We start from the raw sequence: 53,702 nt of genomic DNA, 5'->3' as shown, positions 1-53,702 counted from the left end.
GCGCCGATCCGGATGATGCCGCGCTCGTCCAGGTCAGCGAGCATCTCCTCGCTGACGTTGGGGATGTCGCGGGTGATCTCTTCCGGGCCGAGCTTGGTGTCACGGGCGTCGACCTCGTGCTCCTCGATGTGGATCGAGGTGAGCACGTCCTGCTGGACGAGGCGCTGCGACAGGATGATCGCGTCCTCGTAGTTGTGGCCCTCCCAGCACATGAACGCCACGAGCAGGTTGCGGCCCAGCGCCATCTCGCCCTCGTCGGTGCAGGGACCGTCGGCGATGACCTGACCGGCCTCGACGCGGTCGCCCTCGAAGACGACGGGCTTCTGGTTGACGCAGGAACCGGCGTTGCTCCGGCGGAACTTGTGCAGCAGGTAGGTCCGGCGGTGGCCGTCGTCCTGATGCACCGTCACGTAGTCGGCGCACAGGTCCTCGACCACACCGGCGACCTCGGCGACGACCACGTCACCGGCGTCGACCGCGGCGCGGTACTCCATACCAGTACCGACCAGGGGCGACTCGGCCTTGACCAGCGGCACGGCCTGACGCTGCATGTTCGCGCCCATGAGGGCACGGTTGGCGTCGTCGTGCTCGAGGAACGGGATCATCGCGGTCGCGACCGAGGTCATCTGCCGCGGCGACACGTCCATGTAGTCGACCTCCGTGCCGGGCACGTAGTCGACCTCACCACCCTTCCGGCGGACCAGAACGCGGTCCTCGGCGAAGGTGTTGTCGCTGGACAGCACGGCGTTGGCCTGTGCCTTGATGAACCGGTCTTCCTCGTCGGCCGTGAGGTAGTGCACCTCGTCGGTGACGGTGCCGCTCTCGACCTTCCGGTACGGCGTCTCGATGAAGCCGAACGGGTTGACCCGCGCGAACGTCGAGAGAGCGCCGATCAGGCCGATGTTCGGGCCTTCCGGGGTCTCGATCGGGCACATCCGGCCGTAGTGGGACGGGTGCACGTCACGGACCTCGAAGCCGGCCCGCTCACGGCTCAGACCACCGGGGCCGAGCGCGCTCAGCCGCCGCCGGTGGGTCAGGCCCGCCAGCGGGTTGGTCTGGTCCATGAACTGCGACAGCTGCGACGTGCCGAAGAACTCCTTGATCGCGGCCACGACGGGCCGAATGTTGATCAGGGTCTGCGGCGTGATCGCCTCGACGTCCTGGGTCGTCATCCGCTCGCGGACGACGCGCTCCATCCGGGACAGGCCCACGCGGACCTGGTTCTGGATGAGCTCGCCGACCGTCCGCAGACGGCGGTTGCCGAAGTGGTCGATGTCGTCGGCCTCGTAGCCCTCCTCACCGGCGTGCAGCCGGCAGAGGTAGTCCACGGTCTTGACGACGTCTTCCTCGGTGAGCGTGCCGCGCACGATCGGGACGTCGATGTCCAACTTCTTGTTGAACTTGTACCGGCCGACCTTGGCGACGTCATACCGCTTCGGGTTGAAGAAGAGGTTGTCGAGCAGGGTCTGCGCGTTCTCCCGGGTGGGGGGCTCTCCCGGGCGCAGCTTGCGGTAGATGTCGAGCAGGGCCTCGTCCTGCCCGGCGATGTGGTCCTTCTCCAGCGTCGTCATGAGCAGCTCGGACCAGCCGAACCGCTCACGGATCTGGTCCGCCGACCAGCCGATCGCCTTGAGCAGGACGGTGACGGCCTGCCGGCGCTTGCGGTCGATGCGGACACCGACGGTGTCGCGCTTGTCGATGTCGAACTCCAGCCAGGCACCCCGGCTCGGGATGACCTTGACGCTGGTGAGGTCGCGGTCGGAGGTCTTGTCCGGCTCCTTGGTGAAATACACGCCCGGCGAACGGACGAGCTGGCTCACCACGACCCGCTCGGTGCCGTTGATGACGAACGTCCCCTTGGGGGTCATCATCGGGAAGTCGCCCATGAACACGGTCTGGCTCTTGATCTCGCCAGTCGTGTTGTTGGTGAACTCCGCGGTCACGAACAGCGGGGCACAGTAGGTCAGGTCCTTCTCTTTGCACTCCTCGATCGAGGCCTTGACCTCATCGAATCGGGGTGACGAGAAGGACAGCGACATGGTGCCGGAGAAGTCCTCAATGGGACTGATCTCTTCGAGGATCTCTGCGAGGCCCGAGTGGGCGTGCGGGTCGTCCGTCGTCCGGGCCTGCCAAGCCTCGTTGCCGACCAGCCAGTCGAAGGACTCCGTCTGGAGGGCGAGGAGGTTGGGGACCTCTAGCTGCTCGGTGATCCGGCCGAAAGAGACCCGGCGGGGTGCGTAAGCGCTCGACGTACGGCTGGTCTTCGCAGGGCGGGAAGCTGCCAAGATGCGTCCTTCCGAGGACCGGTGCTGCTATGCGGCTGAGTTGCTGATGCAACTGGTCTGCGTGCACTCCAATGAGCCCCCGGGAAGTTATCCACATGGATATCCCGACAGGCATCAAGACAGAAGGCAGCGCAAACTAGCAGTGTAGCCGCTCGGCTAACCGCTGTCCAGCCCACACCTTCGGGTGGCTCGCGGAACGTGTCCCCGCCGCTGTTGACCTGCGCATCCATGGTCAACGCCGGTGGCGGGGCCGCTCAGAAACGCGGCAACTCTCCCTCGGGTGCCGGTCGCGGGTAATCGGTGGAAGCCCAATACCCACGGTTCGGCTGTCGCAAGCGCGGAAACTTGCTGATGTCAGCGTGCCTGTCAGCGGACACACAGTCAAGGGCTGTGCCGCGGGTCGGACTCCCGCCGTCATCCACCCGGCACATCAAAGGGACCTTAGCGCAGAAAACACCCGCTTCGGCTGGCTTTGCGGACTCGCCGGCCGGAGCGCACATGAGCTGCGCGAACGCCGATGGCGGGGACCCGTTACGGGTCCCCGCCATCGAAAAGAGAACGCGGAAGAGCGTCAGATCACTTGAGGGTGACCTTGGCGCCTTCGCCCTCGAGCTTGGCCTTGGCGGCCTCGGCCTTCTCCTTGTTGACGCCCTCGAGGATCGCCTTCGGGGCGCTCTCGACGGTGTCCTTGGCCTCCTTGAGGCCCAGGCCGGTCAGCTCACGCACGACCTTGATGACCTGGATCTTCTTGCCACCGTCGTTCTCGAGCACGACGTCGAAGGAGTCCTTCTCAGCCTCGGCCTCGGGGGCGGCGCCGCCACCCACCGGGCCGGCCGCCATGGCAACCGGCGCGGCGGCCTTGACGTCGAAGACGTCCTCGAACTGCTTCACGAACTCGGACAGCTCGATCAGCGTCATCTCCTTGAACGCGTCGAGCAGCTCGTCGGTGCTGAGCTTCGCCATATTCGGCAACCTTTCCTAAGTAACGACTTGACGTTTGCAGGTTCCACGCGGGCCTCAGGCCTCCGCGGAACCGTCCTTCTCGCGCTCGGCCCGAAGGGCGTCCACGGTGCGCACCGCCTGCGAGAGCGGCGCCTGGAACGTGGCAGCGGCCTTGCTGAGGCCGGCCTTCAGGGCGCCGGCCAGCTTGGCCAGCAGCACCTCACGGGACTCGAGGTCAGCAAGCTTGTTGACCTCGTCCGCCGTGAGAGCCTTACCCTCGAAGACACCGCCCTTGATGACGAGAACGGGGTGGGCCTTGGCGAAGGCACGAAGGCCCTTGGCCGCCTCGACCACATCGCCCTTCACGAAGGCGAGCGCGGTAGGACCGGTGAACAGCGCGTCGAGACCCTCGATGCCCGCGTCGGTCGCCGCACGCTTCGCGAGAGTGTTCTTCGCAACCGCGTACTTCGCCTCGCTGCCCAGCGAGCGACGGAGCTCAGTGAGCTCCTTCACGGTGAGGCCGCGGTATTCGGTCAACACGGTGGCCGCCGACCCACGGAAGTGATCCGTGAGCTCAGCAACGGCCGTAGCCTTGTCGGCCCGGACCGGCTTGTCCGCCATGTCCCTCCTCTCTCAGTGCTCAGCCACTGGATGAAGGGTCCGGACAAGCAAAACGCCCCGGCGCAGGGCACGGGGCGACATCTGGCACGCGCGAAGGCGAGCCGCACAATCACTGACCGTTCTCCCTGCGCAGGTCGCCCGCTCGTAACGGGACCTTCAGCCGCGATGTCCGTCAAACTGACGCACAGTGCGGCGACCAGCGGTCTATGGGTGGAACTTCAAGAAGGAAGAGTACGCGGCGCGCGCGCTCAATCCAAATCGGCCCCCGGCTACGCCCTGTCGCGCCGCAGCCGCGCGTAGAGCGCCAGCACCACCGCGCACCACGCCACCGTCCAGGCAGCGAGGCCCACCAGCGTCGCCGGGTCCGGAGTCCTCGCCTCGGTGAGTGCCCGCGCGGTCGCCATCACCGGCGGGACCAGCCAGGGGGCGATGGAGCCGCTCAGCCCGAACACGATGACCAGGACCGATCCGGTGACCAGGGTGGCCACCCCGGGCAGGACGCGGCGGGTGACGGCGCGGGCCGCGAGGGCGCCGAGGGCCAGGGCGCCGAGCAGGGAGAGCACGTGTGCGAGCAAGCCGAGCAGGATTCCGGGAAAGTAGGGGCCCCTGATCGCGCCGAACACGAACGGGGTCACCATGGCGGCCAGGCAGACGCCGGCGCCCAGGACGGCGGCGGCCAGGATGCCGGCGGTGCCCTCGCGGACCGGGCCGACGCTGAGACGGGCCAGGCCGCGCTGGACGTCGGGTTCGGTGTCGAGGACGAGCTTGGTGAGCCAGGCGAGGACAGCGAAAAGGGCGGCGGCCGAGTAGCCGTAGGCGGGGGCGGCCGGTGAGGCACCACCGCCGTAGAGGACTCCGAGGATCGCGAGCAGGGCGACCAGAGGAGCCAGCGCCCGGCCGCTGCGGACGAAACCCGTGACGCGCATTCTGACGAGAGCGCTCATCGCTTCTCCCCAAGCTTCTCGCGTACGGAAAGAATGCGGTGACCGGACGCACGCAGCTGGTCCACCGTCGCCGCGGCCCGGTGTCGCGGCACCGAGATCTCCACGACGACCTCGGCGTCCGCAGCCGGCTCCGGTGACGCCACGGTCAGCTCGCCCTCGGTGATGGTCCAGTGCAGCGCGCCGGGCAGATTGGCGATCTCGCCGCGGTGATCGCTGACCAGGACCGCTCCCCCGGCGGAGGTCACCTCGCCGACGATCTCGGGGATCAGGGACCGGGAGGCGGCGTCGAGGCCCTCCCAGGGTTCGTCGAGGACGAGCAGACCGGGCGGTACGAGCAGGGCCTGTGCGAGTCCGACCTTCTGCGCGGTGCCCTTGGAGAGGTCACCCAGTGGGGTGTCGGCGTGCGCGGTGAGGCCGAGACGCTCGATCCAGCGGTCGGCGGCGCTGTCGGGCAACCCGCGGACGGCGGCCATCGAGCGCAGGTAGCCGGCGGTGCTGAACGGCTGCGCGGCGGGGAAGCGCTCGGGGACCCAGCCGACGACGGGTGGGCGGTCGCGGACCCGGCCTCGGGTGGGCCGGAGGATGCCGGCGGCCACCTGGAGGAGCGTGGACTTGCCGGCGCCGTTCGCACCGAGCACCACGATGGTCTGCCCCGGTTCGACGCGGGCGTCGGCGCCCTTCACGGTCCAGGGGGCGCGGCGGGCGTACCGGAACCAGATCGCATCCAAGCGCACGGCGGGAAGCCTGCCATGCGAAAGCCCCCGGGGAAACATCCCCGGGGGCTTCGAGCGTCACGAATCCGTGCGTCAGGCAGTGGCCTCGGCGCCGCGGAGGTTCTTCTGGACGTTCGGGTCGATCTGAACGCCGGGGCCCATCGTGGTGGCGACGGTGACCTTCTTCAGGTACTTGCCCTTGGCGGCGGACGGCTTGGCCCGGAGGACCTCGTCGAGCACCGCGGCGTAGTTGTCGATCAGCTGGTCCGGCGAGAACGACGCCTTGCCGATGATCAGGTGCAGGTTGGAGTGCTTGTCCACCCGGAAGGTGATCTTGCCGCCCTTGATCTCGTTGACGGCCTTGGTGACGTCCATGGTCACGGTGCCGGTCTTCGGGTTCGGCATGAGGCCACGCGGGCCGAGGATCCGGGCGATCCGGCCGATCTTGGCCATCTGGTCCGGCGTCGCGATCGCGGCGTCGAAGTCCAGCCAGCCACCCTGGATGCGGGCGACGAGCTCGTCGGTGCCGACCTCGTCGGCGCCGGCCGCGACGGCCTCCTCGGCCTTCGCGCCCTGGGCGAACACGATGACGCGGGCGGTCTTACCGGTGCCGTGCGGCAGGTTGACGGTGCCGCGGACCATCTGGTCGGCCTTACGCGGGTCGACGCCGAGACGCATCGCGACCTCGACGGTCGCGTCGAACTTGACCGGGCTCGTCTCCTTCGCCAGCTTGATGGCGTCGGCCGGCTCGTAGAGCTTGTTGCTGTCGATCTGCTCGGCCGCCTTGCGGTAGCCCTTGCTGCGCTGTGCCATTACTGATTACTCCCGTGGTTGATGGCGGGGCCGCCTTGATGCGGCCCCTCCCACTGAAATCGCCGGACAGCCGGCGATCAGATCTTGGTGACCTGGTTGAAGTTGAGCTCGACCGGAGTCTCCCGGCCGAAGATCGAAACCAGGACCTTCAACTTCTGCTGGTCGGCGTTGATCTCGCTGATCGACGCCGGCAGCGAGGCGAACGCGCCGTCGGTGACGGTGACCGAGTCGCCGACCTCGAAGTCGAGGACCTTGACCTCGGGCTTCGCCTTCTTCTCCTCGGCCTGGACGGCCGGGGCCAGCCACTTCAGCACCTCGTCGAGGGAGAGCGGCGCGGGACGGTCGACCCGGTCGGTGGCGCCCACGAAGCCGGTCACGCCGGGCGTGTTGCGGACACACGAATACGACTCGGGGGTCAGGTCCATCCGGACCAGGATGTAGCCGGGGAAGACCTTGGCCTGCACCTGGTTGCGCTTGCCGTTCTTGACCTCGACCTCTTCGCGAGTCGGCACCTCGACCTGGAAGATGTAGTCCTCCATGTCGAGGCTCGTGATCCGCGTCTCGAGGTTGGTCTTGACCTTGTTCTCGTAACCCGCGTACGAGTGGACCACGTACCAGTCGCCGGGCGCGTACCGCAGCTTCTGGCGCAGCTCCTTGACGGGGTCGTAGTCCTCGTCAGCCTCGGGCGCCTGGGCCACGGCCGGCTCGACCGCCTCCACCGACTCGTCGATCTCCGTCGCCACCTGCTCCTCGGCAGGCTGCGCGGTGTCGTCGTCGTACTCAGGCACGCTCGCTCACTTCCAAAAAAGTCTTCGGTTCAGGCCCCGGATCAACCGAGCGCCCAGAGAATCGCCTTGCCCAGACCGTAGTCCAGACCGGCCACGATGGCCGTCATGACGACCACGAAGACGATCACCACGCCGGTGTAGGTCAACAGCTCGCGCCGGGTCGGCCAGATGACCTTACGCAGCTCGCTGATGACCTCGCGGAAGAAGCCGCCGAGACGACCGAAGAGACCGGTCCGCCGGCCCTTCTTCGCCTTGGGGCTGTCCGCGTCCTTGGTCCGCTCCGCCAGCGCGGTCCCACCGCCACGGCTTACCGGCTCGTCGTCGACGTCGTCGTCCGGCACGTCACCGCCGGCGGCAGCGTCGGCGAGCAGCTCGTCGTCGCCCGGGACGTCGTCACCGGGCCGGTCCTTCTCGGCCACTGTCGCCCTACTTCCGTCGTCGGTGGTGTTGATGGTCCCGTCAGCACTCGACCGGACGCGGAAGTTGTGCGAACCGCGCACCGGGCGGGCACGTCGAGGAGGATTGCGCAGGGGTGACAGGACTTGAACCTGCAGCCTGCGGTTTTGGAGACCGCTGCTCTGCCAATTGAGCTACACCCCTTCGTGGGGCACCATTTCAGTGCCCCACGGCGCACCAGTGTACGGGTACGCCCGGCGTTCTCCCAACCCGGGCCTACCGCTTCCTGATGAGCGCCTGTGCCAAGGACAGTACCTTGTCGCCGTTGCACGTGGCAGCCAGGCTCAGCCGTGTGTGTCCCTCGGCGGTGATCTCCTTCACCGTGCCGGTGACCACGACCTCGGTGCCCTCGTCGGTGTCCGGCACCGGGACAGGGCGGCTGAACCGCACGCTGAACTCGACGACCGCGTCCGCGGCACCGGCCCACGTGGTGACCGCGCGGCCGACCAGGGCCATGGTGAACATGCCGTGCGCGATGACGCCCGGCAGCCCGACACCGGTGGCGATCCGGTCGCTCCAGTGGATCGGGTTGAAGTCGCCCGAGGCGCCCGCGTAACGGACCAGGTCCGCACGGGTCACCCGAAAGGTCTGCGGCTCCAGAACGTCAGTCATCAGGACTCCTCGCCGCGCTGGACCAGCTTGGACCAAACGGTGACGACCGGCTCGCCGGCCTCGGTGGTCACGTCGGTGCGGGTGGTGATGAACTCGTGCCCGCCACGGCTGGTGATGTCGTCCACCGTGTTCACACAGACCAGGGCGTCGCCGGCCACGACCGGCCGGGTGTACGCGAATTTCTGGTCGCCGTGCACGACCCGGCTGTAGTCGATGCCCAGCTCCGGATCGTCGATCACCTGCCGGCTGGCCGACATCGTGATCGCCACGGGGAAGGTGGGCGGTGCCACCACGTCCGCGTAACCGAGCGCCCGGGCGGCCTCGGGATCGTGGAACTCCGCCTCGGTGGCGCCGATCGCCCGGGCGAACTCCCGGATCTTCTCGCGGCCGACGAGATAGGGCTCGGTGGGCGGCCAGCTCCGGCCGACGAACGACTGATCCATGGCCACAAACTACTCTGCGGCCGCCCGGAGTAATCCGGACGGCCGCAGGAGAAGACCTTTGATGCGTACGCTCAGCGCGTCTCGCGGTGCAGGGTGTGCTTCCCGTCGCGCGGGCAGAACTTCTTCAGCTCGATGCGGTCGGGGTCGTTACGCCGGTTCTTCTTGGTGATGTAGTTCCGGTCCTTGCACTCCGTGCACGCCAGGGTGATCTTCGGACGGACGTCGGTCGCCTTGGCCACGGCGGGGTGCCTTCCTGCTAACGGTGTTCTAACTTGACGACGAACCAGCGTAGACGCTGGGAACGCCATTCTGCAAAGTGGGCCCCGGGTGGGGTCCACGAAAAGTAGCGGTGGCCGGACTTGAACCGGCGACACAGCGATTATGAGCCGCTTGCTCTGCCATCTGAGCTACACCGCCGAGCCAGGCTCTCACTCCAGCGCCGGCGGGGCGGGAACGAACCCGGTAGAGCCCCCTTACGGAATCGAACCGTAGACCTTCTCCTTACCATGGAGACGCTCTGCCGACTGAGCTAAGGGGGCTTGCGCTCGCGATCTCTCGCTCGCTGCAGGAGTAAGACTACACGGCTGGGTCGCGGCCGTGAAATCAGTACCCCCTTTCCCGTAAACGCCCAGGTCAGATCACGGCTCGGAGCCTTCTGACCTCGCCCGTGGGGGTGGATTCGGGCTCGGTTTGAGCGCTCAGCCAGGCCTCCAGCCGCTCGTACGGCAGGGGGCGGCTGAACAGGTATCCCTGGCCGATCTCGCAGCCCATCTCCTCGAGTAACCCGAGGGTGAGCTCGCTCTCCACACCCTCGGCGACCACGGTGAGCCCGAACTCACGGGAGAGGCCGATCACGGCCCGCACGATCGCCAGATCACCCGAGTCGGTCGCCATCCCCTGCACGAACGAGTCGTCGATCTTCACCTCGTGCACGGGCCACTGCCGGAGGTACGCCAACGAGGAGGCGCCCGTGCCGAAGTCGTCGACGCTGAGGCGTACGCCAAGGTCGCGCAACCGGTACAGCGTGGGCAGCACCCGCTCGATGTCGTTGAGCATCCCCGGCTCGGAGATCTCGAAGGTGAGCTGGCCCGGCCCGACTCCGTGCTCGGCGAGCAACTCCTCGACCAGGTCGGGGAAGCGGGAGTCGAGAAGCGTCCGCGCGGACAGGTTCACCGCGACGGACAGCGGCCGGTCCGCGTCCGCCCACTCCCGGCAGCGGCGCAGGCCGGCGCTGAGCACCACCTCGGTGAGGCGCGGCAGCTGACCGGTGTGCTCGGCCACCGCCACGAAGTCCTCCGGCGCCACCTCGCCGTGTGCCGGGTGCACCCAGCGGGCCAGGCACTCGACACCCACCACGTGGCGGTCGGCGAGCGTGACCTTGGGCTGGAAGTAGACCTCGAGCTGGTCGTTGTCGAGTGCCCGGCGCAGGTCGGCGGCGATGCCGAGACGGCGGACGGCACGGGACTCGAGGGCCGGGTGGAAGGGCTGTACACCGTACGGTAAAGCCTTGGCCGCATTGGCAGCCAGCTCGGCCCGCTGCAGCAGGGTCTCCGGATCGCTGCCGTGGTCGGGATAGACCGACACGCCGACGGCGGTGTCCACGTCCAGGGTGAGCGAGCCCACCGCCATGGGGCCCCGCAGGCGCTCCCGCATCCGGGTGGCGATCTCGATGGTCGCCTCGATGCTCTCGGCCCGCAGCGTGACCACGAACTCGTCGCCGCCGATCCGGCCGACCAGCGCTCCCGAGCCCGCGATACCCCGCAGCCGGGCGGCCACCTCGGCGAGCAGCTTGTCACCGGCCGCGTGCCCCATCGACTCGTTGACGTTGCGCTGCCCGTCGACGTCGAACAGCATCACCGCGACGACCTCGCCCTCGGCGCGCACGGTCGTCGACTCGGCGAGCGCGTCGATGATCCGGCGCCGGTTCGGCATCCCGGTCAGCCGATCGTGGTACGCGTCGTGACGCAGCCGGTCGACCAGCCGCGAGTTCTCCACCGCCACCGCGACGTGCGCGGCGATCGTCTCCAGCACCTGCACGTCGCTGTCCCGGAACGTCCGGGCGTCACCCACCCGGTTGATCACCTCGAGGGTGCCGATGGTCGTCTGACCGGACCGCAGCGGGACCAGGAGCACGTCCTTGACCCGGGCGGTCCGCAACGAGTCACGCAGGAGCTCGGTCTCCGGGAACTGGGCGCCGACCGCGATCGGCCGCTGCTCCCGGACCGTGTGGTCACGGATCGAGGCGGGCATCGGCGACACGTCGAGCAGGCCCTTGTTGTCGACCTGCGCGGTGAGCAGCACCTCCGGGTACCGCTCCTGGGGCGCCAGCCAGAGCGTGGCGAACTCGGAGCGCATCAGAGCGCGTACCCGATCGAGCAGGACGTCCGGCAGCGCGCTGTCCGAACTCTCGTTACGGACGGCCTGGGTCAGCTCGTAGACGTCGGCCAGCGTCCGGTGCTGCCGGAAGAACCCGGCGAACGAGCGCAGCACCAGGATCAGCGCGATCACCAGGATGCCGAGCAGGAGGACGGACCACTTGTTCTCCTCCAGGGCGATCAGGAAGAGCAGGCCGACCGCCACGTTGACGCCGGAGATGATCTGGTTCGAGTAGCTCGCCCGGAACAGGTCCAGGGCGGCGCGACCGCTCTGGACCACGCTGATCACGCCGGCGAGGCACACCTGCTGGACGAACAGGTTGACCGCGACCGCAGCGAAGAGCACACCCCAGGTGGACGGGCCCGCGTCGTCGAGCGGCGGGAACGAGGCGACCACCAGCAGCGAGACGCAGATGCTCGCGGCCGACTTGGCGACGTTGAACCACATCTTCACCGGTGGGAGCCGGGTCCACAGCTGCAACAGCAGCACGCCGCCGGTCACGACCACGACGGTCATCACGGGCGGCAGGTAATAGAGCGCGAGGATCAGCGGCACCTCGGTGACGGTGACCTCGAAGGCACCCCGCCGGATGACGATGTTGAAGGTGACGAGCTGAGCCACGACGTAGACGGCAAGGATGAGCAGCCCGGCGGGCCACGCCTTGTACCAGGTCTCGTCGTCACGCCAGAACGCCACAGCGCACGCGACAGCGAGGAGCGCCAGCGGCCCGGTGATCAACCACGCGTAATCTGCGGAACGCCGACGCGTTCGTGAACGGCCGGCCATCGCGCTCCTCTTCAGTCGGCGTGGGGGTTACCTCGCCGTCCGGGTGTCAGCCCCAGTGCCAGTCGAGGGTGGTGGCCTCCGCTGCCGACGGCTTGGCGACGTCGGCATGCCAGTCACCGCTGGTAGCGCCCACGCCACCGAACACCGCAGCGAGCACAAAAACCAAACCGGCGAGTCGGCCCAGCTTTCTTGCGGACATGATGCGCTCCGGTGGATGAGTAGCTTCGGGATCAGATTCCCTGATGTTGCCACACCAGTTGTGCGACTGGGGACGTCCAGCGGCGGGTCGGACCGCCGCTGGGGCAAACAATGGCCGAACGGTTGAGTCAACGACCATCCCATCACCCTCAACAATTGAGGGCTTTACGCCGGATTTAACCGCAGAAGTGAGTGCAATTCGCACTTGTTGTGTCATGGCGACTTGACGTCAGGTCGTCCTGACGAAAGAGTGCGCGCATGGCCATCCCGGACGAACTGGAGCGGCGGCACACCCTCGCCACCGCGACCGCTCGGTACAACGAGCTACGGATGATGGAAGCGGTCACCACCGTCAGCCCGGACGCCGAAGCGGCCGGCCTCACGGCCAAGGAGATCCTGGAGATGCTCGCGCTCGGCGAGGTCGTTATCCGCAAGGTCGGCTACGGCCGGCAGGCCATGGTCCGCTCGGCCCGGCAGGCGGGCGCGTCCTGGACCCAGATCGGCGCGGCCCTCGGCAGCAGCAAACAGGCAGCCTGGGAGGCACACCAGCGCTGGGTCGAGGACCAGGGCTGAGCGTCAGTCACCGGTGGCGGCGGGCCGGTCCGTGGCGCTGTACTGCGACCAGGACCCGGGATAGAGCCGGCCGGCGCCGAGACCGGCGTGCTCCAGCGCGATGAGGTTGTGGCAGGCGGTCACGCCGGAACCGCAGTAGGAGATGACGTCCGCGTCGCCGCCCGCGCCCACACCGGCGAACCGCTCACGCAGCTGCTCGACCGCCAGGAACCGGCCGTCCGCGCCCAGATTCTCCCGGCAGGGCAGGTTCCGGGCGCCGGGAATGTGACCGGGCCTCGGGTCGACCGGCTCGAACTCGCCGCGGAACCGGTTGGCGTCCCGGGCGTCCAGCACGACCGCGCCGCCGTCAACGGTCTCCTCGATCGTCGCCAGCCGCTCGGCGGGCCACTCCCGTGCGGTGAAGACGGCCTCCGGGCGCACCGGGACCTCGGTGGTCAGCTCACCGGACCAGGCGTTCAGACCACCGTCGAGCAGGGCGGCGTCGTGCCCGGTCGCCCGGAGCATCCAGACCAGCCTCGCCGCTACCACGCCACCCGCGTCGTCGTACGCAATCACGGTGTTCTGATCCCCGATCCCCGCCGCCGCCATCGCTTCGGCAAAGACCACCGGGTCCGGGAGCGGATGCCGGCCATCGGCCGGGGTGGCCGGGCGAGCCAGCGCAGAGTCCAGGTCGATGAAAATCGCGCCAAGCAAATGCCCTTTTTCGTACGCGGCGCGGCCCGAACGCCCGTCCAGGTACCACCGGACATCGACCACGACGGTGTCGTCGTCCCGCAACCGCAGCCGGCTCTCGTCCACCACCGGGTCGATCAACGCGCTCTCCTCTATTCGTCGTCGTGCTTACGCCCTCGGGGCCGGAACCGCAGCACGGCGACCCCGACCAGCGCGACGGCGACCAGCGAGGCGGCCGTCCCCCCGAACACGAAGAGCAGCAACGCCACGCCGAAGAGCAGGTGGTAGCACCCCGCCTCCCGAACCGTCCGGAACGACCGGCCGATCAACGCGGGCGCCCGTCGCAGAATCAGCATGCGCGCCCCGAACGCGACCAGAGCCGCCCCGAGCAGGCCCCCGAGAACCGCTACACCCACGAACCCAGTCTGCTACCGGTAGTTCGTGAACTGCAGCGCGACGCCGAAGTCGTCGGCCTTCAGCAGCGCGATCACGGCCTGCAGGTCGTCCCGCTTCTTGCCGGTGACCCGCAGTTGGTCGCCCTGGATCTGCGCCTGCACACCCTTCGGCCCCTCGTCGCGGATCTTCTTGCTGATCGCCTTCGCCTTGTCCGTCTCGATCCCCTCGACCACCTTGCAGTCGATCTTGTAGGTCTTACCGGACTGCCGCGGCTCACCCGCGTCCAGCGACTTCAGCGAGATGTTCCGCTTCACCAGCTTCTCCTTGAAGACGTCGAGAGCCGCACTGGCCCGCTCCTCCGTCTCCGAGGTGATGGTGAACGCCTCCCCCGACTTGGCCAGCGTGGTACCCGTACCCCGGAAGTCGAACCGGGTCCCGAGCTCCTTCTCCGCCTGGTGGAACGCGTTGTCGACCTCCTGCCGGTCGACCTTGCTGACGATGTCGAACGACGGGCTGGCTGCCATGATCAGACTCCTGCGACTGGGCTCGTACCGGCTTGTTACCGCGGAACCATCCTGCCCCGCGACATGCCGACCGTACCCGGTTGCGGATCCGCCGCGCGGTACGGCTATTCTGATGTCCGCTGCCGCGGGAGACCACGGCGGTTGCCCAGGCGGGTTGCCCGAGCGGCCAATGGGAGCGGACTGTAAATCCGTCGCGAAAGCTACAGAGGTTCGAATCCTCTACCCGCCACAGGCAGGAAGAACGGCCCCGGTACCAGTGGAAACGCTGACCGGGGCCGTTCTCGTTGTGATCTGGCGAGGCCGGCGAGATCCGGCCGTCTGCGACCCTCTGCGGGAACATGCCGAGCGCGTCCGGCCAGCGCCGCGCTTGCGCGGCGCCTTGATTCCTCACGTTCGCCAGGTGATCTGCAACAGCGTGCCAATCCATCCGCAACCCGTGCGTGTTGCGGATGATGAGCTCGTGGAAGTTCCCACTGCGACCAACGGGTCGAGGTTAGAGAGCCGCAGGTGACATGAGCGCTCTGGAACACATGTCGATCAGCGCCCTGATCGGCCGCCTGGACGACTCCGATCCGGGGGCCGTCTACGAGGCGATCGAGGAACTCGGCCGGCGGGAGGCCACGGAGGCAGCACCTCACCTGCTGGAGATGCTGCGCACCTCGGATGACGCGGCGGTCCGCAACTACGCGGCGCTGGCGCTGTCCGACATGCGCAACCCGGAGGTACTCGATGTGATCGCCGGCCTGCTGCAAGACCCGCGTACGGCAGGGAGCCGCGGAACGTTGCTCTATGCACTCGAGCCGTACGACTGCTCACCGATCCTGGAACTGCTCGTCGATCTGGCCATCACCGGCAACTGGGAGGTCAGCCGGTCCGCTCTCGGCCTCCTCACCGGCGTCAACGGGGACATCGGCGAGGAGCTGTGGAGCCGACTGCGCGATCGTGTGCTGGCCGCGCTGTCCACCGCCGACGAGGAGCAACGGATCGAAGTTCTTGAGCCGCTGCTCGAGATGTTCGTGTAGCCGCCGCGCGGGCCGGGAGTTCAGAGCGTCGACCATCAGCCGACGGTGGGGAGCATGGCTCCTGGCAGCTCCGAGGAGGTGGCGGGTCGAGTCACCACAGTCGGTCGAAGTCGTAGTGGTCGGGGTCTCGGGCGAAGGCGGTCTCTCCGTCCCACCTGGACCCGGCGTCGCGCTTCAGGTTCGGTACCTGCCGTCGGATCCGTACACGGCTCAGGACACCTGCGACCCGGCGCGGCACCATACGTCATGGGTGGCTTCCTGGTGGCGGTCGGGTTCACCGCACTCAGCGCGCAGGCTTGGCGGCTGTGGCTCCGGCACCGAAAGGTCGGCAGCCTGCCGTCGGAGTATCGGATCTGACGCCGGAATAGTACATCGCTCGATGTACTATTCCGCTGTGGAGACGCTGGTGCACGGTTCGGTGCTGGCTCGGTTCGGACATGCCCTGTCGGATGGGACTCGAGCGCGGCTGCTGCTCGCCCTGCGTGACGGGCCGGGTTATCCGGCACAGTTGGCGGTACTGCTCGGCACCACCCGGCAGAGCCTCTCCAACCATCTGGCCTGTCTGCGCGGTTGCGGCCTGGTCGTGGCGGTTCCGGAGGGCCGCCGGGTTCGTTACGAGCTGGCCGACCCCCGCCTGGCGCATGCCCTGAGCGACCTGCTCGGCGTGGTGCTGGCGGTGGACCCGACGGCCTGCGCTGACTCGGCGGCGAAGGGCTGCTGCTGATGGCCGGCCCGCTGATCCAGATCGCTCCGGCCGGGCCGTCGCCGCAGCGGCGCCTGTTGCTGAACCGCCGGGTACGGCTGCTGGTGGCCGCGACCATCGCCTACAACGTGGTCGAGGCGATCGTGGCGATCACGGCTGGCACGGTTGCCTCGTCGACCGCTCTGATCGGGTTCGGCCTGGACTCGGTGATCGAGGTGTCGTCGGCGGCCGCGGTGGCGTGGCAGTTCGGCGGCCACGACCCGCAGGCCCGCGAAAGAACCGCGTTGAGGATCATCGCGATCTCGTTCTTCGCGCTGGCCGCCTACGTGACGGTCGAGTCGGTGCGCGCCCTGGTCGGCGGCGTGGAGGCCGACCACTCGACGGTGGGACTGATGCTGGCCGCGCTGTCACTGGCGATCATGCCGGGCCTGTCGTACGCGCAGCGCCGCACCGGCCGGGAACTGGGTTCCCGATCGGCGGTTGCCGACTCGAAGCAGACGCTGCTGTGCACGTACCTCTCAGCGGTTTTGCTTGTCGGTCTGGCCTTGAACAGCCTGTTCGGCTGGACCTGGGCTGATCCCGTCGCGGCCCTGGTCATCGCGGTCGTCGCCGCCAAGGAAGGCCGGGAGGCGTGGCGCGGTGACGTTTGCTGCGCACCGCCTCCCACCGGCTCCCCTGGTTCAGGCGCGTTGTGCGCGGATGATTGCTGCGTGCATGTCCCGGGCGTAAGCGCCGGTGAAATCGACGCTGACGTCAGCGAACCCGGCGGCGGTCAGGCCGTCGATGTATTCCGAGCGGGACAGGGCGCCGGCGATGCAGGCGGACCAGTCGCCGACAACGCCGCGCTGCTCCGGGGTCAGGTGGTCCTCGGCGACGACGTCGGAGATGCCGATCCGGCCACCGGGGCGCAGAACCCGGTGCATCTCGGCGAAGACCGAGGGCTTGTCGGCGGACAGGTTGATCACGCAGTTGGAGATCACGACGTCGACGGAGGCGTCCGGTAGCGGGATGTCCTCGATGTGGCCCTTGTGGAACTCGACGTTGGTGGCGCCTGCCTCAGCGGCGTTGCGGCGGGCCAGGTCCAGCATCTCGTCGGTCATGTCCAGGCCGTGGGCGAAACCGGTCGGGCCGACTCTGCGAGCGGAGAGCAGCACGTCGATGCCTCCGCCGGAGCCCAGGTCGAGGACGGTCTCGCCGGGGTTGAGGTCGGCGACGCGAAGCGGATTCCCGCAGCCGAGGCTGGCCCGCAGTGCCGCTTCGGGCACTTCACTCTGCTCGTCGGTGGCGTAGAGCTCCTCGTTGCCGCACTGGCCGCCCTCAGCGGCGCGCGTGGCGGCGTCGGCGTATCGGGCACGGACCTGCTCGCGGATGTCACCGCCGGTGTCGGTCGTGCCCCCGCAACAAGGAGAACCGGCGACGACGGCATCCGGGTCACAGCATGCGCCGGCCCGCTCGGCGGCTTCGGCGGTGCCGCAGCAGGGCTGAGTGTTGACGACGGCCAAAGGCTCGGTCATGACGAAACTCCTCCATGATTTCGATGTTTGTCGAATCAGGGTCCAGCTTGCACCCGGATTCGACCGCTGTCAAACTAGACGCGTGTCGAATCAAGAGCTGCCGTTGCTGAACGAGCCGGGCTGTTGCTCGCCGATGGTCGCGGAGTCACTGACCGAGACGGACGCCGTCGGCCTGGCCAAGGGGTTCAAGGCGCTGGGTGATCCGGCCCGGCTGCGGCTGCTGTCGATGATCGCGGCCCGCGCCGGCGACGAGGTCTGCGTCTGCGAGTTGACCGACGCGTTCACCCAGTCGGCGCCGACCATCTCGCACCACCTCAAGGTGCTGCGTGACGCCGGGCTGGTCACCTCCGAGCGGCGCGGCACATGGGTCTACTACCGGGTCGTCCCGTCGGCACTCGCCGCTCTGTCGCGGTTGCTCGACACCTCAGCGATGACAACGGGGGTCAATATGGAGTGGACCACCGCACCGTGACCACTCCTAGCGGGCTGCGCATCGCGGCGATGACCGACGATCACGACGCCCAGGTCCTCGACGTCTACCGACTCGGTATCGCCACCGGTCACGCCACCTTCGAGGCCGAGCCACCCACCTGGGACCGGTTCACCGCCACCCGCCTGCCCGACCACCGATTCGTCGCCCTCGACGCCGAGCGCCGGGTGATCGGCTGGGTGGCGTGCAGCGCGGTCTCCGACCGCTGCGTGTACGCCGGAGTCGTGGAGCACTCGGTCTACGTCCACCCTGGCGCACGCGGCCGTGGAGTCGGGAAAGCCCTCCTCCACGCGCTGATCGACTCCACCGAGAGGGCCGGCGTCTGGACGATCCAGTCGGGCGTCTTCCCCGAGAACACCGCGAGCCTCGCTCTGCACGCTGCCTGCGGCTTCCGCACCGTCGGCACCCGCGAACGCGTCGGCAAGCACCACGGCACCTGGCGCGACGTCGTCCTGATCGAACGCCGGAGCAGCACCATCACCTGAGCACGAATTCGGTCAGCAGCCGCAGCCGGTGTTGCCGCAGCGGCAGGACGGCTGGGCGGAGCGGCGCCGATGCAGCCACCACATCGTCAGGGCCAGGGCGGCCAGCCCGGCGGCGACGGCGAGCAGCGTCTTCTCCAGGATGCCGGCGCCGGCGCCGGTGAGCAGGCCCGCCGCGATGAGCAGTGGCAGGGTGCAGCAGGCGGCGCAGGCGAAGACGGCGAGGGCGCCGGTGATCTGGCTGCGGCGAGGCAGGCCGCTGTCGACGGGCGGTGGGCCGGGCCGGCTCATGCGGTGTCTCCGGAGGGTCTGGTGCCGATGGTCAGGTATGGGATCGGGCAGTCGGTGCAGGTGCAGTTCGTGAGGCTGTCGCAGCGGGCGTCGACCACCTCGGTGAGGGTGGTGCGGATGGCGGTGAGATCGGCGATCTTCTGATCTATCTCGGCGATCTTGTCGATGGCCCGCCGGCGCAGGTCGGCCGAGGGGTGCCGACGGCGGCCCGTGTCCAGCAGCTCCGCGACCTCGCCGAGGGTGAAGCCGAGCCGCTGGGCCGCCTTGATGACGTTGAGCAGGGCTACGGTGTCGGGTGGGTAGAGGCGGTGGCCGCCGAAGGATCGGGTCGGCTCGGCCAGCAGGCCCCGGCGTTCGTAGTAGCGCAGGGTCTGGATGTTGACGCCGGCCTGTTCGGCGACCTCACCGGTACGCAAACCGTCCATCATGACTGGCCGGATACGGCACTCGCCCGCTGGGTGAGCGACGTGAGCACGTCGGCGTGAGCGGCCGGCACCTCGATGTCGAGGACGACGATCTCGCCGTCGGGCGCGTACTGGGGCGTGGTGGTGAAGGTGAAGAACGAACAGCACTCGGTTTCCCGGGCGGTCAGGTCCCGTACCTTTGTTGCCAGCCCTTCCGGACCGGCGAGGTTCAACCGCGCGTGCGTCGCGTCGGCCTGCTCGACGTCGCGGACCGCGGTGGCGAACAGCTCATCGAACTCTGCCAGCCGAAACGGCCGTTCTGCCGTGGGCAGCGTGCAAGCGTCGGGGACTACGAACGACATGCCAAGCCTCCTTCTAACAAGGCGCCGTCCGTTCGACCGTAAGCCTGTACCTGGGTACCGGATGCAAGCCCGTCAGGATTGAACCTCCTGGAGGCGTTCGGTCCACTTCAAGACGTCGGCCCACGCCTGCTGACGTTCGAGGTCCGAGTACGAAGGGTTGCCGGAGATCCATTCGAAGCGGGCCTTGGCCTGCGCGAGGTAGACCTTCGCCTCCCGGATGTCCAGCTTGCGGTGCTGCTTGCCGGGGGTGCCGGCTCGCAAATCAGCGAGATCCTGCTTCAGCCGGTCGATCCGGTACTGCTGTACGGCCAGGTCGGCTTCCCCGGTCCAGCCGCTGGGGTTGTTCTGCATCACGACGTACTCGTGCTCGGCCTCCTCGACAGCGACCTCGGCGGCATAGATCTCGGCCGGGGTGGCCTGGTACCGCGTAGGCGTAGGCGTGGACGTCGGTTTCGGTTTCGGCTTCGGTACGGCTCGCGGCGGCTTCGTGGACGCCGTGGGGGTGACGACCCGGGACTGCGACGGGGATGTCGCCTCCGGCTCTGCCGGGCTTTCCGAGACCTCCGGTTCACTGGAGGCGGAAGCGACTGCCACCACCGGCACCGCGACGACATCCACAACGGGCGTGGTATCGGGCGAGCCGGTGGCCACCACCAACGTCACGGCACCCGCGCAGGCACCCGCCACACCGAGGCCGAGCCACATCCACCGGGGACGGAACCGGCGGCGGCCGGGCGGATACATGGTGATCATGCCGTGGGGCGGCGGCAGTTGCGTCACTTCAGGTCCTCGGGCAGGCGGCGGAGTCGGAGGATCCATCGGCGTACTCGCGATCGAGTTGAGTGCTGAGATACAACCTTCTGAGCCAGGACTCCGTCTATCAGCAGACGATCGGACGGGAGCGGGGATGGATGACGGATCCGACGAGCAGTATCTGGCGTATGTCAGCGGGCGGCTCGGGGCTCTGCGGCGGTTCGCGTACCTGCTGTGCGGGGACGGGCATCAGGCGGACGACCTGGTGCAGGAGGCGATCACCAAGCTGTACGCGCGGTGGGCGCGGATCTCGCGCGTGGACAATGTGGACGCCTACGTGCACACGATGATCGTGCGGACGTTCCTGGACGAGAAGCGGCGCGGCTGGTGGCGAGTGGGGCTGTTCGGGACGGCGCCGGAGCAGCAGGCGCCGGAACGCGCGGGGATCGAGGACCGTACGGTCGTGCGCGCCGCCCTGTCACAGATACCACCGCGGCAGCAGGCCGTCCTGGTGCTGCGTTTCCTGTGTGACAAGCCGATCGCCGAGGTGGCCGAGATCCTCGGGTGCTCGCCGGGGACCGTGAAGAGCCAGACCTCGCACGGGCTGGAGACGCTGAGACGGCTGCTCGGATATCGGATTCCCAGCACGGCGAGGGGAGGCGACCGATGACCGAGGAGGAGCTCGGCCGGCTGCTGCTGCGGCCGTTGGACGGCGAACCCACCGAGCCGAACCGCGTCGACGTGGTGAAGGCCATGCGCGACGGGCGGCGGGGCCGCCGGTGGCGTGCCTTTTTGATGGGTACGGGAGTCACCGCGCTGGTGGCGGTGGCCGCGACCGGTGGCGTGCTGGCCGGCGGCCCGGCCGACGAGATGGCGCCGCCGGTGCGGCCGTCCGTTTCGGCCTCCGCACCCGGGGAGATCATTCCGCCACCGCAGCCGCCGAAGGTGCCGGCGGGATACCGGACGCCGTCCGAGCCGGTCATGCGGGCGGCGCCGGTCGCGCAGAGCGGTCAGGCACTGCCGCCGGAGCCGGTGATGCCGTCCTCCTGCACGGCGAAGCCGTTGCCGCTCGGAAAGGCGAAGTCGGCGGCGGTGAACGCCGGTGACCCGAGCGGTACGTACCACGTGGGCTGGACCGAGCCGGTGGCCGGCGGCGACCACGACGTGCTGGTGTGGCGCGACGGCAAGCTGGTCGACACGGTCAAGCAGTCCAGGCCGAAGGCCGTCATGGAGGACATCAACGGGTCGGGTGTCGCCGTGGGCGGGGTGTCGGGGTACGCGCCGGCTCCGTACCTGTATCGCGACGGGAAGGTGCGCCGGCTGCCCGGTGCCGGAGTCGCGTCGGCGATCAACGACAAGGGCACGATCGCCGGCTACTGGGAACGGGCCGGGCGGCGCTGGCCGCAGCGCTGGGCGTCGCCGGAGACGCACCCGGAGCTGATGCCGCTGGCCGACGGCGCGGTCGCCGGCTCCGTCCGGGACATCGACGAGAACGGTACGGTCGCCGCCATCCTGGAGATCCCCTACGAGGGGTGGCGTACCTACCTGTGGTACGCGGACGGCTCGATACAGCGGCTCGCTCCGCCCGTCGTCGACGCGGCGGGAATCCCGAGCTTCACCCCGATCGCCTTCCGGTTCGGGTGGCTGTACGGCGAGGTCGAGGCCCTGGACCCGGGCACCGGCGTGTTCACCGGCGGGGTGCTCATCTTCCGGTACGAGCCGGTCAGCGGAACCTGGCAACAGGTGAACGACCCGGACGGGAAAGGGCAGGTGCCCCCACGCGGCAGCCGTGGCCTGGACCCTAACGCGGCCCTGGTCGTCGGCAAGGAGGTGCTGAAGCTCTCCCGAGTGGCTTCCAAGGTCGAGGGGACGACTCTCACCGCGGTCAGTGAGGACGCCAAGGTCATCACCGGCACGACGATCAGCCAGGCCGCCGTCCTGACCCATCCGGCGAGCCCGACGATCTGGCGGTGCGGCTAGAGGCGCTTGAGGATCTCCTCGCGCATGCCCACCGGCAGCTCGGGCGCGTCGAGGAGTCGGGACAGGCGCGAGGTGTCGTGCATGTAGATGCCGAACGCCTCGTTGACACTCAGCCCGTGTGCGGGCCGGTCGGTCACCTCGACGCGGTCACCGGCCCGCACCTCACCCGGCGAGAGCACCCGAAGGTACGCCCCGGTGCGGTTGGCCTCGGCGAAGCGCTTGATCCAGCGCTGCTCGCCCATCCGGTGCTGGAAGGTGGCGCACGGGATGCGGCCGAACGTCGGCTGCAGGACCAGCCCGCCGTCACCGACGCGCCAGACCTCGCCGATCACGGCTCCGCCGACGTCGACACCGGTGGTGGTGAGGTTCTCGCCGAACAGGCCGGGCGCCAGGTCACGATCCAGCTGCTCGGCCCACCAGGCGTAGTCCTCGGTGGCGTACGCGTACACCGCCTGGTCGTCGCCGCCGTGGTGCTTGACGTCGCCGATGAAGTCGCCGATCAGCCCGCTGTGCTCGCCGACGGTCTTCGGGCCGGGAGCACGCACGGCCACGGCGTGGTCGACGGGCTGCTTGCCGATGCCGGTCACGCCGACCGACTTGGCCGGGTTGTGCTCGGACTTGCCGACGTTGAGGGACAGGACCACACCGCTCGTCATCAAAGACCCCACACCTTCGCGATCCGTGCCAGACTGTCGCGCCTCGTGGCCGGGTCGAAGACCGCGCCGGCCAGCATGAGCTCGTCGGCCCCGGTCCGCTCGACCAGCGCGTCCAGACCGGCGACGACCTCCTCGGCGGTGCCCGCGTACTGCGTGCCGGGCAGCGAGGCGAGCATCGCCTGGTCCAACTCGGACAGTTCGGCCTGGGCGGCCGTCTCCGGCGAGACCATCGGGCCGAGCCTGCCCGTGCGCAGGCTGAGCGCCATGATCCGGCTGGGGCCGGCCAGGTATTGCGCCTGCTCGGTGGTCTCGGCGGCGATCACCGAGGCGCTGACCATGGCCCACGGCCGGGGGTAGCGCGGTGACGGCTGGAAACCGTCCCGGTAGAGCCGCAGCGCGCCGTCCACATCGGAGCTCATCGCGAAATGGTACGCATAACAGAACGGCAGTCCCAGCGCGGCCGCCACCTGCGCGCCGTACGTCGACGAGCCGAGCATCCACACCTCGGGATAGGTCTCGGCGGCCGGGGTGGCCAGCAGGCGCGACTCCGGCACCCGCTCGTCGCCGAGCAGGCCGAGCAGCGTCTGCAGGTGCTCCGGGAACTGCTCGACCGTCAGGTACGGCGAGACGCCGCGCAGGGCGGCCGCGGTGGCCTGGTCGGTGCCCGGCGCGCGGCCGATGCCGAGATCGATCCGCTCCGGGTAGAGCGCCTCCAGCAGCGCGAACTGCTCGGCCACCACGAACGGCATGTGGTTGGGCAGCATGACGCCGCCGGAGCCGACCCGGATGTGCCGGGTGTTCGCCGCGACGGCACCGATCAGGACCGGCGGCGAGGTGGACGCGACGGCCGGCATGTTGTGGTGCTCGGCGATCCAGAACCGGGCGTAACCGAGCTCGTCGGCCGCCTTGGCGATCTCGATCGTGCCGCGCACGGCGTCGGCACTGCCGTGTCCCTCGCGAACCGTGGCCAGGTCGAGCACGGACAACGGGACGCGTTTCGGAGCGGTCATGCGAGGCTTCCGTTCTGAAGACGACACTCGGTACAAGTCAGCGCGGCTGCTGCCGATGCCGGATCGCCGGTGTGCCGATGGTCACCATCAGATTACCGGTGAGGCCGCCAGAGCCGTGTTCAACCGATCGGTGGCGTGGCGGTCGGCGCGCGCCATCGACCCGTCCGGAATCGCCGCGACCAGGGCCGCGATCAGGAGCACCCCGCCGGCGAACACGAACGACCAGGGCAGGCCGCCCGGCTGGTCGACGATCACGCCGGCCACCGCGCCGCCCGCCGCGCTGCCGGCCACCGAGACGGTGACCATCCAGGTGTACGCCTCGTTCAGCATCCCGGCCGGGGCGATCCGGCCGACCAGGCTGTTCTCCACGGTGAGCGCCGGTGCGATGGTCGCGCCGCCGATCACCAGGGCGACGCCCAGCGAGACCGGGCCGGGCATGAACGCCAGGACCGTGAAGCTCGCCGACACCGCGCCGAGCAGCCAGGCGAACTGCCGGGTGAGGGCCATCGCCGGTCGGCGGGTGCCGAACCAGATGCCGCCGATCGCGCTGCCGATGCCCCACACACCGAGGAGGACGCCGCCGAGTGCCTCGCCGCCGCCGTGCTGCGACGCATACGCCGGGACGATCACGCCGGCCGCGCCGAACGCGATGCCGAGGGCCGCCACGCAGATCAGCAGCGGCGGGAAGCCACCCACGCGCAGCGGGCCGAGGCCCTTGGCGGTGTGCTCCTCCGCGTGGGCGCCGCGGTGCCGCATCACCGGCAGCCGGGCGATCCACGCGGTGCCGGCCAGGGTCGCCACCGCGGCGCTGAGCAGGGCCGCGGCGGGCTCGCCGGTGACCACGAGGAACGCCGCGACCAGCAGCGGGCCGAGGACGAAGACGAGTTCGAACAGCGAGGTCTCGGCGGCCATCGCGGCGGCGCGCAGGCCGTGCCGGCCGCTGCCGACCGAGGTCATGTCGGTCCAGGCGCGGCGGATGGCCGCGGTCAGCGGAGGGTACGTGGCACCGGCCACCGCCGTGGCGATGAAGATCCATTCCAGAGCGTCGGTGCCGCCGCGGCTGGCCAGCACCAGAGCGCCCAGGGCGAGCGGGTGCAGGACAGCCGTGGCCAGCAGGATGGGCCCGGCTCCGATCCGGTCGGCCAACCGGCCGGCGATCGGACTGAGGGCCGCGCCCGCCAGGGCGTAGACGCCTCCGGCCAGACCGGCCGCCGCGTAGCGCCCGGTGGTCTGCTCGACGAGCAGGAGCAGGGCGAGCGGCGTCATGCCGATGCCGAGGCGGGCCAGGATCCCGACTATGAGGAGGACCGGGCCGCCCGGTAGTTGCCACACGCCAAGGTACTGACGCAACGCGGTCACGGTACAGCCTCCGGTGTTAGTCGGTAACGAGTGAAACCCGTTTCGAGGCTAACGCCGGAGGCTGGTCAACCACCCGTTGATATGGCCGGGCTCACCTGCGACCGGTCAGCGACGCCTGCTCGTGCAACCGCCGGACACGCTCGGCCATCGGCGGGTGCGTGGAGAACGGCGAGGTCAGACCGCCGCCCCGGAACGGGTTGGCGATCATCAGGTGCGCGGTGCTCGCGAGCTGGCCCTCGGCCGGCAGGGGCGCGCGCTGCGTACCGTAATGGATCTTCTCAAGAGCGCTGGCGAGCGCGAGCGGGTCGCCGGTCAGCGTGGCACCGGAGGCGTCCGCCTGGAACTCCCGGTTGCGGCTGATCGCCAGCTGGATGATCGACGCGGCGAGGGGGCCGAGGATCACCATGAGCAGCATGCCCGCCGGGTTCGGGCTGTCCTCGTCGTCCGAGCCGCCGAAGAACGGCAGGAAGATCGCCAGCTGGGCGAGCATCGTGACGATGCCGGCCAGCCCGGCGGCCACACTGGAGATCAGGATGTCCCGGTTGTAGACGTGGGACAGCTCGTGGCCGATCACACCACGCAGCTCGCGCAGGTTGAGGATGCGGGTGATGCCGACGGTCACCGCGACCGCCGCGTGCTCCGGGTCGCGGCCCGTGGCGAACGCGTTCGGCTGCATCGACGGGGAGACGTAGAGGCGCGGCATCGGCTGCCCGGCCTCGGTCGCCAGCTCGCGCACGATCTGGTAGAGCTCCGGGAACTCGGGCTCGCTGACCGGGCGGGCACCCATCGCGCGCAGGGCGATCCGGTCGGACCAGAAGTAGCTGACGGCGTTCGTCGCCAGCGAGATGAGCACGGCCAGCACCAGACCGGTGCTGCCCCCCAGCCAGTAGCCCACGGCCAGGATCAGGCTCGTGAGCAGACCCAGCAGTGCGGCCGTCTTGAGGCCGTTGTGATGACTGGTCAACGTTCACTCCTTCGACTGCGGGCTTGTGGCCCGCAGTCAACGGAACGTCGATCACCTACGTGTTCATCCGGGAACGCGCTGTGAGTTCACTGAACGTACGCGGCCAGGTGCTCACCGGTGAGGGTGGACTTCGCCGCCACCAGGTCGGCCGGGGTGCCCTCGAAGACGATGCGCCCGCCGTCGTGGCCGGCGCCCGGGCCGAGGTCGATGATCCAGTCGGCGTGCGCCATGACCGCCTGGTGGTGCTCCACCACGATCACCGACTTGCCCGAGTCGACGAGCCGGTCCATCAGGCCGAGCAGCTGCTCCACGTCGGCCAGGTGCAGGCCGGTGGTCGGCTCGTCGAGGACGTAGACGCCGCCCTTCTCCCCCATGTGGGTGGCGAGCTTGAGGCGCTGCCGTTCGCCGCCGGAGAGCGTGGTGAGCGGCTGGCCGATCCGCAGGTATCCGAGACCGACGTCGACGAGCCGCTTGAGGATCACGTGCGCGGCCGGCAGCTTCCCGTCGCCGTCCCGGAAGAACTCCTCCGCCTCGGCCACCGACAGCGCGAGCACCTCGCTGATGTCCTTGCCGCCGAAGTGGTAGTCCAGCACCGACGCCTCGAACCGCTTGCCCTCGCACACCTCGCACGGGGTGGCCACGCCGCCCATCATCGCGAGGTCGGTGTAGATGACGCCGTTGCCGTTGCAGTTCGGGCAGGCGCCCTCGGAGTTCGCACTGAACAGCGCCGGCTTCACCCCGTTGACCTTGGCGAACGCCTTGCGGATCGGTTCCAGCAGCCCGGTGTACGTGGCCGGGTTGCTGCGCCGGGAACCGCGGATCGCGGCCTGGTCGATCGACACGACACCGGAACCGGCCGGCAGCGAGCCGTGCACCAGCGAGCTCTTGCCGGAGCCCGCCACGCCGGTGACCACGACCAGGACGCCGAGCGGGATGTTCACATCGACGTCGCGCAGGTTGTTCTCGTCCGCCCCGCGGATCTCCAGCTTGCCGGTGGGCGCGCGGAACGACGTCTTGAGCGACGCCCGGTCGTCGAGGTGCCGTCCGGTCAGCGTGCCACTCGAGCGCAGGCCCTCGACGGTGCCCTCGTAGCAGATGGTGCCGCCGCCGGTGCCGGCGCCGGGGCCGAGGTCGACCACCCGGTCGGCGATCGCGATGGCCTCCGGCTTGTGCTCGACGACCAGGACCGTGTTGCCCTTGTCGCGCAGGCGCAGCAGCAACTCGTTCATCCGCTGGATGTCGTGCGGGTGCAGGCCGATCGTGGGCTCGTCGAAGACGTACGTCACGTCGGTCAGCGCCGAGCCGAGGTGCCGGATCATCTTGGTGCGCTGGGCCTCACCGCCGGACAGCGTGCCGGCGGGCCGGTCGAGCGAGAGGTAACCGAGGCCGATCTCGACGAACGAGTCGAGGGTGTGGCGCAGCTTGTCGAGCAGCGGCGCCACCGACGGCTCGTGGAGTCCGCCCACCCAGGCCGCGAGGTCGCTGATCTGCATCGCGCAGGCGTCGGCGATGCTGACCCCCTTGATCTTCGAGGAGCGGGCCGCCTCGGTGAGCCGGGTGCCCTCGCACTCCGGGCAGACCGTGAAGGTGACGACCCGTTCCACGAACGCGCGGATGTGCGGCTGCATCGCGTCGACGTCCTTGGACAGCATCGACTTCTGGATGTTGGGGATCAGGCCGGTGTAGGTGAGGTTGATCCCCTCGATCTTGACCTTGGTCGGCTCCTTGTAGAGCAGGTCGTGCAGTTCCCGCTTGGTGAACTTGGCGATCGGCTTGTCCGGGTCGAAGAAGCCGCAGCCTCGGAAGATCCGGCCGAACCAGCCCTCCATGCTGTATCCGGGGATGGTGATCGCGCCCTCGTTGAGGGATTTGTTCTCGTCGTAGAGCGCGGTCAGGTCGAAGTCGTTCACCTTGCCGCGGCCCTCGCAGCGCGGGCACATGCCGCCGGTGATGCTGAAGCTGCGCCGCTCCTTGGTGGTGGTGCCGCCCTTGTTCAGCGTGACGGCACCGGCACCGGAGATCGAGGCGACGTTGAACGAATACGCCTGCGGCGAGCCGATCTGCGGGTCGCCGAGCCGGCTGAACAGGATGCGCAGCATCGCGTTGGCGTCGGTGGCGGTGCCGACCGTGGAGCGCGGGTCGGAGCCCATCCGCTCCTGGTCCACGATGATCGCGGTGGTCAGCCCCTCCAGCACGTCCACATCGGGCCGCGCCATCGACGGCATGAAGCCCTGCACGAAGGTGCTGTAGGTCTCGTTGATCAGCCGCTGCGACTCGGCGGCGATCGTGCCGAACACCAGCGAACTCTTCCCCGAGCCGGAGACACCGGTGAAGACCGTGAGCTGATGCTTCGGGATCTCGACGCTGACGTCCTTCAGATTGTTCACCCGGGCGCCGTGCACGCGGATCACGTCGGCTTTGCTCATGTGTCCCCATCCCCCCAGAAGCCGGTCGGCGAAAAGACTAGTCCTGAATCAGCCCGAGGACGTTCCCGTCCGGATCAGTGAACGTGGCGACCAGCCGGCTTCCACCCACGTTCTTCGGCGCCGCGTGCACCTCGCCGCCCGCCGCGGTCACCTCGGCGAGCTTGGCCTCGATGTCGTCGACGTGCCAGTAGGCGACCGGAGTCTCGGCGGCCGAGGCGCCCTTGGGAACCAGGCCGATGTGCTGGCCGGCCGCGTCGAAGCCCACGTAGTACTCGGAGTCGGCCGACGGCTCCACGCCGAGCAGGGCGGCGTAGACCTTCTTGCTCCGCGCGAGGTCGGAGACGGGATGGAGAACTGTTTTCGCACCGGAATTCGTCATGACAGCCACGCTAGGCGGACAGAGCCCCGGATGACTTCTCGATTCCTGACGACCTATGAACTGACGACCTATGAAACCGCGTCGAAAAGCACCTGCGGGGCGAACCCGAGCACGACGGCAACCGCCACGGCCCCGATCAGGGCGAAAGCCACAGAAAGCGGGACACGCGGCGAGGAGACAGCACGACCGGTATAGAGAACCGCACTCACCCGGACGTAGTACGCCAGCGCGATCACCGCGTTGACCACGACCACCGCCGCCAGCCACGTCCAGTCGGCCGAGACCAGGATCTCCACCACCGAGAGCTTGGCGAACAGCCCGGCCAGGCCCGGCGGCAGACCGGCCAGACCGGCGAACGCCAGCACCAGCGCGGCACCGAGCCAGCGGGACGACCGGCCGGCACCCCGGTAGTCCTCGATGCGGCCGCCGTCGGCGCCGGGCGCCCGCAGCGCCACCACCGCGCCGAACGCGATCAGCTCGAGGACCACGAAGAAGGTCGCGTAGGCGAGAGCGGCCGGCACACCGGGCCCGCCGAGCGCCAGCGCGGCCAGGATGTAACCCGCCTGGGCGACCGAGGACCAGGCGAGCAGGCGGACCATCCGGGCCTGCCGGAGCGCCACCAGGTTGCCGACGGTCATCGTGAGCACGGCCAGCGCGGCGACCACGACGCCGGCCTCCAGCCGGGTGACCACGGCGGCCAGGGCGAGCACGCCGCCGAGCTTGGAGGCGGTGGAGAGGTACGCCGCGATCGGCACCGGCGCGCCGTCGTACGTGGCCGGGGCCCACGCGTGCAGCGGCACCGCGGCGACCTTGAAGGCCAGCCCGACGACGAGCAGCGCCACACCCACCCCGGCGAGCCGCTCGAACTGCCCCGACCCGGCGGTGAGCAGGCCCAGGTAGACCTGGCCGGTGGCGGCGTAGTTGAGCGCGATCCCGAGCAGCGCGACCGCCGTGGAGATCACGCTGATCAGGAAGAACGTGACCGAGGCTGCGGCCGGCTCGGTGGTCACCCGCTCGCCCGGCGCGTACCGGCGCAGGCCGACCAGCACGTACAGCGGCAGGGTGAGCGTCTCCAGGCCGACGATCAGGGTGATCAGGTCACCGGCGTAGGCGACCGTCACGCCGCCGGCCATCGAGGCGGCCAGCAGGAAGCAGAATTCACCCGCCGGGGCGACACCGAGCCGCAGCGCGGGCACGGACAGCGCGAGGACCCCGGCGGTCAGCCCGGCGAAGAGCACCGCGGTCACCGCGGCGGGCCAGGACGGCACCCAGGAGCAGGCGCCCTCGGGCGTGCAGAACGTGCCGGCGGCGCCGGCCGTGGTCAGGGCGGCGGCCACGGTGGCGGCCGCGCCCAGCACGGTCACCCCGATCACGGCGCCGCGCCGGCCGGCGAACAGGTCAGCGAGCAGGGCGAGGATCGCGGTGCCGGCCGCGGCGTACAGCGGGAGCAGCGCGAGGTGGTCGATGGACTGGCTGCTCACGGCGCACCTACCAGGAGTCCGGCGATCGGCAGGGCGGTGTTCGACAGGACCAGCGCCGGGATCAGGCCGACCGCGAGCGTGAGCAGGACCAGCGGCGCCCAGGCGAACCACTCGGTTCCGGTGATCGCGGGGCGCATGGCGCGCACCTCCGGAGTGGCCGGGCCGTGCGTGACCTGGCGCAGCAGGCGCAGGAAGTAGGCGGCGGTGAGCGCGCCGCCGACCGCGGCGAGAACCGCCAGGGTGAGCCAGAACGGCCCGCCGACACGGACCGCGGCGACCACCGCGAACGCCTCACCCCAGAAGCCGGCCAGGCCGGGCAGGCCGAGCGACGCGATGGCGGCGAACGCGAGCAGGCCGGCCAGCCGCGGCGCACGTTCCCGCAGGCCGCTGAGCTGGTTGAGCGAGCCCGTACCGGCCCGGTCCTTGATCGTGCCGACAAGGAAGAAGAGCAGGCCGGTGATGAGGCCGTGCGCGACGTTGCCGATCAGCGCGGCCTGGACGCCGGTCGCCGTGAACGTGGCGATGCCGAGCAGCACGAAGCCCATGTGCCCGACGCTGGAGTAGGCGATCAGGCGTTTCAGCTCGGTCTGGCGAAGGCAGATCAGGGCGCCGAAGAGGATCGCGAGCACGGCGAACACGGCCAGGACCGGGCCGGCCGCCTCCGCGGCGTCCGGTGCCACACCGAGGCCGACCCGGATCAGACCGTAGGTGCCCATCTTCAGCAGCACGCCGGCCAGGATCACCGAGCCGACCGTGGGCGCCTCGGTGTGCGCGTCGGGCAGCCAGGTGTGCAGCGGCCAGAGCGGGGCCTTCACCGCGAACGCGATCGCGAACAGCGTGAAGGCGAGGACCTGCACGCCGCGCGGGAGCAGGTTCGCGCTGGTCAGCTCGATGAGGTTGCCGGTGCCCGCCTCCGCCACGACGGTGACCACGCCGAGCAGCAGCAGGACCGAGCCGGCGAGGGTGTAGAGCACGAACTTACGGGCCGCCGCGCGCCGCTCCGGTCCGCCCCAGCCGGCGATCACCGCGTACATCGGGAGCAGGACGACCTCGAAGAACACGAAGAAGAGGATCAGGTCCAGGGCCAGGAAGGTGCCGAGGATGCCGACCTCGAGGACGAGCAGGAGGGCGGCCAGGGAACGCTCGCGCGTGTACGCGCAACACAGCACCGTGAGCAACCCGGTCAGCACCACGAGCGGGTACGAGATCCCGTCCACACCGAGGTGGAACTCCAGCCCGAGAGCCGGCACCCACGGCAGGTTCACGTCGGTCCACGGCAGCACGGCCGGCCGCTCCGGCGAGTACGAGAACCAGCCCCCGTCGCGCGCGAACACCGGCGCGATCGTCAGCAGGAACGTGACCGTGGCGAACCCGGTGGCGGCGAGACGGGCGAGGCGCTCGGGGAGCACGGCCACCAGAGCGGCGCCGACGGCCGGCACGACCAGCATCGCGACGAGCAGCACCTGGGCCGCCGACCAGCTCGTGGCGTCGAGATAATCGCGGTACATCAGGCGAGCACCCCCAGCCACGCGACCAGACCGAGCAGGAGAGCGCCGCCGAGGACCGCCACCGCGGCGGCCGGCAGCGCCACCCGGTGCCCGGCCGCGAGCACGCCGCCGAGCCAGGAGGTTGCCGTTCCGGTCCCGGTCACGGCGCCGTCCACGACCTTGCGGTCGACGAGGGTAATCGCCCTGGCGAGGGCGCCCACCGGCACCACCACGAGGCGGTGCTGCACGTCGTCGAGGCGGAACCCGGCGGCCAGGAACGGCCGGGCCCGGCCCAGCGCGGCGGCCGGGTCGACGCCGGGCACCGCGCGCCAGAGCCACCACGCCGTGCCGGCACCGGCCACCAGCAGCAGCATCGGCAGGGCGACGGCGACGCCGAGGTGCGGGTCCTCGAGCTCCAGGGCGGTGCGGAAGCCGGGCGCGAACGCGGCCAGCCCGAGCAGCGCCGACGGGATCACCAGGACCAGCAGCGGCACGAGCATCAGCGCCGGCGGGTCGTGCGGCACAGCAGGCTTGGTGTAGCGGGCGTCGTCGAAGCCGATCTCCCAGTCCGGGCCGTCCGGGCCGTGCGCGCGGGAGACACCGAAGAAGGCGCGCAGGAGCAGGCGGGTCGCGTACCACGCGGTGACGCCGACCGCGAGCAGCGCGGCCAGCCAGACCACCCACCCGGCCCAGACCGGCACCGTCTCGCCGCCCTCGGTGGCGTGCGCGGCGGCGGTCAGCACGTTCTCCTTGGACCAGAAGCCGGCGAGTGGCGGCAGGCCGGCCAGCGCGCCCAGGCCGATCACAAACGACCAGAACGTGACCGGCATGTGCCCGCGCAGGCCACCCATCCGGGACAGGTAGTTGGTGCCCACCGCGTGGATCACCGCGCCGGCGGCGAGGAACAGCAGCGCCTTGAACGCGGCGTGGGTGAGCAGGTGGAACAGTGCGGCGGCGGGTGAGCCGACGGCCAGCGCACCGGTCATGTAGCCGATCTGCGAGACCGTCGACCAGGCCAGCACCCGTTTCAGGTCGTCCTGCGCGGTCGCGCTCAGCGCACCAAGCAGGATCGTGATCGCGGCGACGACGGCGAGGACAGCGAGGGCGGCCGGGGACTGCTCGAACAGCGGGTAGGTGCGGAACACCACCCAGACACCGGCCGCGACCATCGTCGCGGCGTGGATCAGCGCGGAGATCGGCGTGGGGCCGGCCATCGCGTCCGGCAGCCAGGTGTGCAGCGGGAACTGCGCGCTCTTGCCGGCCACCCCGGCGAGGAGCAGCAGCAGCGCCGCGGTCAGGGTCGCGCTGTCGTAGTCGTGGCCGAACACCAGGTCGAACCGCGCGCTGCCGGCCTGCGTGATCAGCAGGGCGATGCCGAGCAGGAAGCCGACATCACCCACCCGGGTGACCAGGAAGGCCTTCACCGCGGCGGCGGGCGCCTCCGGCAGCCGCCGGTCGTGGCCGATCAGCAGGTAGGAGCAGGCGCCCATCACCTCCCAGCCGACCAGCAGGACGATCAGATCGTTCGCGGTCACCACGAGCAGCATGGCGCCGGTGAAGAGGCTGATCTGCGCGGCGTAGGGCGCGTAGCGGGAGTCGTCGTGCAGGTAGGTGATCGAGTAGACCTGCACGAGCAGCGCGACCAGGCTCACCGCGATCGCGACGTAGGCGACCGCCGGGTTGATCGCGACGCCGAACGTCACCGCCAGGTCGTCGAAGGAGACGATCTCGACGCCGGTCTCGAACTCGCCGCCGAAGAAGACCAGGCGCAGCGAGATCAGCAGGGCCAGTGCGGCGCCGGCGACGCCGAGCGCGGCGGAGAGCTTTCTGCGTGGCCCGGCGCCGTCGCCCGGCGGCAGCAGGAGACCGAGCAGGCCAGCCAGCAAGGGTACGAGCGGAAGCAGCGGCCCGAGAACGTCGACGCTCACCCGGCCACCCGTTCCTCGTCGGCGTCCAGCCGCACCTCATCGGTGATCACAGCCTGGCGCATCCGGTAGAACTGCAGGACGATCGCGAGCCCGACACCCACCTCGGCGGCGGCCAGCACGATCACGAACAGCGCGAACACCTGGCCGGTCGCGGAGCGCAGCGAGACGTCCGCGGTGATCAGGATCAGGTTGACCGCGTTCAGCATCAGCTCGACGGCCATCAGCACCAGGATCGCGTTGCGCCGGCGCAGCACGCCGTAGACGCCCAGGCCGAACAGCAGCGAACCCACGACGTACGGGATGACGACGTGCATCAGGCGTCCTCCCGCTCGCGCGCGCCGATGTCGGGGCGGGACAGCACGATCGCGCCGACCAGCGCGGCGAGCAGCAGTATCGAGAGCACCTCGAACGGCAGCACCCAGGCGCCGAAGATCTGCTCGCCGAGCCGCTCGGCGGTGCCCGGATCCGGATCCGGCACGCGGGCCCAGCGGAACGCGTCGGCGAACAGCGCGGCCAGGCCGAGCCCGACACCGGCGCCGATCAGAGCCGCGGGCAGCACCGGGCGGTCCAGGTCGGCGGAGGGGCCGATCGGGGCGCGGGTCAGCATCACCGCGAACAGCAGCAGCACGACGACCGCGCCGACGTAGACGAGAACCTGCACCCAGGCGACCAGCTCGGCGCCGAGGACCAGGTAGAGGCCGGCCATCGCGCCCAGGCTGACGACCAGGTAGAGGCCGGAGCGGACCAGGTGGCTGCTGGTAACCACGAGCGCGCCGGAGCCGACGGCCACCGCGCCGAGCGCCAGCAGCAGCACGTCCGCGACCGTCACTGCCCCGGCTCCGGGGGCGAAGGCTCCGATTGCGGGCGCGTAGCGCGTACATTTGCTGGTCTTGCCGTTTTTGCCGCGGTAGCCGCACCCGGACCGGCGGCCTTGCGCGTCGCCGTGGCCTCCTCCTTGGAAGGCTCCCCGAGCACGTCGTGAGCCGGCGGCGGAGGCACGGTGCGCATCCACTCACCCAACCGGTCCTTGTCGTGCAGCAGCGAGAGGACGTCGGTCTCGGCGTATTCGAACTCGGGCGTCCAGTGCAGCGCGTCGAACGGGCAGACCTCGATGCAGATCCCGCAGTACATGCACAGGGAGAAGTCGATGTCGAAGCGGTCCAGCACGTTGCGCTGGCGGGCGCGCGCGGCGCCGGGGACGACGACCTCCTCCTTGTGCGAGTCGATGTAGATGCACCAGTCGGGACACTCGCGGGCGCACAGCATGCAGACCGTGCAGTTCTCCTCGAGCAGCGCGATCACACCGCGGGAGCGCGGCGGGAGATCGGGCTCGACATCCGGGTACTGCTGGGTGGTGGACCGCCGCGTCATGGTCTTGAACGTGACGGCGAGCCCGTCGAGCAGGCCCTTGCCGGGCGCGATGCGGTCGCCGTTCTCACTCACAAGGGGATATCCTGCCCGCTTCGGTGATCCGGCGCGACCTCGGCCCGCCGCGACTTCACAGCAGAGTTCTGACGGCGGCCGTCAGGACCAGCTGTGCCAGCGCCACCGGGACCAGAATCAGCCAGCAGAGGCGCTGCAACTGGTCCTCACGCAGACGCGGATAGCTGACCCGCAGCCAGATGATCACGAAGGACAACGCGAAGATCTTCAGCAGCGTCCAGAGCCAGCCGAGCTGGTCGGCGAACGGGCCGTGCCAGCCGCCGAGGAACAGCACGGTGGTCAGGCCGGCGATCACGATGATCCCGACGTACTCGGCGAGCAGGAAGAACGCGAAACGCAGGCCGGTGTACTCGGTCATGTAACCGAAGACCAGCTCGGAGTCGGCGATCGGCATGTCGAACGGCGGCCGGCGGATCTCGGCCAGGCCGGCGATGAAGAAGACCAGCGCGGCCGGGCCCTGCCAGATCAGCCACCACGGCTGCCAGGCCTCGACGATGCCGGGCAGGCTGAGCGTCCCCGCGGCCATCGCGACGCTCGCCGCGGCCAGCACCAGCGGAAGTTCGTAACCGAGCAGCTGTGCGGCGCCGCGGACACCACCGAGAAGGCTGTATTTGTTGGCCGAGGACCAGGCGGACATCAGCACGGCGACCACACCGATGCCGAGCACGGCGAGAACCAGGAACAGGCCGATGTCCAAGCTCTGAGCGACAAGGCCGCCGGGCCCCAGGGGGATGGTCAAAATCACGATAAGGTACGGGAAAAGCGCCACAATCGGGGCTAGCCGGAAGACAGCCCGATCCGCGTCGCGAGGTGTGATGTCCTCCTTCTGGACGAACTTCACGCCGTCGGCGACCAGTTGGGCCCAGCCGTGGAAAGCACCGGCGTACATCGGCCCGACGCGGCCCTGCATGTGCGCCATCACCTTGTGCTCGGCCTGCCCGACCAGCAGCGGCAGCACCAGGAAACCGGCCATCACGGCGACGACGCGGATCGTCAGATCCAGCCAGAGCGGCATCAGCCGGCCTCTCCCTCGGTCGTGGTCCGGGGCCTTCTGACCGGCCGGCTCGGGGTTTCCGGCGGCGGCACCTTGCCCTTCATCGGGCCCCACTCGTTCGGGTCGGGGACGCCGGGCGGGCGCATCGGCGCGCGCTTGGCCGCGCCGCCCTCCGACTCACCCGGCTCCTTGGCGCCCGGCCACGGCTTGGCCACCCGCGACGCCAGCACGAACTCCTTGCGCAGAGGATGGCCCTCGAACTCCGGCGGCAGCAGCAGCGGCCGCAGGTCCGGGTGGCGCTCGAACACGATGCCGAACATCTCGTGCGTCTCCCGCTCGTGCCAGGCGGCACCCGGGTAGAGGTCCACGAGCGACTCCACCGACGGATCCTCGCGCGGCACCCGGGTCCGCAGCAGCAGGCCGTGCCTGCGCCGGGTCGACCAGAGGTGCGCGACCACCGCGAAGCCGCCGTCCAGCTCGTCCACGGCGGAGAGCCAGTCGAAGAAGTCGCAGCCCAGGGCACCGGCGTCGCGGGCGGCCTCGGCGGCGAACCACCAACGGGCGGCCGGCACGTCGACCACGGCTCGGGCGTGGCCAGGGCCGCCGCCGGAGATCTCGGCGGTCACGTCACCCAGACCCGGGTCGTCCGTCGCCAGCAGAGCGACCAGCCGTTCACCGACCTCTTCGGGCGTCATGGGGGTCATCCTATGATCCGGCGGATTCACCGCAGCGTTCCGCCGGGTCCGCGCGTGTAGTCCACGTGACCGTCACAGCCCGACCGGAGACAGCCATCACGCCGTCCTTCGACGAAATCTATGCGGCGAGCTACACCGACCTCGCGGTGCAGCTCTACGCGTACTTCGGGGACCGCCAGGAGGCGCAGGACGTCGCCCAGGAGGCGTTCTGCCGCGCGCTCGCCCGCTGGGACAGCATCGCCCGCTACGACGATCCGGTGGCCTGGGTCCGCCGGGTCGCCTGGAACCTGGCGGTCAGCCGGTGGCGCCGGGCGCGTACCGCGATGAACTTCCTGCGCCGCCAGCGGACCGACGAGCCGCAGACCGACGGGCCAAGCCCGGAACGCGTCGCGCTGCTCGCGGCCCTCGGAAAACTGCCGTCCGCGCAGCGCCGGGCCATCGTGCTGCGGTACATGGCCGACCTGACGGTGTCCGACATCGCCGAGCGTGAACGGGTCCCGGAGGGGACCGTGCGCTCCTGGCTGACGCGTGGCCGGGCCGCGCTCGCCGCCGAGCTGAACGGAGGTTCGCTGTGACCGACACCCTGGACGAGCTCTTCGCCGACCTGCGCGCGGACGCCGTACTCGAGATCCGCCCGCCGGGCGTCGCGGCGGCCCGCCGGACCGTGCGCCGCCGCCGCACCACCACCGCGGTCGCCTCGGGCTGCGCGGTGATCCTGGCCATCGCCGCCGGGTTCGCCCTGACCAGCCGCCCTTCCGACCAGCGGCAGACTCCGGTCGTGGCCGCCACCTCCGCCGCACCCGCGGATCCCGTGACGGTGGCTCAGCGCAAGCTCGCGGAGACCAGCACCGGCACCACGGTGGTCGACGTCGCCTCGCCGGTGATCAAGGACTACGAGCGCGAGCAGAAGAAGCATTACCTGGGAAACCTGACCCTCCGGCTGGCCTGCGCCGGCCAGGGGCGGATCACGTTCGCCGTGATGAGCGTGCGCAACTCGTTCGGAACCTGGGGGGAGCATGTGCGGCTTTCCGCCGACTGCGCGACCGACCCGGTTCCGGCCGAGACAGTGTTCGCCATGACAGGCTCGGAGCACTACCAGTTCCGGCTGATCGAGAGCACAACGGCACCGGGCGCCGGGTTCGCTTTCCGGATCACCGCCGACACCGGTACACCGATCGACGCCAAGGACTGGAACCGCACGGTCGACCCGCAGCGTGCGCTCGAGCTCGACAACCGTACGGTCAAGGCCGCCACCTCGATGCGCACACGGGTCATGGAACCGGGATTCGTTGAGGCACCCGGTGTTGCCGAGGGCCGGTACCGGATCGCGATGGCCTGCGCCGGCGCCGGCACCGCCATCCTCGTGATCCGGCTGGACGGCAGGACCGTCGCCCGCGCCGAACTCGAGTGCACGTGGCAGATCACCCAGAAGGAGTTCGAGGTGGGGAACGTGGACGAACGCGTGACCACCGCCCTCGGCTACCGCTCGGACAAGCCCGCGGACGGTCTCGTCGCCTGGGCCTGGATCAGGGTGTAGAAATTTCCGGCGGCCGGGTGCAACCGGCCGCCGGCAGCCGGCGTGTAGTCGCCGTGACAGCCATCGCCCGGGAAGAGACGGAGACGCGGACCGACGTGCGCCCCTCCTTCGACGAGCTGTACGCCGCCCACTACGCCGACCTCACCGTGCAGCTCTACGCGTACTTCGGTGACCGGCAGGAGGCGCACGACGTCGTCCAGGAGGCGTTCTACCGTGCCCTGGTCCGCTGGAACCGGATCGCCGGGTACGACGACCCGGTCGCCTGGATCCGCCGCGTCGCCTGGAACCTGGCGGTCAGCCGGTGGCGCCGGGCCCGTCTCGCGCTCAGCTTCCTCAACCGGCAGCCGCGCGCCGAACCGCACACCGAGGGGCCCAGCCCGGAGCGGGTGGCCCTGGTCGCCGCGCTCGGAACCCTGCCGGACGCGCATCGCCGCGCTGTGGTGCTGCACTACCTGGCCGACATGAGCATCGCGGAGATCGCCCAGCGGGAGGCCGTCGCGATCGGCACGGTCAAGTCCTGGCTGTCCCGTGGGCGCTCCGCTCTCGCCACCGCGCTCGATGGAGGCGTGCTGTGACCGACACCCTGGACGAACTCTTCGCCGAACTGCGAGCCGAGACGCTGCGGACGGTCCAGCCGGCCGGCACCGAACCGCTGCGGCGGGCGGCGCGGCGGCGCCGGGCGGCCCTGTCGAGCGGCGCGGCCGTCGCGGTGCTGGCGATCGCCGGCCTGACAGCGGTCGTCCGCCCGAGCGGCGACACGACACCGGCGGCCGAAAACGCGCCGTCCTTCTCCGCGGCGACGCTGACCGCCGAGGTGGCACGGGCCCTGGAAATCAACGATCTCAACAACCCCTACCCCGGGGCGATCATCACTGACACCGGGTTCGGATCGCAGCAGTCCCGCCGTGACCTGCTCGGCGGCCGCTACGAGGTTCGGATGGTCTGCTACGGGACCGGGACGATGCACGTCAGCGTGACCGCCTCCGCGGTGGGTGCGGTGCCGTCGACGACGGTGACGCCCGTCGTGTGCGACACCGCGCAGACCACGGTCCTGTCGGTGCCCTTGACCATGCCGGAACCGAGCGGCCACCTGATCGTCCAGGTCGATCCGGAGGTGGCCGGGCCAGGGCGGGCCGCCTTCGGCTACACCCTGGAGCTCGCCCTGGACGACCGGTCCCGCTGGCAGCAGACGGCTGCGGACGTCCTCGGCGAGAAGACGGCCGGCTACGTCAGCTCCGGCTCGCAGTTCCTGACCGACGGCGGAGTGGGGTACGAGGACGAGCGCATGGAACCCGGGCGGTACCGCGTGCGGGCGGTCTGCGTCGGATTCGGCACGGTCCGCCTCAGCGCCGGCCCCACACCGTCCGCCGCAAATCCCCCGACCGGTGGTCAGCTCGGCGTTCTGCGGTGCGCGCCGAACAATCCCGTGCCGGCCACGGTGACCTACACCGTGACCGGGGACGGGCTGTACTACGACGTCGAGCCGGCACCCGAGGCGCGCGGCCGGGCGGCGGTGGCCACCATGGCCGAACGCCTCTAGAGGCGGCCGTTGCGGAACACGTCGACGAAGTCCTGGTGGTCCTCGCGGGCCTGGTCGCCGTACTTGTGGGCGAACTCGACCAGGTGCCGGACGAAGCCGGCCTCGTCCTTGTCGACCACCGCGACGATCGCCTCCTCGGTGGAGAAGTCGACCAGGTCGTGGCTGGACTCGTCGTCGGCGACCGAGTGCATCCGGGCCACCGCGCGGCCCAGGTCGGCGATCACACCGGTCAGCTCCTCCGGCTCGTTCACATCCGACCAGTCCAGGTCGGCGGCGTACGGCGAGACCTCGGCGACCAGCTGGCCGATCCCGTCGAGCTCGGTGTAGCCCAGCCACGGGTCGGCGTGCGCCTGCAGGGCCCGCTGCGACTCCGAGGTCCGGTGACCCTGGTGCTGGAAGTAGCCGCGGACCCGCTCGTCGTCGATCCACCGGGCGACGGCCGGAACCTGCGCCTGCTTCATGTAGATGATGACGTCGTTCTCCAGGGCCTCGGTGTGCCCCTCGAGCAGCAGGTTGTACGACGGGAGGCCGGCCGAGCCGATGCCGACGCCCTTGCGCAGCTTGATGTCCTTGATGTGCAGCGACACCGGGCGGGTGGCGTCCGGCAGCGTGTGAAGGTACTGGTCGAAGGCGGCCCGGACCTTCACGTCGGCCACCCCGTCGATCTCGAAGACGCCCTCGCCGAGGGAGAACCGCCGCTCGTAGTCGTCGATCGTGGTCTGCCCGGCCAGCAGGTCGACCCGCGTGTTGAGCCTGGCCTCCTGCAGCACACGACGCAGCACACCGTCGGCGTTCTCCAGGGTGATCGAGCCGATCGCGTCGTCGCCGCCGTGTGCGATCGCGCGCAGCTCGGTCAGGTAGGAGCCGGCGAAGGTGGTCACCAGCGAGGTGATGTCGTCGTCGGAGAGCGCTTTCGCGTACCCGATCAGGGCGACACTGGCCGCGAACCGCTTGAGGTCCCAGCTGAACGGTCCGACGTACGCCTCGTCGAAGTCGTTGACGTTGAAGACCAGGTGGCCGGAGGAGTTCATGTAGGTGCCGAAGTTCTCGGCGTGCAGGTCACCGTGGATCCACACCCGGCTGGTCCGCTCGTCGAGATAGCTGTCGTCACGGTAGTCCGCGGTCAGGTCGGCGTAGAACAGCGAGGCGCTGCCCCGGTAGAACGCGAACGGGGAAGCCGCCATCTTCCGGAACTTGCGGCGGAACGCGGCCGGGTCCTGCGCCATCAACTCGCCGAACTCGCGGCTCAGCACGTCGATGATGAAGTCGGCACGGGAGGAGAAGCCCATGCGGGTGAGGCTACTCACCGATCGGGGCGGAGAGGCTACGCTTCCCGCTATGTCCGCTTCCCGTCTGCTGCGAATCGGAACCCGCTCCTCGCCGATGGCGCTCGCCCAGGTCGAGCGCGTGCGGCAGATGCTCGCCGCGCGGCGGCCGGAGGTGACCGTCGAGGTCGTGCCGCTGACCACCAGCGGCGACCGGTGGCAGGGCTCTCTCTCCGAGCTGGGCGGCAAGGGCGCGTTCACCAAAGAGGTGGACCAGGCGCTGCTGGACGGCCGGGCCGACGTGGCCGTGCACTGCGTCAAGGACGTGCCCGGCGACCGGCCCGCACCGGCCGGCACGACCTTCGTGGCCTATCTGGAACGCGACGACGTGCGCGACTGCCTGGTGCACCCGGACGGCAAGCGCATCGAGGAACTGCCGGCGGGGTCGCGGATCGGCACGTCAGCCGTACGCCGCATCGCCCAGATGGCCCTGCACTGGCCGCACCTGATCCCCGTGCCCATCCGCGGGAATGCCAATTCCCGCCTGGCCAAACTCGACGCCGGTGAGTACGACGCGCTGCTCCTCGCGGTCTCCGGCCTGCACCGGATCGGCCAGCCCGCCCGGATCACCCAGACGATCGACATCGACACGTTCGTCCCGGCGGTCGGCTCCGGCACACTCGTCCTGCAGAGCCGCCAGGACGACAGCGCGGCGCTGGAGATCGCCCAGTCACTGGGCGACCGGCGCACGGCGGTCGAGACCGAGGCCGAGCGCACGATGCTGCACATCCTGCAGGGCAGCTGCCAGTCACCGATCGCGGGTTACGCCCGCACCGAACCGGACGGGCGCATCAGCCTGCGCGCCCGGGTCATCAGCCTGGACGGCAAAACCGTGCTCGACGTCCACGAGTGGGCCTCCGACCCGGTCGTCCTCGGCACGTCGGTCGCGGCCGCCCTCCTACGCCAGGGCGCCCGAGACATCCTCACCGCTGACAGCGGAGTCTGATCCCGGGTCAGTCACCTGACTATGGCTGCTGCTCACCGCCCTTGCCGGGCAGGCTCTTGCCTAGGAACCCGGCGTCGCGCGATCGTTTCACCCAGAACCGTGCTGTACGTTCCGACACCAAGCCGAAGTGCTGTTGGACCGCCCTGGTCGGGCTCCGGCCGTCATGCTGACGGTAGACGTCGGCGACCTCGCTGAGAATTGACGGAGTAATCCTGCTTCGCGCGCGACGCCGTGCTGCCCTCACCGCAGGCAGGGTCACGCCCGCACGAACATCCGCGAGAGCGAGTGGCCTGGCTCGCACCCGGCCTGAGGCATCTCGCTCCACCGGTACCGCAACGTACCTGGTGGCTAGCTCGAGCATCTCTTCGACTCGAAGGGCGCGCAGGTCGACGCTTCTGACCTCCTGTTCGGACGACTCGATGGTGATTCTCTGGCAGAGAGGGATCCCATGCCGTACGACAACAGCCATCCGCCACCCCGGGGTGGTGCTGCTGCCGGTACTGATGAGATCGAAGCGCCGTGGCACCCAGTACTCACCGTCACCCAACGGCACCTGCTCGATCACCGACTCGCCAGGAGCTGGCTTGTAACCGTTACGGAGCCGAGTTATTGCCTCATCGTCCGGATCAACATCGATCGTGACCGTCATGGTGTCCCTCCGGTGGCAATCAACCCGCGCGCCAGTTGCCTAGGCAACAAGAGTACGACTGCGGAATTATCAATCCATGGCAAATGCAGGGACGTATGAAGGGCCGGCTGTGCTGGTCACCAGTAGCCACGAGATCGCCGTCGAGGTAGCGCTGCGGGTCGACCAGATTCGAGGCTTGGCTACATGGCATGGCGATGTGACAGCGGATCCAACCGAAGACTTCTGGTCAGTTCTTCAAGCCCGTCAGGGAAGGTTGAGGTTGCCCAATGGCGCGGAAGGCATGTTCATTCCAGCACGAACGGTTATCGGATCCGGTCAGTTGAAAATCACTGGGAGCGGAACAGCGCCGTTCTGAAGAGCGCGGCCGGACCGCGGAGAAATCCGCACCCCTTCCTGACTCAGGATGAAGGCGGGATGACCAGCGGCGCGGTGAGGGCGAGCGGGTCGGGGCGGCTGACGCCACCGAGGCCGGACTGTTCGGCGGCGATCTTCTCCTGGAGGCGCAGGATGCCGTGCAGCAGCGCCTCGGGTCGCGGCGGGCAGCCCGGGACGTAGACGTCGACCGGGATGATCTGGTCGACGCCCTTGGTCACCGAGTAGGAGTCCCAGTAGGGGCCGCCGCAGTTCGAACACGAGCCGAACGAGATCACGTACTTCGGCTCGGGCATCTGGTCGTAGAGCCGCTTGATGGCCGGCGCCATCTTGTCGGTCACCGTGCCGGACACCACCATGAGGTCGGCCTGCCGCGGCCCGTGCGCGAACGGGATCACCCCGAGCCGCATGAAGTCGTGCCGGCTCATGCTGGACGCGATGAACTCGATCGCGCAGCAGGCCAGCCCGAAGTTGAACACCCACAGGGAATAGCGACGCCCCCAGTTCAGAACGAACCGGATGGGTTCACCGAGCACACCAGGCAGCGCCATGCGGTCAACCTAACCCATCACCGTACGGCGCGGTCAGGGTCATCGGCGTCCGCGCCATCTCCAACACCCGCTCCGGGAACCGCGGGCCCTCGGTGTAGTAGCGGGCCCGGGTCCGGCCGACCGGTTCCAGCAGCCCGGCGGCGGTCAGGTCACGGAGGTCGCGCTGAGCCTGCTGGAGCGTGAGCCCTTCAGCCGACTGGTATCGAGCCCTCCGAACACGACCGGCCATCGCGACGTCGTGCAGCGCGGAGACCATCCGCTCGTCCAGGCCGGCATTCCTCGTGTAGGAATCAAGCAGGTCCCACACCGCGGCCGATTGGTCCGCGCGCGCCTGCACCGTCTGCGCCTGCTGGTGGTATGCGACAAGACTGAACCTGATCCAGCTGGAGACGTCCTGATCCGGTCGATACACCGGGCCCCGCCGCTGTAGTTCACCGTAGTAGTCCCAGGTATTCCCGCCGTTGCCAAGCCACGCCTCGATCGACGAGAACTCGGGAGCGAGCACGCCCTCTCGTGCGATGAGGAGGGTCTGCAACGAGCGCGACATACGGCCGTTGCCGTCAGCCCAGGGGTGGATGGACACCAGGTTCAGATGCCCCATTGCGGCGCGGATCAGGGGGTGACTGCCGTCGTCGGTGTTGAGCCAATCCACCAGTTCGCCCATCAAACCGGGCACCGCGGCCGCATCCGGTGCCGTATACGCGGCAAGCCGCGGGTTGCGCGGGCTAGTGACATAGACCGGGCCCCGCCGCCATTGGCCCGCCGGTTTGTTGCGGGTGTGACGGTGGCCTTGCAGCATCCAGTGCAGGGCGTTCAGCAGGCCCTTGGTGTAGGTGAAATCAGCCACGTCGTGCAGCGTCTGGACATACGTCATCATTCGCTGGTAGGCGAGGGTCTCCTCGCGGTTCTCCTCGGAGACATCGACGTCTCGCTCGCCGTCCATCAGGTCCTGGACGTCTTCGGTCGATACCCGAAAGCCCTCGATGGAGTTCGACGCCGCGACGGCGTCAGCGGTCAAGAATTTCCGCAGTCCATACGTCCATTTAGCCGGATTGGCCTGGACCTGGTAGCGCAGCCTCTGGCGCATCTCTTCGATGCCGCCCAGGACCTGCTGGTCGGCGGCAGTCAGGCCTGGCGTCGGGTAGAGCATCCTTGAAGCTTACACGCAATCATTGCGTCATCGCGTCATTGGTCGCTGTAGGTGGCTGAGGAAGCCGGTCAGGAGGGCCTCTCGCAACGCCGGCGGGGCGGCGTTCAGGACGGTGTTGACGGTGGCCATCTGGGAGAAGTCGCCGCCTCCGAGACCCAGGCCCTCGGCCAGGGCCGCGATCAGGTCCGGCGTCACCATGTCCGGGGTCAGCGGGGGCAGGTCGGGGACCTCGATCGGGCCGCGGGCGTTGGTGGCCGCGACCGCTGCGGCCAGGTCGGCGGCGAAGGAGTCGACTGTTGCGCGGACGGAAGCGGTCACGGTCAGGTGGATGGTCGGGGGGAACTCGGCGAAGGCCATCTGGGGCTGGGTGTGCCAGCCCCGGGCCGCCAGTTCGTCGGCCAGGACGAACAGGTCGGCGCCGTCGGAGGCCAGGCACACCACGCTGGTATCGGCGGGTGCGTAGAGGCGGACGCCCTCGGTTGCGGAGACCGCGTCGGCCAGGATCCGCACCGCCTCGCGGGTCTGCGACGCCAGGTCCAGGTAGCCCGCGTCGCCGATCGAGCGCAGCGTGGCCACGGCAGCGGCGATCGGGCCACCGGACCGGGTGGACGAGATGACCGGATTAATCATCGTATAGCCCGGCCAATCGGCGAAGGCGAAGTACTGCGGCAGGCGCAACGATGCGTTGCGGTGCAGGAGGATCGAGACACCCTTCGGGGCGTAGGCGTATTTGTGCAGGTCGACCGAGATGCTCGTGACGCCGGGGACGGAGAGGTCGAACGGCGGCAGGTCGGCGCCGAGGCGTCGCAGGTACGGCAGGATCCAGCCGCCGAAGCAGGCGTCGACGTGGAACCGCACGCCACGCGAGGCGGCGATCGCGGCGATCTCCGGGATGGGATCGACGACGCCGTGCGCATAGCTGGGTGCGGAGGCCGCGACGAGGACGGTGTCCGGGCTGATTGCCGCGGCCATCGCTTCCGGGTCGGCTTTCAGACCCTTCATGGGTACGGGCACAAGCTTCACCCGCAGATAGTGAGCCGCCTTCGCGAACGCCGCGTGGGCCGTCGACGGGACCACGAGCTGTGGACGATCGATCTCCGGGTGCGCGTCCCGGGCCGCCTTCACCGCCAGCATCAGCGACTCGGTGCCGCCGCTGGTGACGCTGCCGACCGTCTCCTGATCGCCGCCCAGCAGCCGGGCTGCCGCACCGACCAGCGCGTTCTCCATCGCGAGCAGCGACGGGAACGCCGTCGGGTCGAGCCCGTTCACCGACGACGAGATCGCGTGTGCCGCCCGTGCCAGCTCGTCCAAACCGTCGACGGCCGGGTCGTAGACGTACGCGAAAAGCCTTCCGCCATGGGTCGGCAGGTCGGCCCCGCGCAGTTCCCGCAGCTCGGCGAGGACCTGCTCGCCCGGTACGCCCTTCGCCGGCAACGCGTCGATCATGCCGGTGACGTTATCCGCTCGTCGTACCCGCGGAGAAGGACCACGGCCACCCCGACCAGCAGCGCCGGTACGACGGTGAAGCCGAGCAGCACGCCGAGCCGCGCCGTGTCGGTCTGGCCGGCCGCCTCGCCGGTGGCCGACGACGCGTACCCGAAGATCTGCAGCATCAGCGCGTAGATGCCGGGCCCGAGTGCCAGCCCGAGGGTCTCCCCCGCGGTCCACAGGCCGGTGAAGACTCCGGCCTGGCGGCGGCCGGTGCGCTCGGTGTCGTACGCGATGCAGTCCGGCAGCATCGCCATCGCGAACACCTGCTGGCCGGCGTATCCGGCGCCGATCAGCGCCACCACCAGGTAGACCGCGACGGCGGGCACGGCCGGGGAGGCGAGCAGGACCAGCGCGCCGGCAGCGAAGATCAGCGAGGCGGCGATCAGCGAGCGGAGTTTGCCGTACCGGTTGCCGACGGCGGTCCAGAGCGGCATCACCAGCAGGGCCGGGCCGACGAACGCGGCGAACAGGAACGTCGCACCGGACTTCTGGACCAGCACGTGGTCGGCGAAGTACTTGACCCCGGCCAGCATCGTGCCGATACCGGCGGCCTGGACGATCCAGCAGATCAGCAGGGCTCGGAACGGAGCGTTGCCCGCTGCCACGCGCAGCTGGGCCCGCAGGGTCGGTTCGGACTCGCTCGCGGTTTTCGAGTGTGCTTTACGCGTACCCCAAAAAGTCGCAAGCGTGCCCACGACGATGAGTGCGCCGACAAACGCGCCGGACCACCGATGTCCCTCGCGTCCGCCGCCGGTGAGCTCGACCACCAGCGGCGCGAGTGCGCCGGAGATCAGGATGGCGAGTGCCAGAACCGCGACGCGCCAGGTCATGAGGCGAGTCCGCTCGGCGTATCCGTCGGTGAGTTCGGCGGGCATCGCGACGTAGGGGACCTGGAAGAACGCGTACGCGGTGGCGGCCGCGAGGAACGCGCCCGCGACGTAGGCACCGGAGGCCGCCCCGCTCGGGAACGGCGCCAGGAAGATCGCGGCGAACAGGAAGCCCAGCGCGAGGCCCGCACCCAGCAGGAACGGCCGGCGGGAGCCGCTGCGGTCGGAGATCCGGCCGGCGATCGGATTGACCAGGACATCCCAAGCCTTCGGCAGCAGTACGAGGAGACCGGCCACACCGGCCGCCACGCCGAGCGTGTCGGTCAGATAAGGCAGAAGGAGCAAACCCGGCACCGTGCCGAACGCGCCCGTGACCAGGGATCCAAGCGCATATCCAGCCAAAACACCGCGAGGCAGCACACCCGTCGGGGGTACCACGGGAGAGGGACCGGCCGTCGTCATGGACGCGCATCGTAACCATGATCGCGCCCGGCCGCCTACGCTCGCCGCTATGAAAAGCGTCGCGGCCGGCGTCGCCGCCAGCCACCCGGCCACCGCTCGCACCGGGGTACGGATCCTGCAGGCCGGAGGGTCCGCGGCGGACGCGGCGGTGGGTGCCGTCCTGGCGTGCTGCGTCGCCGAGACCGTCTACACCGGACTCGGCGGCGGCGGGTTCGCCACCTACTTCGAGGCGAGCACCGGCAAGGTCACCTGTCTGGACTTCTTCGTGTCCGTGCCGGGGCTCGACGGCGACCGCAAGGCCGAGCCGATGGTCGCGGTCGACGTCTTCTTCGGCGGGCTGCCACAGATCTACTCGATCGGCGGGGCCAGCGTGGCCGTTCCGGGCGTCCCGGCCGGTCTCGGCGAGGTCCACCAGCGCTGGGGCCGGCTGCCCTGGGGTGAGGTGGTCGCACCGGCCGCCGGTCTGGCGCGGACCGGGGTGCTGCTCCCGGCCGCGCACGCTCGCACGCTGGAGTCGTGCGCACCCGCTTTGGCGTACGGGGAGGGCGCGGCCCTCTACTCACCCGGCGGCCGTCTCCTTCAGGGTGACGAACTGCTCTTCCATCCGGGCCTGGCGACCGCGATGGACGCGCTGGCCGCCGACGGGCCGCAGGTCTTCTACACCGGCGCCTACGGTGCGCTGCTGGTCGAGACGGTCCGCGCAGCCGGCGGCACGATCGGCCCGGCGGACCTGGCCGCCTACCGCGTCGCCGAGACGTCGGTGGACCACGCCTCCGTCGCCGGATACCGCGTGCACGCCCGGCACGACCTGAACCGGACCGTGGACACGATCGGCGCGCTGCCGGACGACCTCTCCCGGCCGTCGCGGGCGGTCGGTGTCGCGGCGGCGCTGCGCAACAAGGGCGCGCAGCGGCTCGGCGACACCACCAACGTGTCCGTGGTCGACCCGGAGGGCAACGCCTGCGTGATCACCACGACGCTCGGACTGGGTGCCGGCGTCTGGCTGCCCGGACTCGGGATCAACCTGAACTCGATGCTCGGCGAGGGTGAGCTGCTCACCGAGGACCTGGTGCCGGGGCGGCGGATGTCGTCGTACATGTGCCCGCTCGTGGTGATCGGGCCGGACGGGGCGCTCGCGGTGGCGGCGGGGTCGGCGGGTGCGTCGCGTATTCGTACCGCCCTGGTGGACACGCTGCTCGGGGTGCTGGTGGACCGGCTGAGCGTGCCGGACGCGATCGCCCGGCCCCGGTTCCACGTGGTCGAGGAGACCGTGCACGCCGAAGCCGGCTACCCGCCCGCGGAGTTGGCCGCGTTGGCGGAAGCCGGCTGGCAGGTGGTGGAGTGGCCGGACATCAACCACTACTTCGGCGGGGTGACCGCGGTGGGGCGGGCCGGCGCGGCGGGTGATCCTCGCCGGGGCGGTGTGGGCCTGCTGCTCTGAGGACTCACATCTTGCGGGCTGCGATGGCAGCGGCGTCGGCGGCCGTCTCCCGAATGCCGACCTCGATGTCGGTGGCGGTCAGGCCGAAGGTCCGCTCGGTCAGGGTGGAGTCGAGCACGAACGGGAAGTAGAACTGGTAGTCCATCTCGGCCAGCTCGCGGGCGATCGGGACGACCAGCCCGGCGGTGCGCATGACGAACCGCGGAAGCTTGCGGATCTTGGGCATCGGCTGGCCGGCCACCGCGGCGTAGCGCCGGGTCAGCTCCCGGATCGAGATCGGTGCGGCTGACGGGACGTGCCAGGCCTTGCCGTGCGCGCGCTCGTCACGGGCCAGCTCGACCAGCGTGCGGGCCATGTCGCCGGTGTAGGTGAAGGTGTGCGGCGCGTCGACGTCGGCCGGGGCCCAGGCGGTGCGCCCGGCGTTCATGGCCGGCAGGATCACCGCGGAGAAGACGCCGGCGGCGCCCGCGCCGATGTAGTCCGAACCGCGGGCCTCGACCGTGCGCACCCCGCTGGCCAGCGCGTCCTCCCACATCCTGATGCGGATCCGGCCCTTGCGACCGGTCGCGGCGAGCGGCGTGCTCTCGGTCATCAGGCCGCCGGGCTGCTGCCCGTATCCGTAGAGGTTGCCGGTGATCGCATACACCGCGTCGTTGGCCTTGGCGGCGGCGATCATCGCGTTGTTCATCGGGAACCACTTGTCGGCCCACTCGGTGTACTTCGGGTTCGCGCAGTTGTAGACGACCTCGGCACCCTTGGCGATCTCGGTGAGCCGGCGCGCGTCGGAGGCGTCGGCGGCGAGCCGCTCGATCAGCGGGTGCTCCGGGCCGCCGCCGCTGCGGGTGACGATCCGGACGGTCTCGCCGCGGTCGGCGAGCAGCCGGGCGACGCCTGAGCCGATCGGGCCGGAACCGATGATGACGTGCATCTCACTTCTCCCGCTCTCGTTAGTGAGCACTGCTCTCTGTTGAGAACAACAGTCGCACACGGGTTCGCGTTTGGCAAGAGCAGTGCTCTCGTTGTGGCACACTGGCCTCATGAGCGCCGCCAACCTGCGGGCCCGGGTCCGGGCCGAGATGACCGAAGAGATCAAGAGCGTCGCCCGGCGCCACCTGGCCACGGACGGGGCGAACCTGTCGCTCCGGGCGGTCGCGCGGGACCTGGGCATGGCCTCGTCCGCTGTCTACCGCTACTTCGCCAGCCGGGACGACCTGCTCACCGCGCTGATCATCGACGCCTACGACGCGGTCGGCGAAGCGGCGGAACACGCCGCCACCGGAGGCACCACGCCCCTGGAGAGATGGCTCGCGGCCTGCCACGCGGTTCGGGAGTGGGCTCTCGCCAACCCGCACGAGTGGGCGCTGATCTACGGCAGCCCGGTGCCCGGCTATCAGGCGCCGCAGGACACCATCGTGCCGGCGACCCGGGTGCTGCTCCTGCTCGGCGCGACGCTGGCGGGGGCGTACCAGTCCGGGGTTGCGCCGGCCCGCGAACCGCTGCAGGGCCGATTCGCCGAGGAGCTGACCCCGATCGCGGAGTCGTTCCTCCCCGGCCTCCCGGCGCGCGCGGTGGCCGACACGATCGCGGCGTTCTTCCAGCTGTGCGGCGCGGTCAGCTCAGAGCTGTTCGGCCAGCTGAACAAGTCGGTCGAGGAGGACCGTCGCGGCTTCTTCGAATACCAGATGCGCGGAGCCGCCACCCTCGCCGGCCTCTAAAAACCCGCGTGTGGAGTTGGGGTGCGCAGGAGGGCCGAACTCCACACGCGGACTCGTGCACCTCTGGCGTGTGGAGTTCGGGTGCGCAGGAGGGCCGAACTCCACACGCGGATTTGTGCAGCTTTGGCGTGTGGAGTTGGGGTGTGTGGGAGGGCCGAACTCCACACGGAATTTAGGGGTGGCGGGCGTGTAGGACGTGGCCGCCGGGAGTTTGCGGGGGCACGTCGGGGCGGTTGAAATAGCGGGCGGCCATGGCTGACGGGCCCAAGTCGTCGATTTCGGTCAGGCCCCGTGAGGTCAGCTCGGCGGCGACCTCCTCCGGCTCGAAGTAGGTCAGCCACGGCTCGCCCAGCTTGGCCACCCGCTCGGCACGCGCCTCCAGGTGCGCGCGGCGCTCAGCCGTCATCCGCTCGAGCGGCTGCGCGTAGTCGAACGCCACCTCATTGCCCTCACCCGCGGCGATCACGTCGAGCGTCTCGCCGAACGCCTCCGCGGTCAGATAGGGCACGACGCCGAGCCAGAGGAAGAACGCCGGGCCGTCCAGAGCCAGCTCCAGTGGCTCCTTTTCCAGATCGACACCAACATAACGGATATTTCCAGAAATATCGATGCCGGTGTCTGTGAGCCGCCGACGCTTCCACTCCTGCGTGGAAGGGTGATCAACCTCGGTCACCCGCAAGCCATCGAACGGGTTGCGATAGGCGAACGTGTCCAGGCCCGCACCCACGATCACGAGATCACGGATTCCCCGGTTCACGGCCGCTGCCAGCGCATCCTCAGCGAAACGGTGCCGGGCCGCGATGAACAGCCGCATGCCGCGGCGCGGTGCGTCAGCCAGGAGATCCGCTTCCGGTTCACCCAGGATGCGTACGGCGTACGCGTCCCGAAAAATCGCGCCTCCCTCCAGCACCTGATGCGCCGCCCGGTAACGCGCCGCACTGTAGGCAGTCCGGCTCGGCTGTCCCCGCTCCATCAGGGCATCCACCCCGCCTGAGCGATCAACACCCGGTCACCCCGCATCGGCACTCCCTCCGAGAGCAGGCGCGCCCGCGCCTCCTGCTCGTGACCCGGTGGAAGCCGCCCGGCGCCGTTGCACACCCGATGCCACGGCACGCCGCCACCGTGCAGCGCCATGATCCGGCCCACCTGTCGTGGCGAGTTGCGCCCGGAACGGTCGGCCAGGGCGTCGGCGATCGCCCCGTACGACATGACCCGGCCCTCGGGGATGCTCTCGACCAGCGCGAGGACCTCTTCGACGTACTCCTGCGGTGTCATCAACCGCCACGATATGGGATCTGACAACGATCGACACCGGCCTGCCGAGCACAATGGGCCTGGTGCGGGAAGTGGTGACCGGTGCGCGCCGGATCGTGGTGAAGGTGGGGTCGTCCTCACTGACCACCGCGGCGGGCGGCATCGACGAGCAACGTGTCGACGCCCTGGTCGACGTTCTGGGCAAGCTGGCCTCCGAGGGGCGCGAGGTCGTCCTCGTCTCCAGCGGCGCGATCGCCGCCGGGCTGGCCCCGTTGCAGCTGCGCCGCCGACCGCGTGACCTCGCCACCCAGCAGGCCGCCGCCTCGGTCGGGCAGGGCCTGCTGATCGGGCGGTACATCGCGGGGTTCGCCCGGTTCGGCCTCACCGTCGGCCAGGTGCTGCTGACCGTCGACGACGTGACGAGGCGCGCGCACTACCGAAATGCGTATCGGACGTTGCGCAAACTGCTCGACCTGGGCGCGCTGCCGATCGTCAACGAGAACGACACGGTGGCCACCGAGGAGATCCGGTTCGGCGACAACGACCGGCTGGCCGCGCTGGTCGCCGCCCTGGCGCACGCCGACCTGCTCGTGCTGCTCTCCGATGTGGACGCCCTCTACACCGGCAGCCCGTCGGACCCCGCGTCCCGGCGCATCCCGCTGGTGCGCGACGACACCGACCTGGCCGGCATCGAGGTCGGCACGGCCGGCAAGTCCGGCGTCGGCACCGGTGGCATGGTCACCAAGGTGGAGGCGGCCCGGATCGCCACCGGATTCGGCATCCCGGTGGTGCTCACCGCCGCCCCGCTGGCCGGATCCGCGCTGGCCGGCGAGGAGGTCGGCACCCTCTTCCAGGCCGCCGCGCAGCGCCCCGCCGCCCGGCTCTTCTGGCTCGCGCACGCCACCTCACCGCGTGGACGGCTCCACCTGGACGCCGGTGCGGTCGCGGCCGTCGTGGCCCGTCGCAAGTCGCTGCTGCCCGCCGGGATCACCGCGGTGGACGGTTCGTTCGCGGCCGGCGACCCGGTCGACCTGGTCGACGCGGGCTCCGGGGTGCCGGTCGCGCGCGGCCTGGTCAACTACGACGCTGTCGAACTGCCCGCGCTGTTGGGCCGGTCGACCCCGGAGTTGGCCGCCGAGCTCGGTCCAGGCTATGAACGAGAGGTCGTCCACCGCGACGATCTCGTACTCCTCTGATCTGATTTTCCGCCTTTGAGGGAAGGGTTTGCCATGAGCGTGCTGGAGCAGGCGGCAGCGGCCCGGGTCGCCGCCATCGACCTGGCCGGAGCCACCCGGGCCGAGAAGGACAGGGCCCTGCTGCTGATGGCGGACCGCCTGGTCGAGCGCACCGACGACATCGTCGCGGCGAACGAGGTGGACATTCGCAACGGCCGCGAGGGTGGTCTGTCCGAGGCGGTGATCGACCGGCTGCTGCTGAACCCGGAGCGGGTCGCCGCGATGGCCGACGGTCTGCGCCA

General features: G+C 69.7%; 61 protein-coding genes, 4 tRNA genes and 1 pseudogene (2 of these 66 running past the window's edge). 19 read left to right on the top strand and 47 right to left on the bottom strand.

Annotated elements, in window-relative coordinates; translation table 11 throughout:
• The 16 genes from rpoB to AB0M02_RS07595 all read right to left on the bottom strand — a co-directional run.
• Positions 1–2,285, bottom strand: partial view of a DNA-directed RNA polymerase subunit beta gene (gene rpoB / locus AB0M02_RS07670; RefSeq protein ID WP_364223248.1) — the 5' portion only. It extends 1,156 nt beyond the left edge of the window; only the first 2,285 of its 3,441 coding nucleotides appear in the window; the start codon lies at positions 2,283–2,285; the stop codon falls past the left edge of the window.
• A gap of 576 nt (positions 2,286–2,861) precedes the next feature.
• Positions 2,862–3,248 (bottom strand): 50S ribosomal protein L7/L12, encoded by a 387-nt coding sequence (rplL, locus tag AB0M02_RS07665; protein ID WP_364223245.1) that lies wholly within the window; start codon positions 3,246–3,248, stop codon positions 2,862–2,864.
• 54 nt (positions 3,249–3,302) lie between these two features.
• Positions 3,303–3,848 carry a 50S ribosomal protein L10 gene (gene rplJ / locus AB0M02_RS07660; RefSeq protein WP_364223242.1) on the bottom strand — a complete coding sequence of 182 codons (546 nt, stop codon included), beginning with the start codon at positions 3,846–3,848 and terminating at the stop codon, positions 3,303–3,305.
• A gap of 269 nt (positions 3,849–4,117) precedes the next feature.
• Positions 4,118–4,792, bottom strand: coding sequence for a hypothetical protein (locus AB0M02_RS07655; RefSeq protein ID WP_364223239.1), 675 nt, complete (start codon positions 4,790–4,792; stop codon positions 4,118–4,120).
• Complete coding sequence (locus tag AB0M02_RS07650; RefSeq protein ID WP_364223236.1) at positions 4,789–5,526, bottom strand: ATP-binding cassette domain-containing protein; 738 nt, start codon at positions 5,524–5,526, stop codon at positions 4,789–4,791. The genes AB0M02_RS07655 and AB0M02_RS07650 overlap by 4 nt, the downstream gene beginning before the upstream one ends.
• A 72-nt stretch (positions 5,527–5,598) precedes the next feature.
• Positions 5,599–6,318 carry a 50S ribosomal protein L1 gene (gene rplA, locus AB0M02_RS07645; RefSeq protein ID WP_364223233.1) on the bottom strand — a complete coding sequence of 240 codons (720 nt, stop codon included), beginning with the start codon at positions 6,316–6,318 and terminating at the stop codon, positions 5,599–5,601.
• 77 nt (positions 6,319–6,395) lie between these two features.
• A complete protein-coding gene (gene nusG, locus AB0M02_RS07640; RefSeq protein ID WP_364223230.1) occupies positions 6,396–7,106 on the bottom strand; it encodes a transcription termination/antitermination protein NusG in 711 nt (236 codons plus the stop codon).
• 41 nt (positions 7,107–7,147) lie between these two features.
• Positions 7,148–7,525, bottom strand: a complete 378-nt coding sequence (gene secE / locus AB0M02_RS07635; protein ID WP_364224485.1) for a preprotein translocase subunit SecE — start codon at positions 7,523–7,525, stop codon at positions 7,148–7,150.
• 108 nt (positions 7,526–7,633) lie between these two features.
• A tRNA-Trp gene (locus AB0M02_RS07630) sits at positions 7,634–7,706 on the bottom strand.
• Between the two features lie 72 nt (positions 7,707–7,778).
• A complete protein-coding gene (locus tag AB0M02_RS07625; RefSeq protein ID WP_364223227.1) occupies positions 7,779–8,174 on the bottom strand; it encodes a MaoC/PaaZ C-terminal domain-containing protein in 396 nt (131 codons plus the stop codon).
• Entirely contained in the window at positions 8,174–8,623 is a 450-nt protein-coding gene (locus AB0M02_RS07620; protein WP_364223224.1) for a MaoC family dehydratase N-terminal domain-containing protein, read from the bottom strand. Before AB0M02_RS07620 ends, AB0M02_RS07625 begins: the two co-directional genes overlap by 1 nt.
• Positions 8,624–8,688: 65 nt before the next feature.
• Positions 8,689–8,856 (bottom strand): 50S ribosomal protein L33, encoded by a 168-nt coding sequence (gene rpmG, locus AB0M02_RS07615; protein WP_014440704.1) that lies wholly within the window; start codon positions 8,854–8,856, stop codon positions 8,689–8,691.
• Positions 8,857–8,961: 105 nt separating this feature from the next.
• Positions 8,962–9,034: transfer RNA gene (locus tag AB0M02_RS07610), tRNA-Met, on the bottom strand.
• A 49-nt stretch (positions 9,035–9,083) separates the two neighbouring features.
• A tRNA-Thr gene (locus AB0M02_RS07605) sits at positions 9,084–9,156 on the bottom strand.
• A gap of 94 nt (positions 9,157–9,250) precedes the next feature.
• The gene (locus AB0M02_RS07600; protein WP_364223221.1) at positions 9,251–11,779 is read right to left on the bottom strand and encodes a bifunctional diguanylate cyclase/phosphodiesterase; all 2,529 of its coding nucleotides are present in this window, start codon (positions 11,777–11,779) and stop codon (positions 9,251–9,253) included.
• 46 nt (positions 11,780–11,825) lie between these two features.
• The gene (locus AB0M02_RS07595) at positions 11,826–11,978 is read right to left on the bottom strand and encodes a hypothetical protein (RefSeq protein ID WP_364223218.1); all 153 of its coding nucleotides are present in this window, start codon (positions 11,976–11,978) and stop codon (positions 11,826–11,828) included.
• 257 nt (positions 11,979–12,235) lie between these two features.
• Between AB0M02_RS07595 and AB0M02_RS07590 the strand changes: the two genes are divergently transcribed.
• Entirely contained in the window at positions 12,236–12,550 is a 315-nt protein-coding gene (locus AB0M02_RS07590) for a hypothetical protein (protein ID WP_364223215.1), read from the top strand.
• Between the two features lie 3 nt (positions 12,551–12,553).
• Here AB0M02_RS07590 and AB0M02_RS07585 read toward each other — a convergent pair whose 3' ends face one another.
• The 3 genes from AB0M02_RS07585 to AB0M02_RS07575 are packed head-to-tail and all read right to left on the bottom strand — an operon-like array spanning position 12,554 to position 14,142.
• Complete coding sequence (locus AB0M02_RS07585; protein WP_364223212.1) at positions 12,554–13,363, bottom strand: sulfurtransferase; 810 nt, start codon at positions 13,361–13,363, stop codon at positions 12,554–12,556.
• Between the two features lie 11 nt (positions 13,364–13,374).
• Complete coding sequence (locus tag AB0M02_RS07580) at positions 13,375–13,638, bottom strand: hypothetical protein (protein WP_364223209.1); 264 nt, start codon at positions 13,636–13,638, stop codon at positions 13,375–13,377.
• A gap of 12 nt (positions 13,639–13,650) precedes the next feature.
• On the bottom strand, positions 13,651–14,142 hold the full coding sequence (locus tag AB0M02_RS07575) for a YajQ family cyclic di-GMP-binding protein (protein WP_364223207.1): 492 nt from the start codon (positions 14,140–14,142) through the stop codon (positions 13,651–13,653).
• A 148-nt stretch (positions 14,143–14,290) separates the two neighbouring features.
• Here AB0M02_RS07575 and AB0M02_RS07570 point away from each other — a divergent pair.
• The 4 genes and pseudogenes from AB0M02_RS07570 to AB0M02_RS07555 form a co-directional block, all read left to right on the top strand.
• A tRNA-Tyr gene (locus AB0M02_RS07570) sits at positions 14,291–14,371 on the top strand.
• 283 nt (positions 14,372–14,654) lie between these two features.
• A complete protein-coding gene (locus tag AB0M02_RS07565) occupies positions 14,655–15,164 on the top strand; it encodes a HEAT repeat domain-containing protein (RefSeq protein WP_364223204.1) in 510 nt (169 codons plus the stop codon).
• Positions 15,165–15,558: 394 nt separating this feature from the next.
• Positions 15,559–15,888, top strand: a complete 330-nt coding sequence (locus AB0M02_RS07560) for a metalloregulator ArsR/SmtB family transcription factor (RefSeq protein WP_364223201.1) — start codon at positions 15,559–15,561, stop codon at positions 15,886–15,888.
• A pseudogene (locus tag AB0M02_RS07555) lies at positions 15,888–16,526 on the top strand (cation transporter); the annotation flags it as partial. The gene AB0M02_RS07560 and the pseudogene AB0M02_RS07555, both read left to right, overlap by 1 nt.
• Positions 16,527–16,547: 21 nt before the next feature.
• On the opposite strand, the gene arsM reads toward AB0M02_RS07555, so the two are convergent.
• Positions 16,548–17,381, bottom strand: coding sequence for an arsenite methyltransferase (gene arsM / locus AB0M02_RS07550; protein ID WP_364223198.1), 834 nt, complete (start codon positions 17,379–17,381; stop codon positions 16,548–16,550).
• 133 nt (positions 17,382–17,514) lie between these two features.
• Here arsM and AB0M02_RS07545 point away from each other — a divergent pair, with 133 nt between their 5' ends.
• Together AB0M02_RS07545 and AB0M02_RS07540 are read left to right on the top strand one after the other, a co-directional pair.
• On the top strand, positions 17,515–17,853 hold the full coding sequence (locus AB0M02_RS07545) for a metalloregulator ArsR/SmtB family transcription factor (protein WP_364224483.1): 339 nt from the start codon (positions 17,515–17,517) through the stop codon (positions 17,851–17,853).
• A 29-nt stretch (positions 17,854–17,882) separates the two neighbouring features.
• Positions 17,883–18,356, top strand: coding sequence for an N-acetyltransferase family protein (locus AB0M02_RS07540; protein WP_364224481.1), 474 nt, complete (start codon positions 17,883–17,885; stop codon positions 18,354–18,356).
• A 12-nt stretch (positions 18,357–18,368) separates the two neighbouring features.
• Here AB0M02_RS07540 and AB0M02_RS07535 read toward each other — a convergent pair whose 3' ends face one another.
• The 4 genes from AB0M02_RS07535 to AB0M02_RS07520 form a co-directional block, all read right to left on the bottom strand.
• On the bottom strand, positions 18,369–18,644 hold the full coding sequence (locus AB0M02_RS07535) for a hypothetical protein (protein WP_364223195.1): 276 nt from the start codon (positions 18,642–18,644) through the stop codon (positions 18,369–18,371).
• Positions 18,641–19,072: a MerR family transcriptional regulator gene (locus AB0M02_RS07530; protein ID WP_364223192.1), complete on the bottom strand. Its 432-nt coding sequence runs from the start codon at positions 19,070–19,072 to the stop codon at positions 18,641–18,643. The genes AB0M02_RS07535 and AB0M02_RS07530 overlap by 4 nt, the downstream gene beginning before the upstream one ends.
• On the bottom strand, positions 19,069–19,410 hold the full coding sequence (locus tag AB0M02_RS07525; RefSeq protein ID WP_364223190.1) for a hypothetical protein: 342 nt from the start codon (positions 19,408–19,410) through the stop codon (positions 19,069–19,071). Before AB0M02_RS07525 ends, AB0M02_RS07530 begins: the two co-directional genes overlap by 4 nt.
• A 72-nt stretch (positions 19,411–19,482) precedes the next feature.
• A complete protein-coding gene (locus AB0M02_RS07520) occupies positions 19,483–20,190 on the bottom strand; it encodes a hypothetical protein (protein ID WP_364223188.1) in 708 nt (235 codons plus the stop codon).
• A gap of 127 nt (positions 20,191–20,317) precedes the next feature.
• On the opposite strand from AB0M02_RS07520, the gene AB0M02_RS07515 reads away from it, so the two are divergent.
• A complete protein-coding gene (locus AB0M02_RS07515) occupies positions 20,318–20,833 on the top strand; it encodes a SigE family RNA polymerase sigma factor (RefSeq protein WP_364223185.1) in 516 nt (171 codons plus the stop codon).
• Positions 20,830–22,143 (top strand): hypothetical protein, encoded by a 1,314-nt coding sequence (locus tag AB0M02_RS07510; protein WP_364223182.1) that lies wholly within the window; start codon positions 20,830–20,832, stop codon positions 22,141–22,143. Before AB0M02_RS07515 ends, AB0M02_RS07510 begins: the two co-directional genes overlap by 4 nt.
• Here the strand turns inward: AB0M02_RS07510 and AB0M02_RS07505 are convergent.
• The 14 genes from AB0M02_RS07505 to AB0M02_RS07440 form a co-directional block, all read right to left on the bottom strand.
• On the bottom strand, positions 22,140–22,799 hold the full coding sequence (locus AB0M02_RS07505) for an MOSC domain-containing protein (protein ID WP_364223179.1): 660 nt from the start codon (positions 22,797–22,799) through the stop codon (positions 22,140–22,142). The two genes, AB0M02_RS07510 and AB0M02_RS07505, sit on opposite strands and share 4 nt — an antisense overlap.
• Positions 22,799–23,809: an LLM class flavin-dependent oxidoreductase gene (locus AB0M02_RS07500; protein ID WP_364223176.1), complete on the bottom strand. Its 1,011-nt coding sequence runs from the start codon at positions 23,807–23,809 to the stop codon at positions 22,799–22,801. The genes AB0M02_RS07505 and AB0M02_RS07500 overlap by 1 nt, the downstream gene beginning before the upstream one ends.
• 87 nt (positions 23,810–23,896) lie before the next feature.
• Positions 23,897–25,168, bottom strand: a complete 1,272-nt coding sequence (locus AB0M02_RS07495; RefSeq protein ID WP_364223173.1) for an MFS transporter — start codon at positions 25,166–25,168, stop codon at positions 23,897–23,899.
• Between the two features lie 91 nt (positions 25,169–25,259).
• On the bottom strand, positions 25,260–26,132 hold the full coding sequence (gene htpX / locus AB0M02_RS07490) for a zinc metalloprotease HtpX (RefSeq protein ID WP_364223170.1): 873 nt from the start codon (positions 26,130–26,132) through the stop codon (positions 25,260–25,262).
• An 86-nt stretch (positions 26,133–26,218) separates the two neighbouring features.
• Positions 26,219–28,558, bottom strand: coding sequence for an excinuclease ABC subunit UvrA (locus tag AB0M02_RS07485; RefSeq protein WP_364223167.1), 2,340 nt, complete (start codon positions 28,556–28,558; stop codon positions 26,219–26,221).
• A 37-nt stretch (positions 28,559–28,595) separates the two neighbouring features.
• The gene (locus AB0M02_RS07480; protein ID WP_364223164.1) at positions 28,596–28,937 is read right to left on the bottom strand and encodes a VOC family protein; all 342 of its coding nucleotides are present in this window, start codon (positions 28,935–28,937) and stop codon (positions 28,596–28,598) included.
• Positions 28,938–29,005: 68 nt separating this feature from the next.
• Complete coding sequence (locus AB0M02_RS07475; protein ID WP_364223161.1) at positions 29,006–30,418, bottom strand: proton-conducting transporter membrane subunit; 1,413 nt, start codon at positions 30,416–30,418, stop codon at positions 29,006–29,008.
• A complete protein-coding gene (locus tag AB0M02_RS07470; RefSeq protein ID WP_364223158.1) occupies positions 30,415–31,926 on the bottom strand; it encodes an NADH-quinone oxidoreductase subunit M in 1,512 nt (503 codons plus the stop codon). Before AB0M02_RS07470 ends, AB0M02_RS07475 begins: the two co-directional genes overlap by 4 nt.
• Entirely contained in the window at positions 31,926–33,833 is a 1,908-nt protein-coding gene (locus tag AB0M02_RS07465; RefSeq protein ID WP_364223155.1) for an NADH-quinone oxidoreductase subunit L, read from the bottom strand. The genes AB0M02_RS07470 and AB0M02_RS07465 overlap by 1 nt, the downstream gene beginning before the upstream one ends.
• Positions 33,830–34,147 (bottom strand): NADH-quinone oxidoreductase subunit NuoK, encoded by a 318-nt coding sequence (gene nuoK, locus AB0M02_RS07460; RefSeq protein WP_364223152.1) that lies wholly within the window; start codon positions 34,145–34,147, stop codon positions 33,830–33,832. Before nuoK ends, AB0M02_RS07465 begins: the two co-directional genes overlap by 4 nt.
• Complete coding sequence (locus tag AB0M02_RS07455; protein ID WP_364223148.1) at positions 34,147–34,662, bottom strand: NADH-quinone oxidoreductase subunit J; 516 nt, start codon at positions 34,660–34,662, stop codon at positions 34,147–34,149. The genes nuoK and AB0M02_RS07455 overlap by 1 nt, the downstream gene beginning before the upstream one ends.
• Entirely contained in the window at positions 34,659–35,276 is a 618-nt protein-coding gene (locus AB0M02_RS07450; RefSeq protein WP_364223145.1) for an NADH-quinone oxidoreductase subunit I, read from the bottom strand. The genes AB0M02_RS07455 and AB0M02_RS07450 overlap by 4 nt, the downstream gene beginning before the upstream one ends.
• A gap of 55 nt (positions 35,277–35,331) precedes the next feature.
• Positions 35,332–36,291 carry an NADH-quinone oxidoreductase subunit NuoH gene (nuoH, locus tag AB0M02_RS07445; protein WP_364223142.1) on the bottom strand — a complete coding sequence of 320 codons (960 nt, stop codon included), beginning with the start codon at positions 36,289–36,291 and terminating at the stop codon, positions 35,332–35,334.
• Entirely contained in the window at positions 36,291–36,965 is a 675-nt protein-coding gene (locus AB0M02_RS07440) for an NADH-quinone oxidoreductase subunit C (protein WP_364223139.1), read from the bottom strand. The genes nuoH and AB0M02_RS07440 overlap by 1 nt, the downstream gene beginning before the upstream one ends.
• A 65-nt stretch (positions 36,966–37,030) precedes the next feature.
• Here AB0M02_RS07440 and AB0M02_RS07435 point away from each other — a divergent pair, with 65 nt between their 5' ends.
• From AB0M02_RS07435 to AB0M02_RS07420, 4 genes are read left to right on the top strand one after another with little or no spacing between them, the layout of a single operon-like run.
• A complete protein-coding gene (locus tag AB0M02_RS07435; RefSeq protein ID WP_364223137.1) occupies positions 37,031–37,540 on the top strand; it encodes a sigma-70 family RNA polymerase sigma factor in 510 nt (169 codons plus the stop codon).
• The gene (locus tag AB0M02_RS07430) at positions 37,537–38,502 is read left to right on the top strand and encodes a hypothetical protein (protein ID WP_364223134.1); all 966 of its coding nucleotides are present in this window, start codon (positions 37,537–37,539) and stop codon (positions 38,500–38,502) included. The genes AB0M02_RS07435 and AB0M02_RS07430 overlap by 4 nt, the downstream gene beginning before the upstream one ends.
• Positions 38,503–38,555: 53 nt before the next feature.
• Positions 38,556–39,077: a SigE family RNA polymerase sigma factor gene (locus tag AB0M02_RS07425; protein WP_364223132.1), complete on the top strand. Its 522-nt coding sequence runs from the start codon at positions 38,556–38,558 to the stop codon at positions 39,075–39,077.
• Positions 39,074–40,042, top strand: coding sequence for a hypothetical protein (locus AB0M02_RS07420; protein ID WP_364223129.1), 969 nt, complete (start codon positions 39,074–39,076; stop codon positions 40,040–40,042). Before AB0M02_RS07425 ends, AB0M02_RS07420 begins: the two co-directional genes overlap by 4 nt.
• Here the strand turns inward: AB0M02_RS07420 and AB0M02_RS07415 are convergent.
• Positions 40,039–41,331 carry a DUF2252 domain-containing protein gene (locus AB0M02_RS07415; protein ID WP_364223126.1) on the bottom strand — a complete coding sequence of 431 codons (1,293 nt, stop codon included), beginning with the start codon at positions 41,329–41,331 and terminating at the stop codon, positions 40,039–40,041. The genes AB0M02_RS07420 and AB0M02_RS07415 overlap by 4 nt on opposite strands.
• A 49-nt stretch (positions 41,332–41,380) precedes the next feature.
• Between AB0M02_RS07415 and hemC the strand changes: the two genes are divergently transcribed.
• Positions 41,381–42,313: a hydroxymethylbilane synthase gene (gene hemC, locus AB0M02_RS07410; protein WP_364223123.1), complete on the top strand. Its 933-nt coding sequence runs from the start codon at positions 41,381–41,383 to the stop codon at positions 42,311–42,313.
• A 19-nt stretch (positions 42,314–42,332) separates the two neighbouring features.
• Here the strand turns inward: hemC and AB0M02_RS07405 are convergent, their stop codons facing one another.
• On the bottom strand, positions 42,333–42,962 hold the full coding sequence (locus AB0M02_RS07405; RefSeq protein WP_364223120.1) for a hypothetical protein: 630 nt from the start codon (positions 42,960–42,962) through the stop codon (positions 42,333–42,335).
• Between the two features lie 76 nt (positions 42,963–43,038).
• Here AB0M02_RS07405 and AB0M02_RS07400 point away from each other — a divergent pair, with 76 nt between their 5' ends.
• On the top strand, positions 43,039–43,317 hold the full coding sequence (locus AB0M02_RS07400; RefSeq protein WP_364223117.1) for a DUF4873 domain-containing protein: 279 nt from the start codon (positions 43,039–43,041) through the stop codon (positions 43,315–43,317).
• A 43-nt stretch (positions 43,318–43,360) separates the two neighbouring features.
• Here the strand turns inward: AB0M02_RS07400 and AB0M02_RS07395 are convergent, their stop codons facing one another.
• Genes AB0M02_RS07395 through AB0M02_RS07380 form a run of 4 tightly spaced genes read right to left on the bottom strand, consistent with a single transcriptional unit; the run spans position 43,361 to position 47,815 of the window.
• Complete coding sequence (locus AB0M02_RS07395; RefSeq protein WP_364223114.1) at positions 43,361–43,885, bottom strand: NADH-quinone oxidoreductase subunit B family protein; 525 nt, start codon at positions 43,883–43,885, stop codon at positions 43,361–43,363.
• Positions 43,886–43,889: 4 nt separating this feature from the next.
• Complete coding sequence (locus tag AB0M02_RS07390) at positions 43,890–45,035, bottom strand: Fic family protein (RefSeq protein ID WP_364223111.1); 1,146 nt, start codon at positions 45,033–45,035, stop codon at positions 43,890–43,892.
• A 27-nt stretch (positions 45,036–45,062) separates the two neighbouring features.
• Positions 45,063–46,481, bottom strand: coding sequence for an aminotransferase class V-fold PLP-dependent enzyme (locus AB0M02_RS07385; RefSeq protein ID WP_364223108.1), 1,419 nt, complete (start codon positions 46,479–46,481; stop codon positions 45,063–45,065).
• Positions 46,478–47,815 carry an MFS transporter gene (locus AB0M02_RS07380; protein ID WP_364223106.1) on the bottom strand — a complete coding sequence of 446 codons (1,338 nt, stop codon included), beginning with the start codon at positions 47,813–47,815 and terminating at the stop codon, positions 46,478–46,480. The genes AB0M02_RS07385 and AB0M02_RS07380 overlap by 4 nt, the downstream gene beginning before the upstream one ends.
• Before the next feature lie 49 nt (positions 47,816–47,864).
• Here AB0M02_RS07380 and AB0M02_RS07375 point away from each other — a divergent pair, with 49 nt between their 5' ends.
• Positions 47,865–49,256: a gamma-glutamyltransferase gene (locus AB0M02_RS07375; RefSeq protein WP_364223103.1), complete on the top strand. Its 1,392-nt coding sequence runs from the start codon at positions 47,865–47,867 to the stop codon at positions 49,254–49,256.
• A gap of 4 nt (positions 49,257–49,260) precedes the next feature.
• On the opposite strand, the gene AB0M02_RS07370 is transcribed toward AB0M02_RS07375, so the two are convergent.
• Positions 49,261–50,184: an NAD-dependent epimerase/dehydratase family protein gene (locus AB0M02_RS07370; protein ID WP_364223100.1), complete on the bottom strand. Its 924-nt coding sequence runs from the start codon at positions 50,182–50,184 to the stop codon at positions 49,261–49,263.
• Between the two features lie 109 nt (positions 50,185–50,293).
• On the opposite strand from AB0M02_RS07370, the gene AB0M02_RS07365 reads away from it, so the two are divergent.
• Complete coding sequence (locus AB0M02_RS07365; protein ID WP_364223097.1) at positions 50,294–50,971, top strand: TetR/AcrR family transcriptional regulator; 678 nt, start codon at positions 50,294–50,296, stop codon at positions 50,969–50,971.
• 172 nt (positions 50,972–51,143) lie between these two features.
• On the opposite strand, the gene AB0M02_RS07360 is transcribed toward AB0M02_RS07365, so the two are convergent.
• Positions 51,144–51,944 (bottom strand): SAM-dependent methyltransferase, encoded by an 801-nt coding sequence (locus AB0M02_RS07360; RefSeq protein WP_364223094.1) that lies wholly within the window; start codon positions 51,942–51,944, stop codon positions 51,144–51,146.
• The gene (locus tag AB0M02_RS07355) at positions 51,944–52,246 is read right to left on the bottom strand and encodes an MGMT family protein (RefSeq protein WP_364223090.1); all 303 of its coding nucleotides are present in this window, start codon (positions 52,244–52,246) and stop codon (positions 51,944–51,946) included. The genes AB0M02_RS07360 and AB0M02_RS07355 overlap by 1 nt, the downstream gene beginning before the upstream one ends.
• A gap of 62 nt (positions 52,247–52,308) precedes the next feature.
• Here AB0M02_RS07355 and proB point away from each other — a divergent pair, with 62 nt between their 5' ends.
• Together proB and AB0M02_RS07345 are read left to right on the top strand one after the other, a co-directional pair.
• Positions 52,309–53,421, top strand: a complete 1,113-nt coding sequence (gene proB / locus AB0M02_RS07350; protein ID WP_364223087.1) for a glutamate 5-kinase — start codon at positions 52,309–52,311, stop codon at positions 53,419–53,421.
• A gap of 33 nt (positions 53,422–53,454) precedes the next feature.
• Positions 53,455–53,702, top strand: the 5' end (the start) of a protein-coding gene (locus AB0M02_RS07345) for a glutamate-5-semialdehyde dehydrogenase (RefSeq protein WP_364223084.1). 994 nt of this gene lie beyond the right edge of the window; 248 of the gene's 1,242 nt are visible here — the first part of the coding sequence; its start codon is at positions 53,455–53,457; its stop codon lies beyond the right edge, outside the window.

It is taken from the genome of Actinoplanes sp. NPDC051861, assembly GCF_040681145.1.
Classification (GTDB): Bacteria; Actinomycetota; Actinomycetes; order Mycobacteriales; family Micromonosporaceae; genus Actinoplanes.
The sequence above is the reverse complement of the archived record's forward strand: the minus strand, read 5'-3'. Positions and strand labels throughout refer to the sequence as shown.

What these genes read in the sequence shown, in the direction of transcription:
- rplL (WP_364223245.1), bottom strand. Translation starts at nt 3,248, where the DNA reads ATGGCGAAGCTCAGCACCGACGAGCTGCTCGACGCGTTCAAGGAGATG.
- rplJ (WP_364223242.1), bottom strand. Translation starts at nt 3,848, where the DNA reads ATGGCGGACAAGCCGGTCCGGGCCGACAAGGCTACGGCCGTTGCTGAG.
- AB0M02_RS07655 (WP_364223239.1), bottom strand. Translation starts at nt 4,792, where the DNA reads ATGAGCGCTCTCGTCAGAATGCGCGTCACGGGTTTCGTCCGCAGCGGC.
- rplA (WP_364223233.1), bottom strand. Translation starts at nt 6,318, where the DNA reads ATGGCACAGCGCAGCAAGGGCTACCGCAAGGCGGCCGAGCAGATCGAC.
- AB0M02_RS07625 (WP_364223227.1), bottom strand. Translation starts at nt 8,174, where the DNA reads ATGACTGACGTTCTGGAGCCGCAGACCTTTCGGGTGACCCGTGCGGAC.
- AB0M02_RS07600 (WP_364223221.1), bottom strand. Translation starts at nt 11,779, where the DNA reads ATGGCCGGCCGTTCACGAACGCGTCGGCGTTCCGCAGATTACGCGTGG.
- AB0M02_RS07595 (WP_364223218.1), bottom strand. Translation starts at nt 11,978, where the DNA reads ATGTCCGCAAGAAAGCTGGGCCGACTCGCCGGTTTGGTTTTTGTGCTC.
- AB0M02_RS07590 (WP_364223215.1), top strand. Translation starts at nt 12,236, where the DNA reads ATGGCCATCCCGGACGAACTGGAGCGGCGGCACACCCTCGCCACCGCG.
- AB0M02_RS07575 (WP_364223207.1), bottom strand. Translation starts at nt 14,142, where the DNA reads ATGGCAGCCAGCCCGTCGTTCGACATCGTCAGCAAGGTCGACCGGCAG.
- AB0M02_RS07565 (WP_364223204.1), top strand. Translation starts at nt 14,655, where the DNA reads ATGAGCGCTCTGGAACACATGTCGATCAGCGCCCTGATCGGCCGCCTG.
- arsM (WP_364223198.1), bottom strand. Translation starts at nt 17,381, where the DNA reads ATGACCGAGCCTTTGGCCGTCGTCAACACTCAGCCCTGCTGCGGCACC.
- AB0M02_RS07545 (WP_364224483.1), top strand. Translation starts at nt 17,515, where the DNA reads ATGGTCGCGGAGTCACTGACCGAGACGGACGCCGTCGGCCTGGCCAAG.
- AB0M02_RS07540 (WP_364224481.1), top strand. Translation starts at nt 17,883, where the DNA reads ATGACCGACGATCACGACGCCCAGGTCCTCGACGTCTACCGACTCGGT.
- AB0M02_RS07535 (WP_364223195.1), bottom strand. Translation starts at nt 18,644, where the DNA reads ATGAGCCGGCCCGGCCCACCGCCCGTCGACAGCGGCCTGCCTCGCCGC.
- AB0M02_RS07530 (WP_364223192.1), bottom strand. Translation starts at nt 19,072, where the DNA reads ATGATGGACGGTTTGCGTACCGGTGAGGTCGCCGAACAGGCCGGCGTC.
- AB0M02_RS07525 (WP_364223190.1), bottom strand. Translation starts at nt 19,410, where the DNA reads ATGTCGTTCGTAGTCCCCGACGCTTGCACGCTGCCCACGGCAGAACGG.
- AB0M02_RS07515 (WP_364223185.1), top strand. Translation starts at nt 20,318, where the DNA reads ATGGATGACGGATCCGACGAGCAGTATCTGGCGTATGTCAGCGGGCGG.
- AB0M02_RS07510 (WP_364223182.1), top strand. Translation starts at nt 20,830, where the DNA reads ATGACCGAGGAGGAGCTCGGCCGGCTGCTGCTGCGGCCGTTGGACGGC.
- AB0M02_RS07505 (WP_364223179.1), bottom strand. Translation starts at nt 22,799, where the DNA reads ATGACGAGCGGTGTGGTCCTGTCCCTCAACGTCGGCAAGTCCGAGCAC.
- AB0M02_RS07500 (WP_364223176.1), bottom strand. Translation starts at nt 23,809, where the DNA reads ATGACCGCTCCGAAACGCGTCCCGTTGTCCGTGCTCGACCTGGCCACG.
- AB0M02_RS07485 (WP_364223167.1), bottom strand. Translation starts at nt 28,558, where the DNA reads ATGAGCAAAGCCGACGTGATCCGCGTGCACGGCGCCCGGGTGAACAAT.
- AB0M02_RS07480 (WP_364223164.1), bottom strand. Translation starts at nt 28,937, where the DNA reads ATGACGAATTCCGGTGCGAAAACAGTTCTCCATCCCGTCTCCGACCTC.
- AB0M02_RS07470 (WP_364223158.1), bottom strand. Translation starts at nt 31,926, where the DNA reads ATGTACCGCGATTATCTCGACGCCACGAGCTGGTCGGCGGCCCAGGTG.
- nuoK (WP_364223152.1), bottom strand. Translation starts at nt 34,147, where the DNA reads ATGCACGTCGTCATCCCGTACGTCGTGGGTTCGCTGCTGTTCGGCCTG.
- nuoH (WP_364223142.1), bottom strand. Translation starts at nt 36,291, where the DNA reads ATGCCGCTCTGGCTGGATCTGACGATCCGCGTCGTCGCCGTGATGGCC.
- AB0M02_RS07440 (WP_364223139.1), bottom strand. Translation starts at nt 36,965, where the DNA reads ATGACGCCCGAAGAGGTCGGTGAACGGCTGGTCGCTCTGCTGGCGACG.
- AB0M02_RS07415 (WP_364223126.1), bottom strand. Translation starts at nt 41,331, where the DNA reads ATGGGCTTCTCCTCCCGTGCCGACTTCATCATCGACGTGCTGAGCCGC.
- hemC (WP_364223123.1), top strand. Translation starts at nt 41,381, where the DNA reads ATGTCCGCTTCCCGTCTGCTGCGAATCGGAACCCGCTCCTCGCCGATG.
- AB0M02_RS07405 (WP_364223120.1), bottom strand. Translation starts at nt 42,962, where the DNA reads ATGACGGTCACGATCGATGTTGATCCGGACGATGAGGCAATAACTCGG.
- AB0M02_RS07400 (WP_364223117.1), top strand. Translation starts at nt 43,039, where the DNA reads ATGGCAAATGCAGGGACGTATGAAGGGCCGGCTGTGCTGGTCACCAGT.
- AB0M02_RS07395 (WP_364223114.1), bottom strand. Translation starts at nt 43,885, where the DNA reads ATGGCGCTGCCTGGTGTGCTCGGTGAACCCATCCGGTTCGTTCTGAAC.
- AB0M02_RS07390 (WP_364223111.1), bottom strand. Translation starts at nt 45,035, where the DNA reads ATGCTCTACCCGACGCCAGGCCTGACTGCCGCCGACCAGCAGGTCCTG.
- AB0M02_RS07385 (WP_364223108.1), bottom strand. Translation starts at nt 46,481, where the DNA reads ATGATCGACGCGTTGCCGGCGAAGGGCGTACCGGGCGAGCAGGTCCTC.
- AB0M02_RS07380 (WP_364223106.1), bottom strand. Translation starts at nt 47,815, where the DNA reads ATGACGACGGCCGGTCCCTCTCCCGTGGTACCCCCGACGGGTGTGCTG.
- AB0M02_RS07375 (WP_364223103.1), top strand. Translation starts at nt 47,865, where the DNA reads ATGAAAAGCGTCGCGGCCGGCGTCGCCGCCAGCCACCCGGCCACCGCT.
- AB0M02_RS07370 (WP_364223100.1), bottom strand. Translation starts at nt 50,184, where the DNA reads ATGCACGTCATCATCGGTTCCGGCCCGATCGGCTCAGGCGTCGCCCGG.
- AB0M02_RS07365 (WP_364223097.1), top strand. Translation starts at nt 50,294, where the DNA reads ATGAGCGCCGCCAACCTGCGGGCCCGGGTCCGGGCCGAGATGACCGAA.
- AB0M02_RS07360 (WP_364223094.1), bottom strand. Translation starts at nt 51,944, where the DNA reads ATGGAGCGGGGACAGCCGAGCCGGACTGCCTACAGTGCGGCGCGTTAC.
- AB0M02_RS07355 (WP_364223090.1), bottom strand. Translation starts at nt 52,246, where the DNA reads ATGACACCGCAGGAGTACGTCGAAGAGGTCCTCGCGCTGGTCGAGAGC.